We start from the raw sequence: 57,671 nt of genomic DNA on the forward strand, positions 1-57,671 counted from the left end.
GTACTGCTAATCCCACCTATGCAGTAGCTAATATTCTGAAGAAAATTACTTTTCCGACCGGAGGATACCGGCAGTTTCAGGTATCTTCCTTTATCTGGCATAGTAGCGATAACTATGATTGGGAGATTGATCCCGCAGGCAAACAGACTACCTATTTTGCTGATTTCCTCGGCAGGCTTTATCAGGTGTCCGATTTTAAAAATTATATCCGAAAGAATATAGCGTATAAAATCGCCGGTACTAATTAATCCATTCCCTCAAATCAGTAACTATGAAACATTATTTATTAATATTTATACTCTTGCTGGCAATAGCAGCAAAAAGCCAGGATGCTACTCCCTTTCTGCCAGCTGCATACACGGTTGGTTCAGCTAATTATGTTCGTACCTGGGTTCCGGCAAGGCCGATGACCTCCAGTGATACCTTCTCGATATCGCTAACTACTCCGGCAGTAAAGACCACTACTACCTATCATGACGGATTGGGAAGGCCCATACAAACAGTGGTAAAACAAGGCTCCCTCATTACAGGTGGCACTGCTACTGATATGGTTACATCTGCCATTTATGATGATTTTGGCAGAGAAATCCGTCATTATCTCCCTTTTGGTGCCAATACCACTGGTGGAAATACTTCTGTTTCGGATGGGCTGTTTAAAAAGAATCCTTTTCAACAACAACAAAATTTCTATAGTAATAGTAATGCTAATTCTCCCATCTACGGGCAGGGTGAAACCTTCTACTATTCCAAAACCGATTATGAACCCTCGCCACTTGATAGAGTGTCGAAGGTGTATCCGGAGGGTAATAGTTGGGTCAATGCCGGTAGAGGTACTAAAACACTTTACTGGGCCAATACCCTGGTCGATTCTGTAAGAATATTTACGGTCACAGATGTTGCTGGTAGTTATGGTACTTATGCGACCAGCGCTATTTATGCAGCGGGGCAGCTTAGTAAAACTGTTACACAAAATGAGCATAACAATCAGGTAATAGCGTTTAAAGACATGGAGGGAAAGCTGATCATGAGTAAAGTGCAACTAACCGCAACAGCCGATGCCGGCCCTGGTACCGGCTATACAGGTTGGCTTTGTACTTACTATATCTACGATTACAAAAACCTGCTACGTGCTGTTATTCAGCCTCGTGGAGTGGAACTACTCCGAAATGCTGCCTGGGCTTTTTCAACTACTATTCTGAACGAATTTTCATTTCGCTATGAGTATGATACGAAGAACAGACCAGTAATGAAAAGAGTCCCCGGAGGAGGAGATTTCTACACGGTGTATGATATCCTGGACAGAGTGGTGCTAACGCAGGATGCCAATCAGCGTACCTCCAACCAGTGGACCGCTATCAAGTATGATATTATAGATAGAGTTACCAATAAATGGCTCTGGACCAGTACCACCACCCGTGCAGCCCATGCAACATCAGCGGATGGGAGTGCTGATTATCCAACAACAGCACAACTGTCTGGAGCTACTATGCTCTCAGAGGTCTATTACGACGATTACACCTGGGTGCCTGCTGGTATAGGGCTAAGCAGTACTTATATTTCCAGTGAGGCCAGTAGCGGCTTTCTTGCAGCCTCGGATGCAACATTTCCTTATCCCAGAGCTATGACAGCTTCTACCACCTATATTAAGGGTTTAATCACTGGTAGTAAGACGCTGGTTTTAGGTACATCTACCTATTTGTATACCGTTACCCATTACGACGATTATGGCAGGTCCTTGCAGGTACAAAGTAAAAATATTACCGGAGGGGTTGATAAGATCACCACTCAATATAGCTTTAATGGGCAACCACTTGTTATAAAATATAATCATACGGCCACTAATACAAAACCAGGTACTATTACCGTAATTACCCGCAATGAGTATGACAACGAATGGCGATTACTGAATGTTTATAAGAAAATAGATGCCGGTGCAGAAAAGTGGGTGGTAAAAAATGAGTACGATGCTATTGGTAATCTCAAAAAGAAAAGCCTGGCTCCAGCGGCAATAGTTGATACACTTACTTATACCTATAATATCCGAGGATGGCTCACTGGCATAAACAAACTGTATGCGAATGGTACACATAGTGATAACGTTTTCGGAATGGAGCTGTCGTATGATAAAACGTTTGCCGCTCCCGGTGGAGGTACTAACTTCAATGGCAATATTTCTGCTGTAATGTGGCGCTCTAAAAACGATGGAGAACGTAGAGCCTATGCGTATACCTATGACGCAACAGACAAACTATTAAAAGCCTCTTTTACACAATATACCAGCGCCGCCTGGAATACCACCGCAGGTAAAGATTACACCACTTTGATGGGCGATGGCGCTACTACCACAACTGCTTACGATGCAAATGGCAATATTCAGAAAATGACCCACTTTGTAGCTCCGTCAACTAAAATAGATGAACTGATTTACAACTATAACGCAATAACGGAGGGGAATAAACTATGGCGGGTAACAGATAACTTCAACAACCCCGCTAGTACATTAGGCGATTTTAAGAAAGTGACATCTGGTCAAACACAGGACTATACTTACGATAACAACGGTAATCTGACACAAGACAATAATAAGAATATAGCCAGTATTACCTACAACAATTTGAACCTTCCACAAACTATAACTGTTACAGGAAAAGGAAGTATAACATACACGGATGATGCTTCCGGTACCAAAATCAAGAAAACAGTAACCGAAGGTACTACAACTACTACTACCATGTATATTGGGCCATTCCAGTATTTAAGGGATACACTTTTACAATTCGCCCACGAAGAGGGCAGAGTAAGGCGCAAGCCAGATGGTAGTTACGTATACGACTATTTCGAGAAAGATCATTTAGGTAATGTTCGCGCCTCCCTTACCGAAGAAACGACAGTAGTACCCTATATCGCTGCCGGTATGGAGCCTATGAATGCCGCCACAGAAAATACTTATTACACCAACATAGAAGAAACGAGAGCTAAGAAGCCTATGGACTATCCGGTTAAGGATAGTAGTAACCAGTTTGCAGCAAAACTGGATGGTGATCAGAAGAAAACCGGCCCATCTATTCTTATAAAGGTGATGGCTGGTGATACTATCAGCATGGCTGCTAGTAGCTGGTATAAATTTAAAGATGGCAATAAGTACACACGTAAAATACCACTGGAGGAAATGGCTTTATCTCTTGCCGGCGTAGCATCTGGTGCAGCCGATAAACTGGCTACTTCAGCATCTATGGCCGCTAATCCCCTGGCTGCTGCGATTTTCTCCTTGCTCAAATCCAGAGAAACTGAAACACCTGCTGCTAATACTAAACCTAAAGCCTATCTGAATTATATATTGCTCGATGAAGATTTGAAACCAATAGAAGATGATACTTCAGACATCCTCCACCGTAAAGATTACAAAGGGTACATGCGGGTAGGCGAACCAGGGGAACTAACTCAGCATATCAAAAACAAGTGGGTGATTGAAAAAAGTGGTTACGCTTATATTTTCACCAGCAATGAAACTCCCCAGGCTGATGTGTATTTTGATGATATAGGGATTATGGCACTTACGGGGTCCTTGCTCAATGTAACACATTATTACCCCTTTGGACTTATGATAGACGGAATTAGTTCTCGGGCAGCTGGTAAGCTGGAGAACAAGGTATTGTTTAACAGTAAAGAGTTGCAGCGGAAGGAATGGAATGATGGTAGCGGATTGGAGCTATATGATTTTGGCGCGAGATTTTATGATCAGCAAATTGGAAGGTGGCATAATTTGGACCCGATGGCTGATAAGTATTTCAATTTATCACCATTTAATTATGTAAGGAACAATCCGTTGAAATTTATTGATCCGAATGGAAAGGAAATAGTTCCAATTGGAACAGAAAAGGATAAGGATAGGATTAGGAATGCTTTAAAAATTGTTGAGTTAACAAATCCAGAGTTATATACGGCACTAGAGAAGGCAAAAGAGAAGTTTGAAATTAATATTACTGATCTGGCTAAAACAATTGAGATTTCAAGTAATTCTAATGAAAAAAAGCAATTATTGGGGAGTTTTGATGTTGATTTAAGACCTGAAAATGATTTAATGATCAATGAAAAAGGTGAGTTTTCCAGAGGTAGGACCAACATGGAAGAGCCAGAACGTGTTAATATTACAGAAGAGGAGGCAAATGATAAAGTACATTTTTTTGAAAATAAAGCTAAAATATTTTTGGATAAAAATTTGTCCGAAACACAATTTGCAAGAACTCTCGCCCATGAATTTGGGCATGCAACATATACACTACAAAATAAAGCAAAGGAATCGCTTAATATTGATAAATGGGATAAAAATCAATATGGTCATGATAAAGGGAATCCTAATGGGGAAGCAGCAAAAAAAGCAGAAGAATCTTTTGATAAAACATTAAAAGAGGTATTAAAAAAGCTTAGATAATTGAAAACAAAAATTAATGAGCATGAGATTCATGATAATTTATTTCTCTATCGTTAGCCTAATATTTGCTACTTCGACTGATATAAAGGGTCAAACAATTAATGAAAAAACAACTAAGTTTATTTATAACAAAGTTAGTAAGAATTTAATTGCATACCACTTACAACATGCTAGTCCAGATTACAATGGAGTTATTGCCCTCCAAGTTTTAACTGAAGGGGGACTAGAGTTTTTTGATGGCCTTCTGCCTGACGAAGGACAGAAATTGATTATGACAATTGATACCTCGGATTTAAAATATCCTTTAAGCAAATATAAGGTCTTTAAAATCTTCATTCCTGGATTTCGCTTTTTAGATACAGTTGAAAAAGTTATTAAAGTTAGAATGGGTATTGGGTTATTAACTAGGGATTTTCTGGTTGCTGTAGCTTTAAAGAATGAATATTTGGATATCAAATATTTAAGTGGTCAGTTTTACCCAACGAGAATATCTTATGATTTTAATATCGATTTAGATAATCCAAATTCTTGCGTGGATTATCTTAATTTTCGCATGTATTCATATAAAGTAAGAGATATTGTATTCTATAAAAAAAATAGGAAAGGACTATTATTTAAAGGGTATTCGGATATTGAAAAATCACCAGTTCTAATTTTATTACCCAAAGATGATATTGAGCGTCCATATATTGTTAGGTTGCATTAGCCTTAACTATTAATTGCTTTTGACCACCATGTATATCGGGCCATTCCAGTATTTGCGGGATACACTTTTACAATTCGCTCATGAAGAGGGCAGAGTAAGGCGCAAGCCAGATGGTAGTTACGTATACGACTATTTCGAGAAAGACCACTTAGGCAACGTTCGCGCCTCCCTTACCGAAGAAACGACAGTGGTACCCTATATCGCTGCCGGTATGGAACCGGTGAATGCCGCCACAGAAAATACTTATTACACCAACATAGAAGAAACCAGGGCTAAAAAGCCGATGGACTATCCGGTTAAGGATAGTAGTAACCTGTTTGCAGCAAAACTGGATGGAGATCAGAAGAAAACCGGCCCATCTATTCTTATAAAGGTAATGGCTGGTGATACTATCAACATGGCTGCTAGTAGCTGGTATAAATTTAAAGATAACTCTAAGAACACACGTAAAATACCCCTGGAAGAAATGGCTTTATCTCTTGCCGGAGTAGCATCTGGTGCAGCCGACAAGCTGGCTACATCTGCATCTATGGCTGCTAACCCATTAGCTGCTGCGATTTTCTCACTACTCAAATCCAGAGAAACAGAAACACCTGCTGCTAATACTAAACCTAAAGCCTATCTGAATTATATATTGCTCGATGAAGATTTGAAACCAATAGAAGATGATACTTCAGACATCCTCCACCGTAAAGATTACAAAGGGTACATGCGGGTAGGCGAACCAGGGGAACTAACTCAGCATATCAAAAACAAGTGGGTGATTGAAAAAAGTGGTTACGCTTATATTTTCACCAGCAATGAAACTCCCCAGGCTGATGTGTATTTTGATGATATAGGGATTATGGCACTTACGGGGTCCTTGCTCAATGTAACACATTATTACCCCTTTGGACTTATGATAGACGGAATTAGTTCTCGGGCAGCTGGTAAGCTGGAGAACAAGGTATTGTTTAACAGTAAAGAGTTGCAGCGGAAGGAATGGAATGATGGTAGCGGATTGGAGCTATATGATTTTGGCGCGAGATTTTATGATCAGCAGATAGGACGGTGGCATGTAATAGATCCTTTGGCGGAGCATATGAAACAATTTACACCATATAATAGTGCTTTTAATAATCCTATTAGATTTATTGACCCTGATGGTCGTGGACCATTAGATCTGATTTTAAAAGGATCTGAAAAATTAAAGGCATTCGAAGAGTTACAAAAATCAGTCCTGGGAAAATTAATGCTTAGCATAGATGATCAAACAGGCAAGGTGAGTTACAGTAAGGTGGATGGAGCCAAACAGAATAGAGGATCTAAACAATTAATGACATTAATTGACGATCACAGTATTAATGTAAATTTAGATGCTTCAAACAGTCGAAAGGAGTCAAGAGGTGGATTATTAATTGGTGGCTCTTTAATGGGTAATAAAGTAACAGACAATACTATTAAGCAGGGTGGTAAGTTGCTTCCAATAATTGAGGCATACCAAGAGGTCAATATTAACGACATAAGTGAAATAAGTACATTTTATGGTAAACCTGGTGCTGATATGCTACATGAAGTAACAGAATCCTATCAGGCCGGAAAAGAAGCTCAGACAAGTGGTAAAGCATATGGCTTTAGTCGGGATGAATATATAAAGGCCCACAATGCAGCTACGCCACAATCAGGAATACTCAATTATAGAATGATGAAAAATGGTAATCAGACACTTGATGAAAGAAACTATGATTATATCCAAGTATTTATAAAATCTGGTGATATTGAAAAAATTTTATTGAAATTAACCAACCCACAATGAGACCATATTTAAAAATGACAATTATTTTTTGTTTAACATTATCAAAATTTACAATAGCTCAACAAAACAGAGCATTATATAAAGTTGTTAAAATTGATTCAGTTGAGAATGTATATACAATATACATATCCAGAAATGATTCAATTTTTAAAATTTGTTCACAAAAGAATGGAAGTAATATTTGTAACAACTTAATAGTGGTAGGTAAGCATTATCCTTTTATTTTAAAGTCAATTGTAGCTAAATCTATAAATGGTGTCAGCTTAATGAATGTTAATAGATTTATTACAGCAATTGACTTTTACGGAACAACTATTGAGTTCGACACAATTACAACTGAGAAAGATATATATATTAGTGGCAACTTAAAGGGGTTATGTTTTCAAAAAGAACCACTCCCCAATTACAAGTTATATGGACCTCCTCCATCAAATTTAAGTACAAGAGATTTTATTTACAATAAAGTAAGTAAAAATGTCTTTGTTTATAACATAAGGAATGCGAGTAATTCATTCAATGGAGCAAAACCAGAAGATATTTTGGAAATGGGAACTGAATATTATACTTCCTTACTTCCAGACCCCGGTTATGGATTAATAATGTCTATTGATACTATGAATCTTGAATATCCAATAAAAAACTTTAAAGTTTACAAAATATTTATAAATGGATTTGAATATGAGAAGGGTCAAGTACATAGCAAAACCAATTATTTATTTCTTGAAAATAATTTCCTCGTTGCAATTGATACTAGCGATAATTATCCAGGTTATATAAAATATATCAGTGGGCAATTTTATCCTACAAGGATTTCTGAAGATTTCAAAATTGATTTAAATAATCCTTCATCCTGTTTGGATTACTTGAAGTTTAGAATGTATATACATCAAGTTGATAGTATTAAATTTGAAAGAAGAGTGAAGGAAGGATTAATATTTACAGGTTATTCACAAACAAAAAAATCAAAGGTTGAGATTCTACTAAAGAAAAAGGATTTGGAACGACCAATTATTTTGAGGTATCCATCCTAAATCCTTTTAGGAATTATAATTGGTTGAAAAGAAAACTAATAAGCATGAAATTCATGATTATTTATTTCTCTATTGTCAGCTTAATATTTACTATTTCGACTGATATAAAAGATCAAACAATTAATAAAAAAACAACTAAAGAATAGCTACCGAAGGCACTACAACCACTACCACCATGTATATTGGGCCATTCCAGTATTTAAGGGATACACTTTTACAATTCGCCCACGAAGAGGGCAGAGTAAGGCGCAAGCCAGATGGTAGTTACGTATACGACTATTTCGAGAAAGATCATTTAGGTAATGTTCGCGCCTCCCTTACCGAAGAAACGACAGTGGTACCCTATATCATTGCCGGTATGGAACCGGTGAATGCCGCCACAGAAAATACTTATTATACCAATATCGAAGAAACCAGAGCTAAGAAGCCTATGGACTATCCGGTTAAGGATAGTAGTAACCAGTTTGCAGCAAAACTGGATGGAGATCAGAAGAAAACAGGTCCTTCTATTCTTATTAAGGTAATGGCTGGTGATACTATCAGCATGGCTGCTAGTAGCTGGTATAAATTTAAAGATAACTCTAAGAACACAAGAAAAATACCCCTGGAGGAAATGGCTTTATCTCTTGCGGGAGTAGCATCTGGTGCAGCCGACAAGCTGGCTACATCTGCATCTATGGCTGCTAACCCATTAGCTGCTGCGATTTTCTCACTACTCAAATCCAGAGAAACAGAAACACCTGCTGCTAATACTAAACCTAAAGCCTATCTGAATTATATATTGCTCGATGAAGATTTGAAACCAATAGAAGATGATACTTCAGACATCCTCCACCGTAAAGATTACAAAGGGTTCATGCGGGTAGGCGAACCAGGGGAACTAACTCAGCATATCAAAAACAAGTGGGTGATTGAAAAAAGCGGTTACGCTTATATTTTCACCAGCAATGAAACTCCTGAAGCTGATGTGTATTTTGATGATATAGGGATTATGGCACTTACTGGATCTTTACTGAATGTTACTCATTATTACCCATTTGGACTGGTGATAGATGGAATTAGTTCTCGGGCAGCTGGTAAGCTGGAGAACAAGGTATTGTTTAACAGTAAAGAGTTGCAGCGGAAGGAATGGAATGATGGTAGCGGATTGGAGCTATATGATTTTGGCGCGAGGTTTTATGATCAGCAGTTAGGAAGGTTTTTTAGACTTGATCGCTTTAGTGGAAAATATGTTTCTTTATCCCCTTATCAATATGGCGCGAATAACCCAGTATTGAATATTGATGTTAATGGTGATTCCCTAATTATCCCATGTAAGCAACAAGAATTTTTGCATCAAGGAGGGAAACTTTATTTGAATGGCTCAGAATATATGGGAAAGACAAAAGGTTTCTTGAGGCAATCGGTTAATGCACTTGCTACAATCAATAAAAGTGAGGAAGGACGATCGATGCTATCGGAACTAGAAAGCTCCAAAAATAGATATTCAATAGTTGAGGGAAATGCAGGTAATTTTGCAGAGAATAATCCTAATAAGGCATATGCCAATCAATTACTAACAGACCCTTCAAGAGCAATTGACCTCAATTCAGTTAGAAGTGTGGGAATTGATATAACTGGAGGTAGTGGAGGAGCTATAACATGGAATCCATTTGGTACACCTCTACTTACAACAGATGGGGTAAGGGTAAATCCTGTTTCAGATTTGGCGCATGAACTGTTTCATGGATTAGATGCAAATCGAGGATTATTAAATAGTAATACAATACAAGATCTTAGGCTTACAGAATGGCAAGCAACATATAGGGAAAATATTTTAAGAGGTCAGTTGAATTTGCCAATAAGGATCTATTATTACACTCTTATTGATCCATCAGGTGAGGTCGAAGGTAAAGTCAGAATGGTCACTCCTAACAATCAACCTATTTTACCACAAAGCTATAAACCATAATTATGAAATACTTACTGTTATTAATATTGGGAGGTGCATTTTTCTCATGTAATATCAACAAAGGATTTACAACAATAACTTTTGTAAGTCATGTGGACAGAAAGCAATCAAAAATAGTCAAATACAGCATGAAAATTCCTGTTGGATACAAGCTTGTTATAGGGGTAGGTGGACATGGAGAAAAGGAAAATGAATATAATTATCAAGACTTATCCCATATTTATATTTCTGAGTTTCCTTCAGGACTTGCAAATTACGATAATATCAAGTCTTTAGGTGACAGTCTTGCTCGAAAACGTTTTGAGGGAATAGAAGATTATGAATTAAGTAAAGCTATTGCTCAATTACAGGGGAAAGAATATGTACGTGAAGATATGATGCTTGAAGGAATAAATAGCCAAAAGCTATATTGGAAGGATATGCGTATTGGATTTATTAGTGTTGGCTATAATAATGTTCCGGCAAGTCAAAAAGATAAATTTGATTCCTCTTTAAAGTCATTCAGTAAAAAATGATCCACAATAGTCATAATGGTAACAGTGGCCTGGAGCTACTATTAGCATGGCTGCTAGTAGCTGGTATAAATTTAAAGATGGCAATAAGTACACACGTAAAATACCACTGGAGGAAATGGCTTTATCTCTTGCCGGAGTAGCATCTGGTGCAGCCGACAAACTGGCTACATCTGCATCTATGGCCGCTAATCCCCTGGCTGCTGCGATTTTCTCACTACTCAAATCCAGAGAAACTGAAACACCTGCTGCTAATACTAAACCTAAAGCCTATCTGAATTATATATTACTCGATGAAGATCTGAAACCAATAGAAGATGATACTTCAGATATCTTCCACCGTAAAGATTATAAAGGCTTCATGCGGGTAGGCGAACCAGGCGAAATAACGCAGCATACCAAAAACAAATGGGTGGTAGAAAAAAGTGGGTACGCCTATATTTTCACTAGCAATGAAACCCCTGAAGCTGATGTGTATTTTGATGATATAGGGATTATGGCACTTACGGGTTCCTTGCTCAATGTTACTCATTATTACCCCTTTGGATTGGTAATAGACGGAATTAGTTCCCGGGCCGCTGGTAAGCTGGAGAACAAGGTATTGTTTAACAGTAAAGAGTTGCAGCGGAAGGAATGGAATGATGGATCAGGACTAGAACTATACGATTTTGGAGCTAGGTTTTATGATCAGCAGATAGGAAGGTGGCATAATTTGGACCCGATGGCTGATAAGTATTTCAAACTTTCACCATTCAGCTATACAGCCAATAATCCATTGAAGTTTGTTGACCCAAATGGAAAGGAAATAGTCCCTATTGGAACGGCTGAAGACATAAAAAGGATTAATGCGGCATTAGCAATAGTACAACTAACAAATCCTGAAATCTATAAGGCATTAAATGATGTGACAGATAGGTTTGAACTAAGCATAAAGGATCTAGTGAATACTGAAAAAATATCCAGTAGTGCAAATGAAAAACGCGTAATGTTAGGGCAATTTGTTGGTAAATTAAAATATGAAAATGATCTTCAAATGAATGATAAAGGGGAATTCTCCAGAGGAAGGTACAACATGGATGAACCTGAGCGAGTAGGAATTCCTCTTGAAGAAGCAAATGAGAAAGCATATTTTGAAAATAATACGGCAAAAATCATAATAGATAAAAGTCTAAATAATGAGCAATTTGCAAAATCGTTAGCCCATGAATTTGGACATGCTAATTACACCCTTCAAAATAAAGCTAAAGAAGCTTTAACGGTTGATAAGTGGGATGAAAATAAATATGGTCACGATAAAGGTAATCCTAGCGGAGAGGCTGCAAAAAAAGCAGAATCAGACTTTGATTCAAAAATCAAAGAAGTAATGGAAAAGTTAAAGAAATTACAAAAATAGAAATCGTAATAATATGAAACTAATGAGTTATCGTAATTTAATTCCCATTTTATTTCTAATCCCTCATTTAAATCTATTTGCTCAAGCTAAAAGTGAAAAATTAAATAAATTTATTTACAATAAGATTGCAAATAATTTATTTGCGTTTAACCTACGTCATGCAAATCTAGCATTAAATGGAGTAGTTCCAGAAGAAGTATTGGATGGTGGCTCATACGAGTTCTATGGATTTATATTACCAGATTTCGGGCAAAAATTAATTATGGAAATTGACACCAGTGAATTAATTTATCCTTTGAGCAAGTTTGAAGTTTTTAAAGTATATATTCCTGGATTCAAATTCCTGGATTCAGTTTCAAATACTATTACAACACCGATTGGTATCGGACTGACTACTAAAGATTTTCTAATAGCTGTGGATGTAAATAGTGAATATCCCCATATTAAATTCTTAAGCGGTCAGTTCTACCCAACAAGAGTATCTTATGATTTCAATATTAACTTAATGAATCCAAATTCCTGCCTGGACTATCTTAGGTTTAGGATGTACTCATATAAGGTAAAGGATATCATATTTGATAAAAGAAACAAGGAAGGCCTGCTATTTAAAGGTTATTCAGAAGTTGAAAAATCGCCAGTCCAAATATTATTGCCCAAAGATGATATTGAAAGACCATATATTGTAAAATTGCTAAAAATGGAAGATTAGTCTCCGATTTAATTTCTCGAAGCCCAGGTCAATTTCTTATATTTGTATTGACAGTGAAGAAGTACTTAAAAGTGTGTAAAAAGAACATTCTTTTAGGAATTTGAAAAAGTGCGACACTCAATTGACACTCAAGGTTTATAACACATTGATATTCATCCCCGGTTCGAATCCAGTTCTGGGCACTAAAGCCCCTGTAGGTCATTGATTTACAGGGGCTTTTTTTTGTTAGACCCCACTTTTTGCCGGTATTTTCCGCTTATTCCCACTCCTTTTGGCTCACAGATGGCACACAGTTTGGCACACACAAAATGAACATTTATGACCATCACTGTAACGCCGAGACCTACACGGAATGGGCAAAAAATTTATTACACATTAGAATGGGGAAAAGGTCCAGGGTAACGTAACGCTACTGGAATATTTACATTTAGTAAACCCAAAGACGAGTTACAAAAAAATCATAATAAAGAAGCGCTGGCAATTGTAGAAACAAAAAAGTCACAACTTATTCTCGAACGTCAAGCTCTTGGTACAGGGGATATCCCCACGCACAACTTTATACCCAACTTTCTTAACTATTATGAAGAATATGTCAATAATAAACAAACTGGCAACCGACATCTTCAAAACAGTTTTACTCAATTTAAAAATTTCATTGAGGAACCGTTCCTTGCTCCTATAAATATCACAGAAAACCTCTGTGAATGATTTAGAAAGTATTTGTTAGTTAAATATAACGGTGATACTCCTGCTAACTATTTTGCAAGGTTTAAACGCGTTATGTAAGCTGCCACAAAAGAAGGGTACTTTCGTTTGAACCCCGCTGAAGATGTTGCTGCCAAATCAAATCCAAGCATTAATCTAAAAGAAAATTTGGAAGCCGATGAGTATATCCGGCTCCTGAAAACCCCTTGCCTGAATGCTGAAGTTAGACTAGCATTCATATTTTGCTGCTACACGGGCATAAGGCATGTAGATGTAAAAAAGTTAACCTGGGAACAAATTAAAAATGAAGTTCTTGTGACCCGGATTATCCAGAAAAAGACAGGAAAGCCGGTTGAAATTACCTTACATCAGATTGCATTATCTATTCTCGATGAAAAAATTAAAAGACTTGGGAAATTGGAGCCGAATGATAAAGTCTTTACTTTGCCTACGCATGACGGCTGTAATAAGGTTATACAGCAATGAGTTAAAGATGCTGGAGTAGCAAAACATATTACCTGGCACTGCGCATGATTGAGCTTTTCTATTTTACTACAAGGGTTACTTATGGAACTGGCAACAACGAAGCATGTTCATGAGACTTATAAAAGGCATCGACCCAAAGATCAGCGCCAACACATCGAAAAATTACCAAACTATTATCTTAATGAATAGGCAGTCTTCAGTTAGGTAGCAGAATGATGAATATTGGAAGTTCTTACATCTTAATATATAGTAAATAGAAAGTTCCAAGTTATGGCACCTGTGAGCTTTTGAAATAGCTTAAATGAGATAATTATGATATCTTTTTATTATAATGCAAGTAAAGTTACATTATAATAATTAAAATATACCCTAACTTCTAACATTATGTGTATAAAGAAATCAAGAAATTATGATTGAAAAAGCAACCATATCGGCGTTGTTAATGCAACAAGCGCTGGATTCACTTTTGTTAGCAGTTGAGGCTAGACGTGAGAAAAACATAGATAAAGAGATACGTTTAGGGATAAATATTTTCCTTTTATTAGGAATTACAGTAGAAGGTGTTATAAATGAAATTGGTGAGGACTTAATAGATAGTTGGACTTGGTCAGAACTTGAAAAAGGAACAACCCCATTGAAATGGCGAATCTTATCAACATCAAAAAAAGAATTTAAACCTTCTGAAGAACCTTTGCAGACTATAATAGAACTTCAAAAAATTCGAAATCGAATTGCACATCCCAAATCAAAAAAATTAGATACTGATGTTATTATAATTTCAGATACAGGGATCGTAAAGAAAAATCCTGAAGATAATTACATATTACCGGAAGAAAATTTTTCAATTTATATTGGATACGAAAAATTCTTAAAAGATTTCGATGCAAAAAATACATTGTTTTATATGAAAAGGGTTTTGACAGCCATCAAGGAAATATCTAAACTTTTTAACAGGGAAGATAGGTTTCAGTGGAGTAATGCGATATCTGATGAAATTAAAAATATTATTATTGACAAAAACGAGATTAATACATAAGGCAACTTCAATTCACATTAATCTAAGAATGATTGCTAATTGTTCCGTTAGTAATGCGAAGGAAGCTACAGTTTTAACTTCTTAACAGCTTGTTTAATACGGGAGGGTTCCCCTGACATCATAAAGTCAAGGTCCTCCCGTTTATAATATCCACTGGCATTTACAGGAGCCGACTAGTTGAATATTAATACAGATTCTTTTCATGATAGTCTATTTTTTTTACTTTATTCTTGCATTTACAATACAAAAGGTTTACTATTACATTTATGAACTGATGTACTGGTATTTTAAAGGCCTGTATTTTGAATTCAAGTTATGAAAACTCAAAACCCAAAGACCCTGGTATAGGAATTAATTGATGTAGACCCGTTTTTATCCGTTCAAAGTTAAATAATCACGAAAAAGGTAAGATGCTGATAGCTATGAATACCAATTGAACTGACATGGCATGATCTGTGAAATATTCTGCTATGGCTATAAATCCTATTATTCTTAACAAATAGAACTGAAAACCATTTATGAATGTTAACTATCTAATTTTGGTTACTATATTATTTGGTATACTGACGATTAATAAGCAGACCAATGGACAGACTCCCGCCGATGCGAAAAAAATAATGATTGATCCGATGAATGCGATGGGAGGAACAGCTTCAAAGTATTTTGAGGACGTACAATATATACCATTACAAACCACCAAAGAAAGTCTTTTTGGGAAAATTGATCAGTTACTGGTAACACCATCTTATTTCATCATCTTAGACAAAACAACTGAAGCTGTATTATTCTTTAATAAAGATGGCAGCTATCATCATAAAATCAGCAAATTTCAATTCGACAAAATCTTTCAGGTACCAAACAGTACAGGTCCGAAACGTAGTATCATTTCATCCATCAGCATTAACGAAACAGGTGATAAATTCTACATCAGTTCAATCTTCGAGCCGGCAGTGCTGTATATATACACATTTGATGGAATCAGAACAGGAAAAATTAATTTACCTGCTAATACTCAGGATTATTACCAATTAAAAAACGGATATTTCATTTGCAAACAACAGCGTCCATATTCCGCCAATAAATTAAACAATTTTAAGCAATTTGATATCTCTATTTACAAAGACAGTATAACAATTCCACTTTCTCTATTTCCGGTTATTCCTAATCAAACTGCCTTACTGGATGATTTATACGGGCACATTAAATATTTAAATAAGGGAGCAACAGATACAACTTGTTTGTATTCTCCCGATTTTAGTTATCATTTGTATGAACTGGGAACAACTGGCATTTCAAGAGAGTTTGAAGTATTACTACCTAAGTATCTGTCTATCCCTCAAAACTTCGATACAGATAGTGCTTATGTTGGAAAAAGAAAAGAGTTCCTGAAAGACAAATCAGCTATTACTTCTTTCTGGGAAGCCTCCATTACCAATAATTGCTTATTACTCGACATCCGAATTCCGAATACTCAAAATAATATAAATCGTATATGCCTGTTGTATAGTCTTAAAACTTCAAGACTCATAGCACTGGATAAAATAGGGGCCGATGACAAAACCTCTTACTTACCGGTTTCAGGTAATACCAGGTCAGATTTACTATTGTCTGCAGCAGGAGACCTTTACTATAGTTTTCCTTCTCTTACCATGTTTTCATCTAAAGAAGCTATGAAGGATAAAAAACCAGCATATTCTCCTACACTTGAAAATTATTTCAAGACAGAAAACAGAAAAAGTAATCCGGTATTAGTTCGGTTAAAGCTCAAATCAACTATTTAATGCCTGCATTCCGATTCATAATTTTGTTCTATGTTATTATTTGTTCCTTCTTTTCTGCTGCAAATGCGCAGAAGAAAGATTCAACATGGACAGGGCAACTGGAGGGCATAGTAAGAGATTCTGTTCATGATTATGAGCTATCGGCAGCAACCGTAGCTATATATCTTGAAAAAGATTCTGGCGTTGTCGCTTTTAGACTGACAAATATGGATGGATCATTCAGGCTAGCTCAACTTCCGATAACACAACCGATATACTTAATCGTTAGCTACCTGGGATATAGGTCTGTTCGTCTGCCACTGGTAATTTCAAAGCAAGAACCTATAATACAGCTGGGTGAAATCAATCTACAGCAAAACAACAGAGAATTACCTACTATTGATATTACAGTACCTCCGGTAAGATTAAATGGCGATACGCTTGAATTTAATGCTGCTGCATTTAAAATGGACCAAGCTGCACAAACTGAAGACCTTCTGAAAATGCTGCCAGGAGTAATCGTATGGAATGATGGTAGTATCACCGTCAACGGAAAAACGGTATCAAGAGTACTCGTAAACGGCAAAACCTTTGTAGGTGGTGATACTAAAGTGGCTATACAAAATATTCCCAAAAAAGCAGTCGATAAAATTCAGGTATATAATACACTAAGAAACCCAAACAACCCTCTTGATTCTTTACTGGAAGTCAATATAAAGCTATTGAAAGGGAAAGAGGTTGGATATTTTGGTAAAATCTCAGCGGGAGCAGGAACAGATAATCATTACGAAGCAGATGGCAGCATCAATTTCTTTTCTAAAAAGAATCAGCTCTCTGTTGTTACAGCTGCTAATAATGTAAATAAAATAGCAAAAGATCTGAATACCATATTACGTAACAGCACATTTAAAGGTATAGGAACCAGTCTTGAATATCAACCTGAGCTTAATGTACAAGGTGTAAATTCATCTGTTAATGCAGGTATAGCATGGCAGCATGATTTTATACCTGATATCGGAAGCATCAAAATAAACAGAATAAGATTAAATTATTTCCTGGATGATAACCATAAATCACTGTCCAAACAATCGCAAACTCAAATAATTCTGCAGGATGGTATGGACAATACACTCCAAAGTAATAGCAAGTTTAATACAAATTCCACAGATCATAAATTTAATGCGATCTACGAACGAAATAACGCATTTAGCACATTTAATTCAGCTGTTTCATTTAGCGGAGGAAATCTGAACAGTGTAGGAAATGAAATAATGAATTCGCTTGATAGTAACAAAACAAATGTGAGTGAATGTCTGCGATATTCGGCTACAGATGCTAAATACCAGTTATTAAATCTAACAATAGGCGCAACAGGTAGAAAGCCAATAACCAAAATAAATTTGCGACCCGGAGATTATGAAATTAGTTATAGCCTGGTAGTTAGAAATAATGAAGATAACAGTATAAATGAACAGCAATTTACAGCATTCACTGATTCTTCCTTATCCCGGTACTACGACAGAAAATATGAGGAAAAAAAGAATGGAATTTTGCAGCAACTGGATGTCAAATGGGGTAATCTGCTCCCCTGGATGCTAGGCCCTTATAGCAAAATTTCGCTATTCAATTTAAAGATTGTAAATACACTGGAAATAAACTATCTGCAAAACATAGCCAACGTATCGGATAAACTTAAATCTCCGGTATATTATTATGTAAACCCTGACCTCACGGCAACTCAGCATAATATTGTTATTAATGAAGCACCCGGATTAAGCTTGGCAAGAAACATAATTAAAGAACTGGACAACAGGTATCAGAAAATACTGAGTGCTGAAGTAATGTTGAAGTATCAGTTTTATATGCAGCGGAATGAATCTACCAAAGAGATCCAGCAATTTAATTATAATACTGCAAAGTTTATTCCCAAATTTGTTGCTACTTATAATAACAATCAGTTTGGTTCATTTCAGGATATTTACAGATTTTCAGCAGAGAAGAGGCAACAATATCCTACAGCCTCTCAAATGGTACCATTAACCGACAGTATTAATCAGTATTTGATTTTAAAACTGAATCGTGGGCTGAAACCTGCAGATAATTATGAAGCTTTATTTAGCTTGAATCATAATAAGATATCAGCATCCACACCATTCAATTACTATATAAATGTCACAGCTGGAATCATCGCTGATGTTATTACAGAAGATATATATACAGACAGTGTGGGAAGAAGATCTTTTAAATATATTAACCTTGGCACCGAACAACATGCCGGAGCCAATGCTACAATAAATAAGGCTCTAAAATTTAATTCAAAACTACTGGAACTTCAGCTATCAGCCTCTTCTTACTTTAGAAAGCGACCAAATAGCATAAACGGGCTTGCAAATATGACCAATTCTCTTAGCAATACAGTTAAGCTGGGTATAGGGTATTCAGTGAATCAGCTTATCTCTCTGAATTTGTCGCAAAACCTTTATAACTATACAGCAGTACAAAAAAACATTAATTCTGAAAATCTTAGTAGTCGAACTTACTCAACTGTATTAAGCGCCAGTTATAACGCCACACAGAGAATTGCATTAAACACAAATATTTCGTTCAATAACAATTCTGGATATGATGTAAACAACTTTGTGCTTTGGAATGCATCAGCTAACTGCAGGCTTACCAAAGCAAAAGATATAGAAGTAAGATTTTCTGTATTGGATTTGCTAAGACAGAATAAGGGTGTGTTTTATGAAGGAGGAGACAATATGCTAACAACAAGTACAGTGAATGTACTAAGGCAATATTATCTTTTATCGCTGTCATATTACCCCAGGAAGTTCGGAAAGAAAGCTCATAAATAGTTTTAGATGACTAATTAACATCAATAAATTTCACTCATGAACATTCTGCCTATCGCCAACAGATCTAAGTTTTGGGGAGTCCAAAAACTTTCAGACTACGCCCTTCACTTAGGCTTGTCAATATTCCTTTTTTTAATGCTTACCATTGTATATATCCCAATAACCCATTTAGAATTTGCAGTACCAGACGACACCTGGATGTTATTGAAAAATATTGAAGTAAGGCCGGAAGCATATTCTTTGGAGTATTTCTACAAAGTATTTACTGCAATAAATGATAACCAGTATTCGCCATTGATCACCTTATACTATCACCTGGTTTATAAGATTAATGGGTATGACCCATATTATTACCATCTGTTCTCATTTATTCAGCATTGCCTGAATGTGGCTATTATCGGAATGTTAGGATACAAATTGATGACTATATTTAAAATCCCTAACAAAGTATTGAATGCATATATTATAGCATTGATTTGGGGTATACATCCTTTAAATGTGGAACCTACCACCTGGATAGCAGCAGTAAAAATCGGTTGGTTTTGTTTCTTCTCTTTATTATCATTTTTATATTTTATAAACGGATTTGAGAACAATAGGCATTTCAGTTTCATTATATCCACTTTCTTCTTTCTTTTATCCTGTTTCTGTAAAGAGCAATCAATTGTTACTCCGTTCATATTTCTTTCATTTGTTCTTTGCTATAAACTAAAGGAAGGGAAAGTCATGCTAAAATTTGAGAATTACCTGGTATATACAGGACTTATGTTCTTTATTACCTTCTGTTTTGCTATACTAACATATAGGGCAAATAATCTTTCATCTACAGATTTTACTCCAATTGCTCATTATCCAATTCTTAAAAGGATAGCACTTTCATTTTACTGTCTGAATTTTTATCTCACAAGTTTCATTATTCCGATTGGATTACATTATCATTATCCTTACCCTATTCAGCCTGATGAATCTATGCCTTTACTAATGATCATTTACCCTTTCGTACTTTTAGCATTTTTTCTTTTTGTTGGCTATATGGTAAAAAGATCAAAATACAAATACTATTATTTGTTCTGCTTCCTGTTTTTCGCATTTGAAATTTGTCTGGTATTGCAGATAATACCAATGACCAGGCCGGCGGTTATGGCAGATCGGTATATGTATTTACCCATATTCCCATTATTACTTATTGTTATTCCTTTCTTATCTGAATGGTTTTCAAAATATGCTAATAATTATAAGATAATCGGAATTACATTCTTTTTTTTATGTTATGTACTTATAATCATTATTTACAGTCAACAACTTGTAGCCAATTGGAAATATTATAACCTGATCATATAAGCCCTTATTTACAATAATTAGCAAGGATAAGTTAACCAGAGGCCTCTATAAACAATAGACAGGCATACCCTTTCATTTTTAAATTTTCAATCTCAAAAATTTATTTTCTATGAAAGTAAACATGAAATCTCTTACGACAATGTTCGCTCTCTGTTTGTTTCTCACAGGACTAATAACCTCCTTCTCCTCTTTCAAAGCAGATCGAATCTCTTTGCTCGCCGACACAGGAACAGGAACAGGTACAGATTCTGGTTCCGATATCCCAAGCTCAGTACTGGTTTCAGGAATAGACTGCTCCTGGAAAGAAGCAAACTATCACCCCGTTACTGGCGAGATTCTCGGATACTATATTATCACTGCTAGTTATTCTGATTGTCTTTTAGGTAATAAAACCTGCAAAGAATCAGATATAAAACCTTGCACTATTACCAAAACCGAATATAAACCCAATTAACAGTTGTCACTTCCTTTAATACAATTAAAAGGCTATTAATCATTCAAAATTCACATTTAAATGAAAAAAAGTATAAAAATAGTAACTGCTTTCTTTGCCACATTAGTACTTCTTGTAGGAATTAATATTTCATTATCATCTTATGGAATCTCTTTAAAAGAAATTACTGCCCTGTCTTTAACTGATACAGGTACAGGCACGAGTCCGGAAATCGTTCTTGACAACGCTGTTTTTGTTGGCGGAGAAGATTGTTCCTGGAAAGTACCGTCATATGATACTGAAACAGGTAAAATACTGGGATACACTACCTATACTGCCAACCAATCAGTCTGTAAAGTTGGTTCTTCAACCTGCAATACAAAAAATGAGCGCCCTTGTCTTGCAACTAAGGTAGAGTATAAGCCAGTTGAAAATAACTGATTCATTCATTCAATCCTAGCCCTATCCGGGCTAGGATTATCACACATTTTCCTATCAATTTTAAAACTTCATTAGGATGTTACAGAACCCATTCCTTCGCGGTTTGCTTGTAATGGCTATATTCACATATGGCCTAAGTAGTTGCTCCTCCGACAATAGCTTCAAAGATGGTCAAATAATTATTCGAAATATACAACAGTTGCCAATAGATACTGTTGCACAAAGCATTCCCTTCACCCAGGTGGCCGACAGTATCAGCTATGTAAAACTGGCACCCACTCAACTCCCGGTTGGGAAAATTGAAAAGATAAAATATGCAGACAACAAACTATTAGTATTAGATACAAGAGTATCAAGAGCGCTGTTTGTGTTTTCAGATTCCGGCAATTTCTTATATAAGATAGATGGAGAAAAAGGACAAAGCATTACTGATTTCTGTATCGACAGCAGCCATACTAATTTATATGTTTATTACGCAAATAAACACCAGATATCAGCATATTCTTTCAAATCAGGAGAATTGATCAATACCATAAGAATTCAGGGCTTCTTTCACAATGTGGATATACTTGGAGATGATGTATTCGTACTTAGCAGGGATGGTATCACTAAGTTTGAAAATGAACCTAAAAAGTATAATCAGAACCGTATCTGTATGTTCGACAAATCTGGCACTTACCTGAAAGGATATATGAATTCACCCATATTTCCTTATATAAATTATGGTAAGATGTATACAGTAGCTAATAATGCAGGAACCGCAATAAGCATTGTCCGATTGTATTCAGACACTATCTATGCTATCACTAAAAACAGCATGGAAGCCAAATTCAATTTATCCCTTTCCAGGAAAACAGATTTAAGAGAGTTCTATCATTCACAGAAGGCACAGGAAGCAAATCAGTTTTTGCAATCAGGAAATTTTTCAGGAATTTGGGGGCCCTTCTTTCAAACCTCTCAAAACATTGTCTTTTATTATACTTATCAAAGTAGGGTTTATCTATACTGGAAGTCATTAACACGAGGTAGTCAGTTTACCATATCTTACTTTACAAATAATATTGATGGAATACCCGACATGGGTAGTATTAAACAAATAAACCAGTACGAAGCGATTGCTGTATTGCTGCCGTTAGATATTTTAAATGCGAATCGGGCTACTATAATGGCAAAATCCCCGACCCCTAACCATAAGCTGGCATCATTAGCAGAAGGCTTGTCAGATTACTCTAATCCTGTTATTGCAATCTATCATCTTAAGTCTGCTCCAAAACAAATCCTTGCTAATAAATAATCAACTATGCAAAAAGAACGACTGGTTATTATCCTCCTTTCAGTGTGTTTGCTGATTGCTACAGTACTTGCTGTTTCAGGATTCTATTATAAACCTGCCTCCAACTCTCCTGTTTCAATGGTTTTTCAGGGAAACAATTACACCTATCAGCATAACAACAATTTAAATAATGTCAGGTACTGGAATAACTATCCTTATCAGGTAATGATGAGTGAAGGAAAACTAATTGACACAACAATTAGTATTGCATGGAAAATGACCCAGGATAGTATTCAACTTATCCGACTTAGAACATCAGATCAGACAGTTTTCCTGCGGATACCATCAGTAGATGTCAACATATCCAATCTTGATTCTATTTGCAAGATTATCAGATTATCAAATATAAAGGTGAATATATTGGTTGATCAGACATTAATAAGAATAGTAGACTCTTATCATGCCGACGATTTGCTAAATACTCAAACGACTTATATATTAACCAAGCCACTGAATATCGAAATAGAGCATCTAAACAAGCCATATTTTTTCACACTGGATAACAGTTATCGTGTATCCGATGTATTCGTTCCAAGAATGGAAATAATGGAAGTGCTGACAAAATATCTGGCATCTCACAGCAATATTTAAAAACAATAATTCATGAAATCGATATACATAGCTATTATATTATTGATAGGTGTAAATCTCTTACTCGTATTGGCCAATCTGAAAGAAAAGAAAAAAAATGAACAGCTAAAGTCGACAACCGACGAGCGTTATTCATCACTTCAGGAAGTATGGAATTTTTCTCTTCAGTATTCTGGCAATATTCATGCAAATTTTGATGCCCTTATATCAGATCAAAACAATTCATATAAACTGGGAGATTATCTGAATCATAAACAATCTATGCTGCTTTTAAGGCTACCTCAGGATTTCTGTGATAAATGCCTGGGTACCGAATTACCCAAACTTGCAAAAGTTGCCAAAATAATTGGGAAAAGTAATATTATACTCTTATCTAATCAGGCTAATTATAATGAAATACTACAATTAGCCAGAGTAAAGGACACCACTTTTCGGGTTATGTACCTAAAAAATACAGACAAGCTTTTTTTAGATTTAAACGAAGTAGGAAGCTTTTTATTTCCGTACTTCTTTACACTTGATAGTAGTGGAATTGTGAAATCAATATTTCCTACTAACTCATCTCATCCAGAGTTATCCAACCCCTATTATGAAAGCATTATTAAAAGATGGGGAAGAGAAAGAGATTTCAGTCAGATCAGTAGCAATCAAACGCAAATCGAATTTGATATGCAGGAGCATAACTTTGGCAGCATTCCCTCCGGCAAAGAAGCTATATGTATCTTCAAATTCAGAAATACAGGTGAGCAGCCGTTATCAATAGTATCAATAAATACAGGTTGTGGGTGTACTGCCGCAGACTATCCGTTAACTCAGATTCCGGCTGGTGACAGTGCTTCAATCAGTATAACTTATGATGCGAAAACAGCAGGCATATTTAACCGCCCCATTTCTGTAGTTACTAATGCCATCAAATCACCAACAATACTAATGATTAAAGGACTTGTAAAACCATAACCCCATTATGTATAGTTTATTATACAGAATTCAGCAACAGCTTTCTAAAGAAGTTGTTTTTTTAACGATCATCATGTCTATTACTGCAGGGTTGCTGTTGTATATAGCGATGGTTCATTTTAGGATATTTGATTTTTACCCCGACTCAGAAACCTTGCTTCAATGGGATGCCAGATGGTATGCTAATATAAAGGACAATGGTTACTATTTCGATGCTAACGACAAAAGTTCTGTTGCCTTTTTCCCTATGCTTCCAATCATATGGTATCTTACACAATTGGATCCCGTTGGCATGTCTATAATCAATACGGTATTATTTCTCGTAGGATTCTGTTTAATCGGCAAACATTTAAATCTTTCTTTCAGACAAGCAACATTATTTATCACTTTACCTGGTTTCTATTTTTATATAGTTCCTTACTCAGAAGCATTATTTTTTCTGGCATCAGCGCTATTATTAATTGGGTTAGATAAAAAGAATAATTATCTTATAACAACAGGTCTGGTAATCGCTAGCCTTACAAGATCCATAGGGATGCTTTTCGCCTTTGCACTGGCATTCACTTTTCTCATTCAATATCTCCGAAACAGACAAAAGAGAGCAATTATTTCATTAGGAATTTACATTCTTCTTTTGGTTGCTTTAACCATAGCTGTATTCTACATCCATTACATTTATACAGGTGAATGGGGCGTCTTTTTTAAAGCACAAAAAATGTGGAACAGAGAATTAAGATGGCCTGTATTTCCTCTAACAACGATTTCCGGAATCAGAATGTTATGGATGGATGGTCTGGCATTGCTGGTATGTATGCTAGCTTTTATTACAAGTAGTAAAACTTTATATAATCATGTTTTCAGCAAGGAGAAGGAGAATGTAGCGATGTCTGAAATTTTTTCTATGGCTTTCCTGGCTGTTACCGGAGTGGTGAGCATTCTATTTAGTGGGGTATGGCAAAAAAATGAGGGCACCTCATTGCTAAGCTTAAACAGGTTCATTTTCGCATCACCATTTCTCATTTTCTTCCTGCGCTACCTTTTATTTTCCCACCCCTTTAAGAGAAATTTCAAAGCCGTAATACCCATATCTATGCTAATTACCTGGCTTGCAATTGGAGCATATAAAACACTAAACGGACATACAGTTTATTCGCAAACATTGCTTTACTTTTTTAATATGACAATGTTTGTTTCCTTGTACATCTTTCTGAATAAAATTAAAATCCTGAATTACATCGTAGCTATTATCCAGCTAACGATAGGAATATTTCTGTTTTATCTGTTTCAAAATTCTTACTGGGTAGGTTAAATCATGCTAACTAACATATTGTACCAATTAAAATATAACAGTCATGCAAAACGATTATAAATTAGGTATAGTCATTCCATGTTATAATGAAGAGGGCAGATGTAAATTACAGTTGTTCAGATCACATATTCGTGATTCAAGTGAATATATATTTTGTTTTGTTAATGATGGCAGCAGCGATAAAACCCTTGAAATTTTAAAGTCGTTTCAGCAACAGTTTCCAGAAAAGGTAGTTGTGTGCAGCAATACTATCAACCAGGGAAAAGCTGAGGCAGTAAGAGTTGGGTTCAATGTACTTTTAACACATACTCTCTCCTATATAGGATTTTTAGACGCAGACCTTTCTGCTCCCTTGTCTGAAATGGAAAGACTGCTAAGTATAATTTCCGATGAGAAAGAATTAAGTATGGTATTCGGGTCAAGAATCATTTCATCCAATTCTTGTATTAAAAGAACACGATTCAGGCAATGGGGGGCCGGCATTTTTGCTGTCTTGGCGAGGCAGATACTAAGAATACATATTCATGATACTCAATGTGGACTAAAAATTTTCAAAACAGATTTAGCTGCTCTTGTATTTAAAGATGCCTTTTATACAAGGTGGTTATTTGACATTGAGATATTTGCAAGAGTCAAAAGTGTATATGGCCCTTATTTACTTTCAAAAAAAACCAGAGAAATCCCCCTGCACTTCTGGAATGAAATAGAAGATTCAAAAATAGTTCTATATGATTACATCAAAATGCCTTTTCAGTTTTTATATTTAGTGTTGCATATTAACTCAGGATTCTTTAAGCGTCGGTTTCAGGAAAATTATATTCAGAAACCAGCACACTTTAATAAAATTTAACTATATCTATTGGGTAGATAGTTCCATTAATTCAACCTATTCTAAATAATAAATTTAAAATAACTTCTCCTCTTTCATCTATCAAATTCTGAAAATCCTTGGCAGACACTTTGAGCATCTTTTTATAAAGAGGTGCCATAATTAAGGGATAAGATAAAAGAGAGAATAAATTCATCAGAAAATGAATAAGGTCCATCTGCTGAATATTCCCTTTCTCCATTTCTTTAGCAGCTTCTTTTAAATAGGCATTCAAGATAAAAAAAAGAAAATCCTGTACTATTATAACTACCTGCACAAGGTTTTAGTTCATGAGTAATAATTTTCAATAAAAAAGTTTTTCCGTCCCCTGCTATTTGAACACGATCTCTGGATCTAATCTGAAAGCTGAGATTATTCCATAATAGTTTGTTATTGTATCTAAAGTTGATATCAAGCATGTTTATCAATGCTTGTCCTTTATCTGTTTGAGGTGTTTGTATTTCAAATTTCAGCTTTCCATATTCTTCTGTAGGCGGAATTCTTATCATCCTGGGATTATTCACCTGGATAGCCGCCATTATTCTTGTCATTAATATGATTGTCATAACCTTCTTCATGGGTTCAGGAAAAATCTTTGCCGATGATGAACTACCTTTTCTGTTACTGGTGATGTTTGTATACCTCTGCTTTGCAGGTTCGGGTAAATATAGCCTGAATCACTGGCTGATAAATAAAGACTAACTACTTCAGCTTACATACTATGCTTTTATTTCCATTGGATCCACTAAAGGCATAGTATATTTTGAAAACCATTTTTCTTTCTGAAATATAAATATTTTTAATACTTTGAAACAAATATCAACAAAGTATCACAGAATTGCCTTCCTATGAGTAGCCCTGCAGATCAAACAAGAATACTTGATGAAGTTACCCGTACCAGTATTGAATTACTATTGAAGTAGCCTTTCTACTCTCATTTATTTTCGGCCATTCTCAGATAACAAATTTTCAAACTTATTAGTACCCTTTATAGCAACACTGTGTATTTAAGTAAATGGATGGCCACTTAGACTTTATATAAATTGAATTACTAAGATGTAGCTATTATATATAAGTTATTTACACAAGGAGTTATGCTTTAAGCATTGAATTTATCTTGATGATTAGAATTCATTTAGAATCCACTCCTTGCCCTAAGCCATCATTATAAAGTAAACTGTAGGAGTGCCATATACGCCAATTTATACTTGTAGCACAACATACATTTATGTAACATGTTTGATGACCAACCGGTACGTTTTCCTATAAAAATAGAAACTGGTGAATATACACTTGCTTTATGTCTCAAGAACAATTTCTCTTTGACTTCAATAAGGAAGTACAAAAAGATTCGAACTTTAAGGCTCTTTTTCCCGGAGATCAATCTTTGCGGGCTATGTTATGGATTTACGGTAAGACAATAACCGGGGCTATTCCCAATGATCGTTTTAGCGAAGAGGTTATATTTAATGCTTTTCAGGAAACCAATCACGAAGTCTATCAACGGGTTCCTGCTTCAAATTTCAACGCTCAGATATCTGATTTACAAAAATTCTATCTCAGATATGATGAGGATGAACAGATCTACACCTTTAGGGATCATGGAAAAAGTATTTTTAAAACTGTAGAAACTACACTAAGCGGTAATTTTAACCCTACAGAAATTGAGATCATATGTACAAAGCTTAAAGCCGATCTGACTGCCTGTCAAACCACTGAGGAGCTTGAAGTATGGACCCGATTGCATTTCCCTGCATTTGAACCCAATATGAATACACAGGTGGATAGCCTGGACAGATATATTCATACGACTGTTTCTTCTATTAGGGTAACAGCACAACTCCAAAGTGGGAATGCCATTGAAACGCTGAAAGATATCGATTCACAACTCGAAAAATTACGGCAATACAATACTGAATTGAAAGCAGCTTTTTCATCAATGAAGGAAATAAATCAGGAACTAAATAAGAGAATACATAGTATCAATGATTCCAGTTTGCTTGATAAAGTTGAGAGAGTACGTCAGTTTTTTCCTCATGTCAAATACAGATTAGGTTTAATTGATAAAAGACTGGATCGCTTACAACCTCGCTTAAGACAATTCTTCAGTGCCCTAAACAAGCCCCTATTCAATACCCAGGTAGAAAAATTTCTACATTTACTTTTAACCCACTCTCAAGTGGAAGGGGCACAAAAAAATGTCGTTTTCCCACTGGAAATTCAAGCTATTAGAATATTCCAGCCAACTCCTACTTTCACATATATTCAACGTAAAGATGATTTATTTCCTCCGATTCCACGTAAGCGCATTAGAACGGAACATTCACCTTCAATAATTCAGTCAATCCATAAAGGCCTGCAAGAAAAAATAGTATTACAAAGAGATATAGAGAAATATGTCAAAATCATTCTAAACGATTGTTTAATCAAACAAGAAGTACTGCTTTCAAATTATTTCTTCTTAATTATTGAAGAAACAAAAAATGTTCAACTGGCAGTGCGTGTAGCTCATAGTCTTATTATCAGGCTCCCTTATAAAAGGGAAGAATTCAACTTTATTGTTGATAAATCAAATACTGTAACAAAAAATGGTATTACAATATGGGAAATGAAAATTTCGAGCTGCCGGTAGAAGCAGAATGGCAATGCCATCCGGAAGCAAAAAAATTATTTGGAGAATTAGACTTTCAGCTAAAAGATGGTATGCACTTTCAGCTAATGGATGGTCAATATGGATTCTTTCGTTTCTTAGAAGAAAATGAAAGAAGTCTGCGCACTTACTATCATCATTACTTCGGTATGTCGCTCTGCTGTTCTGGTGAAGGAATGCTTCGCTATTACTTCTTAGATTTTAATGACGCGGGTAAAGCCAAAGTTGATTATGAACACCGCGATCTTATCAAAAATGAATATATAATTATAGGATTTCTGGTTTACAAAATAATATTTATTGATCAAAACATTGAACTTTCTTCCATTTCCCTTTTACAGGATACTATTCGCAAAGATTATGAGGAAATGAAGACTGATCTGTACAGGTTAATTGCAAAAGCAAAAAAGCAAAACGCGACAACCATGAACGACAGAATAATGGATGATACTATTCTAAAAGCCTTAAAAGAATTTAATAAAATTGGCTGGGTTAGTCTCGATGAGGATACATTCGACCCCAATCCATCTTTTCATCGCATTCATAGCATTTATGGAGAGTACATAAAAGATATTGATAACCTGATAAAAATATATCCTAATAATGATTAGTTATCCAATAATTGCAGGCCTGTCAACTTTAGGGATACGTCAACATCAGGAATTTGATTACGATTTTAATAGCTTTCGTACTGATTTCATTGGAGACAGTGGGTCTGGGAAAAGTCTGATAGCAGACTTGATACAACTTATATTAGTAGGATCCGAAGCATTTGAATCTGCAACGCGTGCATTAGGAGGAGACAGAACTCCAGATGGGCTGGTATTGAAAACAAAGGATGGAAGAGGTACTGATATAGGATATGCATTTTTGAATATCAAGCTATCGGAAGCAAGTTATATAGTTATAGGTACTTATATTCAGTCGTCACAAAAAAATACTATTCCATTTTCTATTCAACGTGGATATGATGATAAAGAATTAATACCTTTGAATAAGCCTTTATCATACAAAGAACTAATACGACATGACAAGATCATTCCAATTGACGAGTTAGGAGATCATTTAGAAAATCAAGGGTATGTTTTTAAATACTGGCAGAAAAGAAAGCACTATCATAAATTTCTATATCAACATGAGCTATTGTCTCTCGACCTGTCTGAAAATGAAAAAGCCTTAAATGATTATGCAACTATCATCCAATCATTTTCCCGAGGCGGTTCTCTCGAAACTCAGAAAGGAAATGCTTTAAAAGATTTTCTATTTGGGAATGACGCAGCAAAAAGGATTTATGCCAGCTACCAATCCTCTGTCAATGAGTTACAGGGAGGATTTGACCAATATGTCAGGAATAAAAATGATATTGAATTAATTACCCGCAAACAACGTAGCCTTTCTCATTTATTAACACTGGAAAGTGAAACTGAAACTGCAAAACATGATTCGCTATTACACGATCTTCTATATACCCATCAGGAAAATGGATATTGGAAAAAAGAAGTAGAATCATTAGCCATCAGTACAAGATCTAATTATAATTCTCTCCAAATAGTCAAATCTTCGCTGGAACAGCTGGAAGAAGAATTTAGAAAAACCGAAGCATTCGAAAGCCTCCGACACGATAAAGCAATGTCTGAACGCAATATACAGGAAAAGAAATGGAGTCGCATTCTACAAGTTGAAAACTGGATGGATAAATACAAAACCTCTATAGATAATCTATCAGAAGTCTTTCAAAAATATACAAAACTTCGTAAGCATGCAGATATCTGGCGAAATGTTAACCAAATTCTATTTAGTCAAGGGTTGTCTGGTCTACTTAATTCTCTAATGCCAGTTTCTACAGGAAACGAGCTTATTGAATTACTGGATACAGCTATACTAGATATGCAGACCGAAGTGCAGGAAAAAAAAGGGCTTCAACAATTTATGGATATTGACAATGAAGGTTCCCTGGGGCGATGGGCACTGGAACAAAAACACGGATTCAATATTGAGCAGGAAAGTATAATTATGCATTTTAAAGACTTGTCGACCCGCCAACCCAACGATATCCGTAGCAAAATCGTAAGATATATTCCAACACCCCAATCACTATTCGATAATTACAGTGTATCAGCATCAAGTAATGATGGTATCTGGCTTGATATGAAAGGAATTCGGGAATTTATTCCATGGGTAAAAAATCGTATTCTCTCCAACGAAAATCAGCATAATATTAAATTGTTTTTTCAAGAGGAAACAGCAAACCTAAATGAGCAAATTGCCAAACTACAAGATAAGATTAACACATATAAACAATTGAGACAAGTCGTTATTCGCGAAGATTTTGATGGTTATATACAGGCGCTCGAACTTTCTGAACAAATAAAAGAGATTGGAGAAGAGGATGATTTTCTAAAACAAAGTGAAACTTTGATTAAAGAATATATTACAATATATAGGGACAAAACAATTATCCAGGAAGAATATAATGATGCAGTGGAAGAATACAACATTACTTTAAATGATATCAAGTCTGCAAGTAAAATGCATTCATCCATTGATGGATTATTAACCAATGTAAGAAATTTATTAACCGACAATTCCTGGAAAAATAATTGGTCAGAAATATCGGACGCAATGCTTATTCCTGCTGATAATCCTACACTGCTACATCAGGAGCAGGTATATTTTCATACTTCCTTAAAGCAGCTATCAGATATGATTCCATTTTTGGAACAAAAAATAGATCAGCATCGCGAAGGATTAAGCTTACTTAAATTGATGGATGCCTGTAATAAATTTAATAATGCAAAGAGTGAATATGATATCGCGTCCGCAGAATTCATTAAAGCCTACAAACAGATTCCGGAAGCTGCTTTTGATGACAAAACACATAAGCAGAACCGATCCGACTTACGGATGATTTATCAAAACAAAAAATCAGATTTTGAAAGTACTTACAGAAACGTAGTTCAATCTTTTATCCAGAACGAACATTATCGCTTCGAAAATATTTATGACACAAAAGCATTGAGTATTACCCTATTACCGGCAGCTTTTCATGAAATGGAAGTAGCAACCACCAATATGATTGAGCTAATCAACTCCTACCTCGCCAGAATAAACGAAAACAACAGGGAATTGAACAGACGAAAATTCCAAAGGATTAATGAGCTGTTAGATCTGGTTTTGGAAGAAGCAGCACAACGTATGAATAATGCACGCCGTATCGACTTATTTCTCAATGAACAGGAAAAAGGTATTACCGGCGGGCATCGCGTTCGGCTGCAATCATCAATGTCAAAAGAATATCCACTACAATGGATAGATAAGTTTCAGGCGATGTTAAAAAATGACTCCGCAGATTTCTTAGATTCTAAGCTTGCTGAAGGCATGAGTCTGGAGGAGAAGATGATAGCGGCATTTAATGAATTCTCAGGAAACAGGAGTAAACCCAAACTCGAAAAACTCCTTGATCCAAATTCATATTTTGAATTAGAATTTTCTATGCTTTCAGAAAAAGGTACCGTCAATAAAGGAAGCAGTGGCCAAAGTTATGCTGGTATCGCACTACTTTGTATTGCCAGACTACACATTATTGGTACTGGATTAGCCTCTAAAAACCGTAATGGAATTAAATTTATGCCTATTGATGAAGCTGAAGGTCTCGGCAGCAATTATGATATGCTTTATAGTATCGCGAAACAATACAATTACCAAATTGCATCATTTGCCATAAATCCAATTGGAACCTTTACAGAAGGTGAACTATATATGTACATGCTATCAAAAGATCTAAGCACCGATGAAGACATTAACTATATACCGCTTTCTATTCGCTGTGAGAGGGATATGGACTTACTTAATTAATCCAGGAAGAAAATGCTCGAAAGAAAACTAAAATGGTCGCACTTACGCGCGTTGAATGAACTATATACAAAAGAACAGACATCAGCACAGATACAAGACAACGCATTTATACAACACCTGAAGAACAAAAAACGACTTATAGCCAATAAGCCTGGTTATCAGAATATATTGATTGCAAAGCCTGGTTACCTTCAGTATTACCAGGATAACTTTTTGAAAGCTTATGAAAGATATACGCTGTTTCTGCAATCCAACAATATTACAACAGATGGAAGACATCGTTTTGATGAATATGATCTGGAGACATTTGCGTTTATAATGGAAAGAAAAGAGGAAATTTTGGCTAGCGTTCCCAGTATCAGACAGTTCTCCAGCAGGATGTTCAAAGAGAAAGGATCCAAATATTTGGATACACATCCAGGAATAGCCTCTATTGTTCTAAATCTACTCAATCTTGAAGCATTTCCAGGGTCTGACACTACAGAAAATCAATGGCGATTTGTAATTGATCATCCAACACCAAACCTGATTGTTCTTTGCGAAAACATCGCTAACCTAAAAAGGCCTTGGGTCGCGAGAACACATAAGATAGAACTATGGTACGTAGGTGGAAATAATACTACAATACTTGAACAAATTTCTCCTGAAAAATTAGAAATACCTCTGTTATATAGTTGCGATTGGGATCAACATGGACTTGAGATTTATAAACGAATTCATGAAATATTTAATAGTAAAAATAAAAATATCCAGATACTTACACCCTACAATCAAGAATGTTTTCTTCCTGAAAGCTCGCCAAACCATGGCAGTAAATGGAAAGATCTTCACATAACCCATCAATGGAAATCTCACCCTTTTAATAAAGAGCAAACAAATTTATTAAGTAAGCTCATTAACAACAAACAATGGATAGAAGAAGAAAGCCAGGATTTAGTACAACTGTTACAGTACAATGGGTTTTCAGTATAAAATTACCCCTTCTGCTGTAATGCACTTCTATATGAAATACCCCATTTCGCTATTGCATCAATAATAGGTTCCAGCGTTTTAGCAAATTCAATGACCTCATATTCCACAGTAACCGGTTTAGTATTACAAACTGTCCTGTTATTTAGATTGTGATGTGGCCGATTTTTTAAAAGAATAAGGCATGTAGTTGGATTTCCAAAGGATTTTTCAAAAAATTATTACCTTTATGTTGATAGGGATAAAAGTAATTCCCGCGAAAATAAACTGACAGCTATTTGACAGCTAAATCATACAATTAATTGATTATAAATGTTATACAGTGCCTGTTCTGGGCACGTAAATGAGGCCATCTCATTATTTATGAGACAGCCTCTATTTTCTCTTCTACTAGAGTAAAATTTTCCCGCTTCTTCCCATTATTTGCGACACCCAACTGACACCATCAAATTTTTAAACACACACTTAAATAAATTTCCACTTACTATTTTAAATGTCTGGCCATCAGCTGCTTATCAGGTATTTAATTTTATAGGAAGATTTCCCCTGATATTCATCCCACTTAATAAATTGATAACATACCTGCGCTATTCCTGTTACCGAAACTATTATACATTTGTTTTACTATCAACTTATGAAATCGCCAGCAACACACGATTTATTTAAGGATATTTATCTGAAGTACTGGGATACGCTTTTCGGGATCGCCAATAAAAAGATAGGTTACACGCAGGATGCAATGGACATCGTCCAGGATACCTTCACCTATGTATGGCAGCAATTTCCGTCGTTACAACTCGAAACGGAAAAAGCAAAACCTTTCCTGATAACCTGCCTCTATTACCGGATATTCAATCATTTGCGTGCGAGAGGCGTGAATGAGAAACACCTGTTGCATTTTCAGGCCTATCTTGAAAGTGAGCAAAGCATTGAATCATATTACAGTACAGCTGAAATAGAAGAAGAGTTGGAAGCCGTCAACATTGCCATCATGGCTGAGTTGGACCGTATGCCCGAACGAATGAAACATATATTTATCCTCAGTCGCTATGAAAATAAATCCATAGAAGAAATAGCGATGCTCTATGATATTGCCCCCAAAACCGTCAGGAACCAACTCAGCGATGCTATGCGCCGCCTGAAGGAGTTTGCTGATTCTTATCCCGCAACAGCCCTGCTGCCACTTATCCTACTCTTCCTGGAAGACTAATTGAAATTTGGTAACAATTCGTTAACCTGCCCCACCCGGGATTTTTTTCGCTCCCCGATCTAACTATATGTATGGAGCCAAATCAGCATCAGTTAAACTTATTACTTGAACGCATTTACAGCGGTACAGCAAACGAACAGGAAAAGGAAATTATCCGTAACTGGATCATCTCCATGGATATACATGATACCAGCGTTACTGCCGAAACACTACAGGTAGCAAAACTGGAAATGTTAGACCGTATACTCACTACAAATACTGTTGTAACGACGCCGACTCTACGTAGTAATGGTTTCCGGAAAGTACTCCGTACGTGGAAAGCCGCTGCAGCGGTGCTGGTGCTGGCAATCGCATCCTGGTTCCTGCTCAATAAAAATAAACCTTCCAAAGATCCGGTGTATACCACCATCGCTGCCACCCAAAGAAATATCAAGCACATCGAGCTGCCTGATGGATCACAGGTATGGCTAAACGCCGGGTCCAGGCTGGAATATATACAGGACCAGTTTAATAAAGATAAGCGCTGCGTAAAACTGACGGGGGAAGGGTTTTTCTCCATTACCCCAGATGAGGCCAGACCTTTTATCGTATCATCAGACCATATAGAAACACAGGTATTAGGCACCACCTTTAACATAGAAACCTATCCCGGTGAAACGGAAATCCGTATTGCACTGGTACAGGGCTCGGTGGCAGTGAAAGATACGCATACCAACAGCTATACCGTTCTGCATCCTAATGAAATGCTTCGCTATTCAAGAGTGAGCGGACAAACAGGTGTAGTAGGCTTTTCAAACAAAGTGGGTGACTGGGTAAACGGACATATGATTTTCGAGGAACTGCCACTGGGAGATGTACTGGATCGTATTGCCTATCGGTTCGGTATTTCTATACAATATGACAAAGCACTGGTCATGAATAAAAGAGTAACTGGAAATATTAATCCGGATAAATGGCAGACAGTACTGGATGATATTCTATTTATACATAAACTCAGGTACACTACCCAAAACGGCATTGTATATATAAGCAAGCGGTAATTACATCCCTTATTTAACAAACTAAAAAAATGAACCATAAGATTAACAGGAAACTGGTGCAACACCGGTTCCTAAAGGCTATGCTATTGAGCTTACTTTTCCTGCAGCTGGGAATGGCAGCGCGGGCACAGCTTGGCAGCCTTCATCAGAAGGTGGACGTCAGGCTGGATAACTCCAGTGCGCTGGCGATTATCACCATTCTCAGCAAACAATCAGGATGCTCCTTTTTCTATACCGCTTCTGAGCTGAATGTTATAAAAGTACCCGCCTTTCGGACAAACGGCACGCTTGGCGCCGCATTACAACAACTGAAAGCACAGGCGCCGCTCGACTTTAAGGTCAATGGAAATAATATATCCGTTCAGGTTACTACCGTGGCTCAACCTACGAAAACAGATTCGCTAAAAAGACATCTTTTCAAAGGAAAAATTACGGATGCAAAAAGCGGTAAGCCGGTAGCGCTGGCAGAGGTATATGCACAGGAAAACCACGTTAGCACAACCACCAATTTTAATGGCGAATTCGAATTGCAGCTATCCACGACACATGACCTGTTCATCTTTACCAAAGCAGGCTATACCAGCCAGGTAATTAACGGCAACGTACAAACGTTTAATGCAGTTTCCATGGTGCCTGACAACAGAACACTATTGGGTGTGACTGTTGCTTCCAGAAAACACATGAATAACGAAGCTGCCGTACTGGATGAAAGAAAGAATGCGGCCATTATATCTGATGGTATTTCTGCAGAGAACATCGAGAAAACCGCCAGTATCACCACCGCACAGGCTTTACAGCGGGTATCGGGCGTAACGATAACGGATGATAAGTATGTGGCGGTGCGCGGCCTCGGAGACCGTAGCGTGATCGGGGAGTTGAACGGCATACGCCTGGCCTCTTCAGACCCTGACAGAAGCACCATCCCCCTGGACCTCGTTCCGGCAAACCTGCTCGATAATATCGTAGTATTCAAAACAATGACACCTGATAAACCTGCTGATGCTTCCGGCGGTATCGTGGAATTGAAAACTCTGTCTATCCCCACCAGGAAAACACTGGCCATCACTGCTGAAGCTGGTACCAACTCCAATATCGGTCCGGGTGGAAAAGTAAATAGCTTTTATAACAGTGAAATGGGTTTTTTAGGAGGGAAGATCAGATCGCATGACCTACAGCAAAATTATCTGAACCTGGATAAGCAATACCCTGGTGGACTATCACAGATACAGCAACTGGCGTCGGCAGCAAAAAATGATCCCTCGCTTTTGTCTGAAATAGACAGGATCAACGGCATCATGCATCATTTTGATCCCGTGCTGACCACCCGATATAAAAAAGCTCCTCTGAACGGCATTTACAATGTTACTTTCGGTAACGCCTACCAGCTGTTTAAACATCATCAGCTTGGATTGATCCTCAGTGGGAGCTACTACAGCCGCTCTACTGATGTTAATGACGGACAGCTGAATCAATACAGCATTTACCAGGGTGTAATGACAGGTAACCCTGCTATTGATGAGTCCAGGAATATACCTGCCTACATCACACCGAATACACCTAATCTGGGAAAGTATGTCGGATATAAAGAAAATACAGGCACGCAAACATTGAACTATGGTCTGCTGGGTGGACTCGCATACCGCTTCAACCCCAACAATGAAATCAGCTTTCAATATATGGGCAACTGGGGAGGTGAAACGCAGGCTACCAGTCTTACCGGTCAGTATGCTTATGTAACAGGCCTCACAGGGCCGGTTTATAGCAATATATATTCACTGAAACAAACCTATCGCACCTTTCGCACCTATAACCTGCAAGGTGAACATAAACTCAGTGATGGGAAATACACACCACGCCTGAGCTATAATGCTGCCTCATCAAAGGCTACACAGGATGATCCAGACTACCGGTTTGTTAACCTGGCAGATTACCGCCCCGCCGGCGGAGGTTACGTATCGGTGCCTACTCCAGACGGGTCTGGCTACCACTATCAGGGTGTCACAGATTACTATGCACTGGTATCTGGTTATGTAAATGGCTTCGGTCCATACGGTAAGATACAGGCCGATCCTAACGGACGCCGATTCCGCAATATGACAGAAACCAACTATAACTATAAAGCTGATGTAACCTTTCCTTTCAGGATTCATGGACTAGACCAGGCCTTCAAAACAGGTGTGAATTATCTCTACCGCGAAAGGGATTTTACAGAGAATGTATTATCGCTGCCCGGCTCCAACTTCAGTACACTTAAGCAATATCCGTTGTATCAGGTATACGGGAACCTCGACAGGCTGGTAGGATATGATCAGATAGGTGTACATCTGCCAACAGCTACTTCTCCGGAAGGCATACCGCTAACAAACGGGTTTCTATATAACATCAGAAAATCTCCCAATAACTATATCGGTTTCTATGAAACTAGCGCCTTCTATGGGATGCTGGACCTGCATCTGCAAAAGAATCTTCGTTTAGCTGGTGGCGTACGACTGGAAAAAACAAATATCCAGAGCAAAATCGATACGGCAGGGATATATATAGACCCATCGCTTTCCGATGGCGGTATCAATTTGTTAAATACTAACCCGGTATCTAAATACGTCACAGATTATAAGCCTTACTATTCGGCCAACCTCACCTGGACGCTCCAGGAATCCATGAACCTGCGACTGGCTTATGGTACATCACTGGCTCGCCCTGAAATCAGAGAAATGACCAACGTATTCGAGTTTGATCCGTTTCAGCAGGCTTTGGTAGTGGGGAATCCTAAGTTAGTGAATCAGCAGGCCAGCAGTTACGATTTCAGGTGGGAATGGTTCCCGCATAAAGGTGAAGTACTGGCAGCATCTTTCTTTACCAAAGAAATATATAATCAGTTAGAAAAAGTATTTATACAGAATTCGGACGGTGTGAACGCCAAATTTCCGGAATTCCCTACAGTGGCCTATCAGAACAACCCCAATGCCGGGCATGTATGGGGAGTAGAACTGGAAGTGGTAAAAGACCTGGGGCTACTCTGGAAACCACTGCAAAACTTCTTTATTGGCTCCAACCTGATGGTAGCTTCAAGCAGTGTGCGTAAAAATAAAGAGCGCCTAAATGCCGCCAGGATCATCGATCGCCAGTCGCCGGAAAGCAGTCCGCTATTTGAGCAAGCTCCTTATTCTATTAACGGTTTTCTGAATTATAACAATAAAAAATCAGGTACTGATATCACGTCCACTTTCAATATGGTAGGAGAGCGGCTTATACAGGTAAATATGGACGGATCACCGGATCTCTACAGCAGACCTATGCCGGTGCTGGACTTCGTTTTTAGCCAGCAGCTGGCTAAAAGACTGGTGTTTAAAGGCTATGCTAAAAATATCCTCAATAGTCCATATGAAGAAGTATACAGCAATCCGCAAACGAACGGAAAATACTATGGTACCAGGTATTTAAGAAGGAGCTATAAGCGTGGAACTGAATTTATGCTTGGACTAACTTATAACCTGTACTAAAAAAGTGAAAATGAGTATGACAACTACAAAATATATTTTTCATGCTGTAATGGCTGGTATGCTGTTGCTGGGAGTGTCCTGCGATAAGAATAAGATGGATGTTAGGCCGGGCAATGAACCCAACTATAGTAACATGGCTAAATCCACGGTCAGGCTGATTACGTTCAATAAAACAGACCTTATCGTAAACAACACACGTGTTACTAACTGGTACGTACCAACGGCAACAAATCCGGTAGATCTGCCTTACCCTACGCCTTATTTTCCGGTAAGTGGGAAGTTTAATGGAAGCTGGTACCTGCCCCAACAATTCCTGGACAGCAAAGGGCAGGCAACGATACAATCCGTTACTATGCCCAATTTTATCACCGATTCCTTCCAGGTACAGGAAGATTATTACAAGCCTACAGACTATTACCTGGCTACGAGTGCGGTGGCGCACATGGGTGGGATTTACACTGTTTCTGCCGTGCCTCGCTCTACCGCCATACCAGCAGACCCCAGGCATATACGTATTCGCCTGGTAAATATAGGAATGGCTGCTGGCAATGGCGGCGGTACTTTGTCGCTGGCGTATGCAAACGGAACGCCGGTAAATGCTGCCACTTCCGGAATAGCCAATCATCGTTGGTCCGACTATATTGAAATTCCTTATGGTACCTACCAGTTTAAAGTGCTGATAGATGGTTCAGGACTGCAAATTCCCGGCAGGCCCGCACTGCTGACCGATGCTGCAACGCAGGAAAATTTCTCACTGGGAGGCACACAGGTCTATTATTCGGCGGTACAAACTTTTCAGCCCGGTGGTGTATATACGATCGTAGTAGCACAGATGCCGGGTGTTTATCAATATAGGGAGTACCCGTTGTACCCTAACTGTTTCGACGTTATCACTGACGTAGATCCTGCTGCCAATATTACCTATGGCCGATTGCAGCTGGTGAATGCTTTTGATGAATCAGAAAAGGGCCTCTCAATACTGCTAGATGATACTCAGGTGCCATCTGTTACATATGGTAACGCCGGCGACTATACGATATTGGTAGCAGGCACGCATCATATCAAAGCTACTGATGCCGCTGGAAAAACTATTATAGAAAAGGATGTTACCATCAGAGGAGGAGATAACCTCACCCTATGGGCATTTCCGAATAAAGATAATAGTATAGGCATGACTGTTATACCAAATAATATGGGTGGAATACGTAACACAGGTACTAATGCCGATGGTGGTGATGGTGCCAATAATAGTTATGATCCATTGAAATACAAGGTACTGGTACAAACACGCTTCCTCAATTTTTGTCCTGACCTGCCTTATGTCACCTTCACCAACCCCAATGGCAGGCTGTTTACAGAAGGATTGTTTTCTGCCGCTCCGGCAGCACAGCAACTCCAACCAGGGTTAGCGCCTTCTCCTGTTGCGGTGCCTTACCCTTATATCGATCTGGGCGTGGTGACCGGAGGTGCTGTGGAGGCGTATCAATCGCAGCCGGGTGTATTGCCGGGCAACAGGTTGATAAATGTACCTGCGCTTACAAAAATGGATTTTGTGAAGATGCCTGCCATGTATTTCCTAAATGGTAATGCCGGCGCGGAATCCGGTGTGTATACTGTGGCTCTTATAGGCAGAAACAGTAGCAGCCAGCATCCGAGGATGATAGTAGTAAAACATAACCAGTAAAAAGAAAGCGACCATGATGCATTTTAAAAATACTATGTCGTATAGCCGTAAGCATTGGTACAGCCTGTTGGCATACTTTTGCTTGCTGCTGACAGTGGCGGGTTGCCGTAAAACAGAGTATAACATTATTCCTGATACGGCTTACCTACGTGTATTCAATAGTTTAAACTATGATGTAAACGTTACTACAAAAGACCAGCCGCCGCCTTTTGTAACGATGATTATCGACCCCGAGTTCAGCACTTCAGGAGTGATAACAGGAGGAAAGATCGTAGGCGACCGTCTCGATCAGCGTAGTACCTATGCAGGGCCATATCCCGCTAACGCCGGTAATACTTCTTTCCGTAATACCGAATATCCGGGTTCAGAAAAAGTATTGGTAGGCCCTATCATCAATGGCATCAATCTTTCCAGCTGGGCGCAGGTGCCATCAGGGAAGCACAGGGTACTGTTTTATAGTCGCCCTATCAGTGCCATGAACTTTTTTGACCTGCAGGAAAGAGAGCGTCAAAGTCTGCTTGTAGATAGCACAGTAGATTTTATACCTGGTGAGATATATACCATGCAAATATTGCAGAAGACCGTTTCGCAGCAATATCCGCTGCCGGTAACCTTATACCTTCGTCAGGAGCAGTTTACAAAAATGCCTTTTGCTGATACTCTTTTGTATGCTAATTTTTACAACCTCAGTGCAGAGGGATATGCAGCCGCCAATCCCGGTTCCAGAACTCTTATCTCCTATTACAATGCCAATAATAAATGCACTGCCTTTGGAGATACGATGAATCTCTATTATTCTCTTTATAAAGATGATTGTCCATATCCTTATGTGGAGGGATCAACTATAGGTGCTAATGTTATCCCGGGTTTCAATAATATTTGGTTAGGAACAGTGATACGGTCTCATAATGCCGGTGTGATGCCGTACTATGCGGTGCCTATGTTTGCTGCGCCGGATACTACACATGGTATTCTCAGCAGGCAATGGGAATCCTTCATATTGATGAAGCCGGGGTTATTTCCTATTCCGGGAGTGCTGCCCGTTGGTGCAACAACAGGTATGGCCACTGCATCACCTAAATACGGTGCCATCGGCTGCAGCAACGGCAGCGATGACGGAAAAGGTACTACTTCCGTCGCAGCAAGGAAAAGCATTCCGAAGGTTTCCAACAGGGATTACCTGGTGAGCTGCTGGTTGCCTAACCTTATCCGCTATACGGCCTCAGGTACCTATGCCCAGCGTTCCTTTGCTACGATCAGTACCATAGAGATCATCAATAACCAGGTGTATATGATGAGTGTTCAACGCACATACGCTCCACCTGCTAAATAATATCGTCCGGTGCATTGTTAATGGTTGCATATTTCAATTAAATACTAATGAAGAAACTTAAATATTGTAGTTGGTTATTGACGGCCGTGCTAATGGTTGTTTCTTGCAAAAAGCCTGACTTTGAGGCCGAACAACAGGCAATGGCAGCAGGTACAATTACCGACTACCTGAAAAATAATTTCGACTTTTCCCTGTTTGTAGCAGCTGTAAATAAAGCAGGCCTCAGTGATAGTCTGGATAAGGCCAGCAGCGCTTTTACCGTGATGGCGCCCACCAATAGCGCCCTCAATAAAGATGGCATATTAAACGCCGCAGATTTTGACAAGTGGCCGGCAGACAGCCTTCAGTATTTTGTGAGAACGCATATACTGCCGGCAAGGGTATTTTATACTGATATTCCTTTGTCGTCAGATAACAGGTATACTAACCTGAATGGAGTACGGCTATATGTTTCCCGTTCAAATGCCTTCAATGCAAATTTAGCTGTCAACGGGGTGAGTGTACAGTCTCAACCCTCACTGAGTACCTCTGTGGCGGCCACTTTCGGCGCCTCTTTGCTGAATGGTGTTGTTTATCCTTTACCGACCACCTTGAAGGTTTTACCGGTTACAGTACAGCAATTTCTTACCGCAAGACCCACCTTGTCGCACCTGGTAGCCGGATTAAAAAAATTTGGTTACTGGGATCAGTTGGGAGCTGATGGCCCCTATACCGTTTATGCCCCGATGGACTCCAGCTTTGAGCGCCGTGGGATCACATTGGACAGTATCAACCGTATGGACCTGAACATTTATGATCCGGTTGTATTTGGTGGGTATTTCCTGAAGCCCAACCACCTTTTTGTATTAGATATACTACAGTTGCCACCGCCTTCAGGAATTAACTTCCTGGCATTTCAGCTGCCGGCAATAAATTATAAACTGGTGATGGGGCAGCAGCCTTTTGGCCTGGGTGTAGGGGTGGCAACCGCCGCTTCAACACAGACATCAACCCTCGTGCCTGTAGGTCCATACTGGAACCAGCCCTATGGCAACCAGGGAACACCATTCCTTGGGGAAGTACAGACCGGTCTGTCGCTGGTAAACCTGAAAGGCGCCTATATTAATTATACCTGCTCAAATGGTGTGGTACATCTCCTGTCAGATATACTTGTAATGCCCGATAAAGTAGTTAAGTAAGACGATTATGTTATTACACAAGCATCTCTTTATGAAAACAAATAACAACTTTTTTATACTAAGTTTTTGCCTGCTACTGGTTTTTATCAGTGCCTGCACGAAAACAGAAGAACCTCCTAAACCAATAGGAGATAAGTTACCTTATAACAGCAATGTTACCAGAAGTTTATCGCAGCTGATAGATAGCATTCCTGAAACTTCCGTTTTCAGTATTGCCCTCAAACGCACCACTATATTACGTTATATGGATAGTCTGGCCGGAAAGAATCCTGCTGCACCCTATACGATGTTTGTGCCTACCAACAAAGCCTTACAAGATGCAGGATTTACATCGGATAATATCGGAACGGTACCAGTAGCAATATTGGATACGCTGATCCGCTACCTGACAATATCTGGCGGTATTCCTGCAAATACCAGTAATCTCACTGGCGAAACAAACTACTATCCGTTAATGTACCCCGATAGAACGATCACTCGTAGTCAGGTACCATCACCTTTCCTTTTATGGACGAATATGTACTACTACTATCGACTGGTGCTGGGGATGACAGACGGAGTGCTCCGGCTGAACGGAAAGACTGTTTGCAAAACGCCAGGTATTCCTGCCACTAACGGTACCGTATATATGCTGGACAGTCTGGTGAAAAAGCCTTTTTATGAAAGCTATCAGGTACTGAGTCATGATACCAGCTTTACCTTTTACATGGCCGCATTGGAGAAAAACAATGCAATGTATAATGCAAAGGGGATCATCGGTCAAATGAATGATACTTCGGCATTAGTGCTGGCAGTGGGAACGAATACCCCTGGTAAAGAGCCTTTTACCATAGTGTTTGCACCGGATAATAGTGCTTTCAGAAAAGCAGGTTTTAATTCTATTGAAGATATTAATAGTTATATAGATAAGTCTGCACTGGCATCAGCACCCAACTATACACAGATGCGTACAAACATGGATTCTATCCTTGTCAACCATCAGCTGATTAGCAATTATAATGCACTGAATCCTGCACTCACTTATCTCTATAGTATTGATTTACGATTGAATATGTTTGGTGTGAATTTAACGAATGCCCCTTCCCCGGGAGCTGTGACAGTGCAAAATATTAATGGGCAGGTGGTATTGCATCGTCAGGATTATCCGCAGGGCCGCGGTGCGGCCATCATATCGCCGTCTGATATTACTACACTAACTGGCGTGATACATCGTGTTGATAATCTTTTATTGCCTACTCCATAAACGAATTATGATGGAACTTAAGAAAATTATTACGCGGCTGATTATGGGTGTGATGCCGTTTACGGCCTGTACCAAAGATAAAGTACAGCCTGAAAACATATATGCTAAAACAGGTATTGCGGCGGTGGTGAACAGTAATTTTAGTTTGTCGCTTTGCAAATATGCACTGCTAACCACACACTACAATGATACTTTGAGTAAGCCAGGGCCCTATACTTTATTGGGTCCGTCCAATGATGCATTCACGGCTGCTGGCTGGCCGTCCGGTGCTGCAATCATTCGTGCTTCAGATTCTTTACAGGCAATGATGCCTTACCATTTTATACGTGCAGCTATTAAGATGGATTCTTTGCCACTAGCCTTCAATCAGCCGCTGATGGCGGGGAACGGTCAGCCATTGTATGTAACACATTGGGTGAATAGTCGCGATACGGCGGTTGTTGTAAATGGTGTCAGAGTTAGTACACTGGATAAGCCTGCGGCCAATGGCCTTGTAAATATTACGGATGGCATACTGAACCCCATCGTTTATAACGATGTGCAGCAGGCAGTTTCTGGAGATCCTTCGTTGTCTATGTTCAACGCTGCCATCATTAAAAGCGGCCTTGCTCCAGACTATAATAACGGTGGCCCCTATACGGTATTTGCTCCGGTGAACACCGCCTTCAATGCTATTGGCATTATGACGGTAGATAGTATCTACAAAATGGATGCAGCAACACTGCAAAAAATCGTGAAAGCACATATTGCCACAGGAAGGAATTTTATTTATGATTATATTCTGAAAGCAGATGTAACCACTAATACTTACCAGGAGCATATGCTTAGTGGTGCTATTTCTACTATTACGCTCGTGGCAGATCCTGTGCGCCAGGGCCGCTTTTCCGGTATCATCCTGCAAACCGCTTCAAGCGCAAATGTAAGCATCTCCAGAAAAAATATACTGGCAGGTAATGGTGTAGTACACAGCATTTCCGGGCTTTTAAATCAATAAACGATTATTATGTTTTCACTGATACATAAAAGATTAAACGCGCTATTAATTACGCTGGTCGTTTTACTAGGTAGCCAGACTATCGCCACTGCACAGCAAACGGATGGGAGTCTTATTGGTAAGGTGACTGACAGCACAGGCCTTGCGCTGGTTGCTGCTACCGTGATCGCAAAACACCAGCCTTCAGGTACGGTGTACAGCACGCTTACGGATAAGCTGGGAAGTTTTTATTTACCCGGACTTCGTATAGGCGGCCCGTATATCATTACCGTTACTATGGTAGGCAGAAAAACCATTCATCAGGAACAGATAACTGTTCACCTGGGAGAACCACAGCAGCTGAACTTCTTCTTAACAGAAGAACAGAAACAACTGAACGAGGTAGTGATAGCCTCTGCCAATACGAAAAACAAAGCGAATACCTTTGGCGCCGGACAAAACATCACGCGTTCGCAGATTAGTAGTCTGCCCAGTGTCAGCCGAAGTTTGCAGGACATGACCCGGCTGGTGCCACAGAGCTCAAAGGATAACGCATTCGCAGGTACGAATTTCAGGTACAACAACATCACTATCGATGGTGCGGTAAATAATGATGCGATAGGTTTCAGTCCTTCCGCAGGTGGCATTACCGGTACTTCCGGTGCTCCGGGGTCCAGTACCCGCACCAATACCATTTCAATGGACGCCATAGAAGATATGCAGGTATATCTGGCGCCTTTCGATGTGAAGATCGGTAACTTCACAGGTGGAAGTATTAATGCGGTAACACGTAGTGGTACTAATGCTGTGACCGGCTCTGCTTATGTTTTTGGCCGCAATGCAGCCATTACCGGGAATGATAAAATAGGTTCCTTAGGGAAGATGAACAGCGATTTTTATGATTATCAGGCAGGCGTACGACTTGGATTCCCAATCATAAAAAATAAATTGTTCTTCTTTACCAATGAAGAAATCACCCGCAGACAAGACCCTGTGCAGCTCATGGCAGGACAAACGGAAACATCACAGATACTCAGTGCGAAGGATGCCAGCGATATCCGTGACTATACGCTGAACCATTACGGCAATATCTTTGATCCCGGTACAGCTGGAGCCTATAGCAGCTATTCAAGGTCGGAGAAATATTTTAATCGCCTCGACTGGAATATCAATGCGAATAATCAGCTGGCTATACGAAATAATACTGTCCTTTCCCGTGCCGTGAATATGGACCGCGACCAGATGGACTTCCGATTTAGCTCCATGGCCTACAAGCAAACCAATAATACCAGTGCTACCGTTGCTGAACTCAAATCTTCCTTAAAAGGAAATTTCTCCAACAGCCTGATCGTCGGGTATACGGCTATTCACGACTATCGTGATCCTTTGTCGGACCCGGCTTTACCGCAGATTCAGATCATGGGACGCACACCGGGAACCACCATTTACCTGGGCACCGATAGGGAAGCGGCTATCTTCAATATGAAACAGCGTACCTGGGAAATCACAGATAATCTTACCTGGCACCGAGGTAAGCATACCATGCTGTTGGGTACACATAATGAACTGTATCATGTGAGCTATGGTTTTGTAAATTCATGGAATGGCAGGGTAGATTATTTAACCATTGATGATTATCTGAATAATAATCCTTACCGGGTAAGGGGGAGCTATAACTACAACAATAACTCCAGGGATTATATTCTGGCACATCCCGAAGCGGTATTTGATGTAAATATGCTCAGTGCATACTTTCAGGATGAGATCAGGGTCACGGACAGGTTTCGTATTACACCGGGTTTACGTGCAGACTATTCCTTCCTGCCACATACGCAGCCGCTAAGTGATGCCGTGAAAACAGCTTATACCGATTCGTACTTTGGGAATAGCTACAACTATACGCCATTGAACCAGATCAGCAATCAGTATCTGGACAAGGTGCAGTTATCGCCAAGGATAGGTTTCAGATATGAGATGACGAAAGATGGACAACTGGTGCTGCGCGGCGGTGCTGGCTTATTCACGGGCCGTATCCCGCTGGCCTGGCTGGGCTATGCTTTCTACAATACGGGCATCAACTATGGCGCATATGATCAGAAAGCCGATCAGCAGCCATTTGCACCAGGAACAGATCCTGTGAAGCCCGGAAAAAATGGTATCGCTGATTTTATTGCTGCCAATGGAACAGATGTTAGCAGCGCCAAAGCCGGCAAAACGCAGGTGGATGTAATAGATAATCATTTCATGATGCCGAAAGTAATGAGGGTAAATCTGGCTCTGGATTATACGTCGGCGAGTGGTTATAAATTCGGGATTGAAGGGTTGTATACCAAAACGATCCATGACGTTTATTTTCAGCAGGTAAATATAAAGGACAACCCACGTTACTACGGCTTTGATTCTTCGCATCAGTTCCCGGTATATAACGGCAGTGTGGATCCTCGCTTCTCCAATGCATATGAATTAAGCAATACAAATCTTGGATACCGCTACTCACTGACAGGTACGGTGAGTCGCCGCTTTAACGGTGGCTTCAACACCTCCGTTGCCTATACCTATGGAGGCTCCAAAGATGCATTCAATGGTATCCGTAACTCCATGGAAAGCAACTGGCAGCTGAATCAGGCACTGAGCCCCAATAACGCAGGATTGGCATGGTCTAATTTTGATATTCGTCATCGTATCCTCGTAAACGTTGGCTATCAGCGTGCCTGGAACGAGCGCTGGACAAGCCGTATCAATCTCCTGGTAAGTGCGCAGTCTGGCAGTCCATTTACTTATGGTATCGTCAACAACAGTATGCAGGGATTACCGCAGCAGGTGAGTGTGGCCTATATTCCAAGAGAAAGTGAGGCAATACGTTTCTTTCAGGATTACACAACTGCCACCGGCGCTGTAGTTACTGCCGCTCAACAAGCCGCAGACTTCAATGCCTATATCGACGGGAACAAATACCTGAGCGGTCGCCGTGGTGCTTTTACAGAGCGCAATTCAGGCCGTACGCCTTGGAATACTACCGCAGATCTGCATTTCGCACAGGAGTTTTATTTCTCAAAGAGCAAGTTCATCACGCTTACCATTGATATCATGAACCTGACCAACCTCGTCAACAGCAGCTGGGGCAGGGTGTATTTCTCACCAAATACCTTTAACTCTACTGCCAGCGTAGGCCTGGTACCTACCTTATTCCCTGTAAAACAGAATGAAGGTAATTACCCTGTATATACTTTTATTAATCCGGGTAATCCTTATGCTATCGACTACCTGAACTCCAGAGTACAGGGGCAGTTAGGAGTACGTTATTCGTTCTAGAAAATAGATATCCGGGATTTCCCCCAACAAAACGGGGCGCTGGTAGCCTTCCATTTTGTTGGGGAAAATCCCATCGGGTTATATGATGGAGTAGATCTCAAAAGAGGAGGGAAATCTTTTTTATTTATCCTTCTTAAAGAAATAAAACTTTCCATAGTTGTTAAAAAGAACGAAGGCCAGGCCCATCTAATAAAGATTTTAACTTAAAAAACTACGCGCCAAAGATTTTCTTCCCCCGGTTGCAGTACGGGATTTTGCTGTAAGAAAAAAGGAATTTCCCTATGTAATACGGCGCCAATGGGAGGTTTTAACTATTGGAGAGGCAGTAAAAAGATCAAAAAAAGAACGCGAATTTCACTGGAATTCCGATATCCCATAAATTAATCCTGTAATACCCAATTTATTAACCTACCTTTATAAAGGTTACATTTGGCTACTTCTGATTTAGTTTGGGTTTATTTTTCTTTCTAAATCCTTTCTTTTCAGTAAGATGCATATTTAATAAAAATTATATTTGTGAATATTTTTGTAGGTAATATAGGTGACAGAACAACCGAAGATGAAATATGGTCTTTATTTGACCCATTTGGAGTTGTATATAGTATTAATGTGGCTTATGATAAGTACAGTGGCCGTTCTAAAGGCTTTGCATTCGTTGAAATGCCAGACGATTCCAATGCAGTACAGGCAATTAAGGAATTGAATAATTCAGTAGTTGCTGGTCAGACAATTGTAGTGTATGAGGCTCGTCCAAAGCCCGAAAGACCAGAAAATAATCGTTTCTCCAGATCCGGCCCAAGGCCTGGATTTAGACCCAGATACTAATAGTTTGATGTTTTAAAACGTCGATTACCTTTATTTGGTAAGAGAGCAGAAGAGCAAAGCAACAGAATACGTTAAGTAGTTTGTTGCTTTGCTTTTGCTATTCCAGGTACCGTAGCTACAACAAGTTGAATTTCCCACTTTATTTTCTAATTATACCATTAATAGTATGGTAACAAGAACTGTCAACAGGGATAGCAGCTCAATTATTTCTTCGAATGGCTACAAACCCCCAAAGCGGAAAATAAATTGAAATATGAGTTTACTTAGTAGTAAGTAGCGAGGACGGTTTTTTAGACAAAATTTACAGTGATGTTATACTGACAGTTCCTGTAGGATCATTCTCCATCCAGCAATCCATATAATCACTATTAGCCACTGCACTTTTCGAAATATTTACTATAGTTGTTCCTACATTAACTACATATGTGGTACTACTGAAATTGTATATTGCCCAAATAGTAGTTCCTGGAGTAGACTCAACACACAAGTTATTCGCGTCATACCCAATTAGGACATGAACTGCGGTAGGATCTTTTGGAAAACAAAATTCCGTATTACAATTAGTAGCAGCTGTTCCATCAAAGATATGAGAACTGCCATCTATATGATACATTTGAATGGATGACATTTTATTTAGTGCATGAATTACAGAATTGGCTGATAAATCTGTAATTCTAATTACATTCTTATTATTAATTTTTTTAAATTCTACGACCAGGTCATTGTTGTAAAATGTGGAATCTTTTGAGAAATCAAAAGATGTCTTTTTATTTGTCTTGTTATCAATTATGTAGAGAGGAGCCTCTTTACTCTTATTTAGATTGCTTTTCTTTGTGCAGCCAAATAGTACTGCAGTAATAACGATTGTAAGTCTTAATGATGTTCTCATGTGATTAACAGTTTTTGATTATAAGTAAAATGGATATCCTAAAGTAGTACAACCGTCCACTCACCAAGCTGGATTTTAATACAAGACCCCAAAGCTTAAAACTTTATCAAACGCTATTTCGGACATAGGGCTGAAGAAAAAATGAAGCGGTTATTTAGAAAAGGAGGTAAGCTCCTCCTGATTTAGTGCTATTCAGTTTAGAGGTTAAACTATTTTTGGTTGTTTATTCATTTCTTTCTACGTAAAGCCTACTGGCAGTACTTTCCCAATCGTTTATAGGATTTTGTTATTTTAATTAATGCATGAACCACTCCAGAACTACAGACAGGCAGTGGAAAATGTTGGCATTTAGTAACACCATTAATGCAGTAATGCGATGTTAATCAATTGCAAGTGATTTGCTGATAGAATCAACTATTATATTGAATATACGGAATTTTGTAACATCATATAACACATCGCTCATATAGACAATCCTCCTTAATTGATATATTTTTTCGGAGTCGATAACCACATTGCCAAAAACAATCCTGTATAATAATTATTCAAACTAGTCCCTACATTTTGCTACATCTCAATAATTTAAAATGATATGAATTAGTTAAAAATGCTATATTTATCGCATTAATATAAATAAACTTATCCTGTCCATGAAATGCCGAATACTCCTATGCTGCTTATTTTTTTCTTTTGCAGTGAGTACCCAACCTAAAACCATATACGAAAAGTTTGGATGGACAAAAAAAGGGGGTAGGACAACAGCTGCAAATAATCTGATAATGATGTCTTCAGGAGTGGTAGCAGCGCCAGGTCCATCTACTCCTAATAATATTAGTATTAAAACAGTGATGGAAGAAAGCGATAAGCTATTTCAGACCTCTTCCCGCTTTGAGGCCGATTATAATTTTTCGGTGAAACCAGTATTGAAGTTGGGAAATGGCAATAGAAAAGGTCGGTTTTATTATAAAATAAATACTTCGCTCTATGCTTGTTAATATGTATGCTTTAAGAAATTGGTATGTATATATAATAAATTTTGTATTTCTTATACCTATGAATTCATGAAAATTATTTTCGTATGGGTAGCTGCGTTAACCCTCATCATACTCAGCAGCCATCAGCTTTCGGCACAGGTGTTCTATTTAAAGAAAAAGGCAGATCAGGCGGATGTAAAAGAGATTCTTAGCTCCCAATTGGAATTAGTGAACCTGATTCTGCCAGAGGGTAAACAACGCGCTACTGCTTCCTACCAAACTATCAACGATAGTACATCAGAAGGAATATTAACAATACCTGGATTATTTCCTCTGAATACAGGAAAGTTAATTGATGCTGTCATGCATTTAGTAGCAGTGAATAACAAACTGAAATACACTTATACGGTGTATAACAGCACCAATATAGCAGAAATCACAAACAGTGAAGAATTCAGCTCCTGGAAGCTGCACCCGGTAGGCGAAATCTATTGCGATAGCTATTATAATTACTATTCTCGCCTATATAAAAATTCGGCAGGTAAGGTAGTTATGGAATATCATCCTATGGAAGTGGCAAAGCTCCCCATTTCTTTACAACAGCGTGTTAAAGATTCTGTAACCGTATTACTTAAACAATTGGCTGAAGAAGAAGAGATGCAACTAAAAGCAGGTCTCCAGAATTCTGTGCATGTAGCAAAAGACTTCCATGATGGGCTTGCTGCTATTGGTATAGCCGGGGCCGGAACCGATAAAGATGGTAAATCTGTCACTTTATATGCATATATCGATACTGCAGGTATTCTGGTTGAGGAAGAACCATATTATTTGATGGCTTCCGATTTTCAGGAGCATTATGCCCTGGTGATTGATCCGGATACTAAGCTGTGGGAATTTATTCCTGATGAAAATAGAGGATCTATTGAAGGTACCTTCCAACATGCTTACCTATTTAACCAGGGCCGTGCCCTTGTTTATCGAAATACCGGATTTGGATTTATTGACACCCTTGGTACAGAAATTACAAAGTTGAAATATTTTGATGCCCGTTCCTTTTCTGAAGGCATGGCTGCCGTGAAAAATGAAAATAAATGGGGATTTATTGATTTAAACGGAAAAGAGGCTTTGATACTGCAATTTGACAAGGTGCATGATTTCAAAGGGGGATATGCTTTAGTGGGAAAAGAAGGAGATAATCGATTTAAAAGCTATTATATCCGCAAAGATGGTCAGGTGGCTTATGAGTTTAGTTCAAATGAAAGAGCAATTCCTGCAACTTTAGATGAGTTAAGAAATAACTCGCTTTTGCCTGGCGATTTTTATAATGATATGGCCATTATAGAACGGGATGGCAAACAGATTTATATAAATATTACCGGTAAAGAAGTAATTCGTGTCAAATCCCGTGGTTGTAAATTGAAACTTCGCCATTTTGTAAATGGATATGCCAGGATAGAAGCATGTGGCAAATGGGGGATGATAGATCGGAATGGAAATTGGGTTATAGCTGCTGAATATGATGCGATTGGCGATATGTTTAATGACCGTGTTGCTGTTATGCGTAATGGCAATTGGGGATTTGCAGATAAAACAGGCCAAATAATAATTAACCCAGGTATCACAGACCGCCCTGGCGCCATACAGAAGCAAGCTTCGTACGATTACGTATCTAATTTCTCAGAAGGACTTGCTGTTGTAAGAGTGAACGAAAATTATGGATATATAGATACCAATGGACAATGGTTTATTAAACCTACACTGAAAAATGCCCGCCCATTTAAAAATGGTTTTGCCTGCGTTATTTTTCCTGAAGGAGAAAAAGAATGGCAGTATATACGTCGTGATGGCACACAAATTCCAATTTATCTTCCTGATCCAAGTATCGAATTCTAATGAAGACAATCAATATAAAATCTCTACTCTGTATTCTTTCAATCTCGTTGGCAACGATAAGTTCCAAGGCTCAAATTTTCAATACCTATCCCAATTTGGGTGATGACATACAGACAGTAAAAAATATTGTGGAAGAGAATGCATATCTCCAGAATTTAAACATTCAAATCAACGGATTAAAGCAATCAAAGTATACTGTAAATTATACCACAAAGGCCAATGGAATTATTGATATTACCATGCGGTACCAGGATTTTTGGTATGGGTTTGATACACGTTTCTATGATGTTTGTACACATTATATTGTTAAAAACGGAAAATACGAATACATAGAAGAACAATTCCCGGGAATTCCTCAGGAACAGTTAGAAAAAAGTGTAAGAAGAATGGGTTTCCAGCAACTTATTGGAAGCTTGTATTTTTCAGAAACCTATGAACATTATTATAAAATTTATACTGAGAAAGACACTGCTACCTGGGAATATCATACTACCGATTTAAATAAATTGCCGGAAAATATTCGGTCAACAGTCGAGAAAGGTTTAATTGCTGGTGGTACCAAAGCAGTTATTGGAAGCAGGGATATATTACGCGCAACGAATACAGATGATTTTATACTTAAACCTGCTCACTACCTGTTTATAGAAGCAGAGGAATTTAGTGAAGGACTAGCAGTGGTTGGAGCAGATGAATATGGAGAAGCGGAACTTAAAAACTTTGGTGAACGAATCATGTTTGGGTACATTAATAAAACCGGAGAGTTTCAAATTTTACCTGTTTATGCAAGTGCTCAACCCTTTAAAGATGGTTTTGCGATAGTGCAGTCGAGCTATGGTTCCAGCCCTTATTTCATTAATAGAAAAGGTGAAAATCAATTCAAACAATACTTTAGGGAAGCACGCAATTTCTCAGAAGGAGTTGCGGTTGTAGGGGGCAACGACGGACTTTATGGTTGTATTGATAAAACAGGTAAACTTATTACAGAGTATCGTTATGAGATAATTGGTGACTTTAAAAACGGCCATGCACGTGTGAAAAGAGGAGGGAAGTGGGGGTTCATAAATGCTAGAGGAACAGAAGTAATTTTACCTCAGTTCGCCGAAGTAAGAGATTTTCATGAAGGTTTTGTATTTGTAGAGAAACATGCTGATGGTAAGGAGTTTTATCAATACATCAATAGTTCATACAATATTGCATTTGAATTACCCCGGGAAGCTATTTCACAACGTGACGTTTATTATTTGAAAAGTAACGAATATTATGATTTCCATAATGGTGTCATCAAGATTGTATATTATGATCCTCGCAAATATTTTGGTACCCGTGAAATCCACTATATAGATACAACAGGACGAACACTAAATACCGGCAAGGGTAGTATGGCATATTTTGGAGAAGATGCTTTATTTGTTGAGAAAGCCTATCAGGGTCCTTATTCCGGGGTGAAAGATATTAAAGGTCGTTGGCAGATAAAACCGCAATTCGAGATTATTGGCAACTTTAGCGAAGGTCTGGCCAAGGTGCAGTTAAATAATAATTGGGGGTATATCAATAAGAACGGCGATGTAGTGATTAATAAAGATATCTTAAAGCCCAAAGGTACTGTACTTAGTACATATCCTTTAAAATCTGCTGAAGATTTCTCCGAAGGTTTAGCATTGGTTAAATATCAGGACTACTTTGGATATATGAATCACGATGGAACCTGGGTAATTGAGCCTACCTTCTACAAAGCTACTTCATTTAAAGATGGGGTAGCCCGTGTAAAAATCCCTGGTAGAATCGAATGGTGTTATATCGATAAAACTGGCAGGATTATTAGACCTGACAGAAGATAAAACTGGCAGAACTATAATTTGTATCCCTTCAAATCCTTCTTATAAGGTTTCTTAAAATCGTTAAGCATATCGATTATATAGCTTACATTTTTATTCTCAAATAAATGTATAATCCAAACGCCAATTTTCAGGAATCCCCTGTTTTTAATTAGACTACCACCCAACTCCGCGATTTCACTATCACGTTTGGTAATGAAATCTTCGTAAGCGTCAGCTGTTTTCAATGCCAGTTCTTCTGCAAAGCACCAGGAACCATCCCTTGCGTTGCCAAGGCTGAACTGTACCAGCATTGAATTGGATTTGGTACCTCTGAAACCAAGTATAGAAAGAAATGGAGATAGTAGATTTAGCTGATTAATGACTCCGTATGTCAAGGATGCAAGTATTAGGTTGATATTATTATAATCGGTTCTTAAACTATTTAGATCACCATTTGAAACTTCGCAGGTTGCAATGCCCAGGTCGAGATTGATATGTGCATTCATTCCCAGCAATAAGTGCTGTAAAATTAAACAGGAGCGCTTCTTAGAAGCATTAAATGCAACCTGCCAGGACTCGGTGACAGGCTTACCCTGCTTCCATTGATCATACGCATAGAAATAGCGGTTTGCAAACTGAACGTCAAGCCTGGCAATATTTTTTCCATCACCAAACTGACCAGCGGCTATACCTTCCTTTACCTTTAGCGTTACTTTGTAATACAGGGCGGCGAAATAACCACTACGGTCTTTATTTTTGATGGCCATGCTGATGATACCTTCCAGTTTTGACAAAACATCATCTAAAGTTTGTGCTACTATTGGGGTGGCAGACATTGTATTTGTTTTTTGGGTTGATGTAGGTATTATGAATTTTGTGGCTTCCTGTATATCAGACCACTAATTTAAATTCCTTCAAAGGAAAAGGAAATTCAAATTACAAGATAACAGAAAAAAATTATAATAGACACCAAAACGCAGAAGCCTGTTACAGAATTATTCTGCAACAGGCTTCTGCGTTTAGTACAAATATTATTAGAATCTATGTAAATAGCCAAATAGTCCATGTGCTTCATCAAATGGACCGGCAGTGAAGTATATTTTATTAGGAGCATTTGGGATGTTGCTTTCAATAGCCCAAATGCCTCTAATTGTTATTGGAGTATTACCATTCTTTAATTGTCCGAGGTAGTCACCGTTCCTATTGTAAGCGTTGATTCTGCCATCGCCAAAATTGCTGATGAGAATTACACTACGGTTATTATCGAAACCAGAACAACCAGGTGTGATGCCCCATGGAGAATTAAGTGTTCCCTGGGTAGCAAATCTTCTTATGAAGGAGCCATCAGGGCGGTAAACATCTACAAATCCATTACCATGGCCTGCCAGATCATCATGTTTATCGGGTTTTTGTTTAGCATAGGTAACATATAATTGACCTTCTATGTTTCTGATGTTAAAGGGAGCAAAGCCTGCAGGAATATTAGGATCGGTAAATGCTCTGCCGGTTACATAATGGAAAGCAGAGTCAAATACATCAATTGCGCCACTGCGGAAATTGGTAGCATAAATATAATCGTTCCCGTTATCTCTCGCAATGGCAAGTCCTTTGTATACTGCGCTGGTAGATGATCTGTCTGCCTGGATAACTCCCATTGTACCGGATGTCCAGGAAACAATTGT

The 57,671-nt window shown here is 38.3% G+C and carries 44 protein-coding genes and 1 pseudogene (1 of these 45 running past the window's edge); 40 read left to right on the top strand and 5 right to left on the bottom strand.

The window, feature by feature from the left end:
• The 21 genes from DVR12_RS27655 to DVR12_RS22575 form a co-directional block, all read left to right on the top strand.
• Window positions 1-248: hypothetical protein (locus DVR12_RS27655; protein ID WP_158563342.1), on the top strand; the 248-nt coding region annotated here is incomplete at its 5' end.
• 23 nt (window positions 249-271) lie between these two features.
• The gene (locus DVR12_RS22480) at window positions 272-4,432 is read left to right on the top strand and encodes a DUF6443 domain-containing protein (protein WP_116978059.1); all 4,161 of its coding nucleotides are present in this window, start codon (window positions 272-274) and stop codon (window positions 4,430-4,432) included.
• 22 nt (window positions 4,433-4,454) lie between these two features.
• Window positions 4,455-5,138 carry a hypothetical protein gene (locus tag DVR12_RS22485; protein WP_116978060.1) on the top strand — a complete coding sequence of 228 codons (684 nt, stop codon included), beginning with the start codon at window positions 4,455-4,457 and terminating at the stop codon, window positions 5,136-5,138.
• Between the two features lie 28 nt (window positions 5,139-5,166).
• Complete coding sequence (locus tag DVR12_RS22490) at window positions 5,167-6,933, top strand: RHS repeat domain-containing protein (protein ID WP_116978061.1); 1,767 nt, start codon at window positions 5,167-5,169, stop codon at window positions 6,931-6,933.
• Window positions 6,930-7,964 (top strand): hypothetical protein, encoded by a 1,035-nt coding sequence (locus DVR12_RS22495; RefSeq protein WP_116978062.1) that lies wholly within the window; start codon window positions 6,930-6,932, stop codon window positions 7,962-7,964. Before DVR12_RS22490 ends, DVR12_RS22495 begins: the two co-directional genes overlap by 4 nt.
• Before the next feature lie 175 nt (window positions 7,965-8,139).
• Window positions 8,140-9,915 (top strand): M91 family zinc metallopeptidase, encoded by a 1,776-nt coding sequence (locus tag DVR12_RS22500; protein ID WP_116978063.1) that lies wholly within the window; start codon window positions 8,140-8,142, stop codon window positions 9,913-9,915.
• Between the two features lie 2 nt (window positions 9,916-9,917).
• A complete protein-coding gene (locus DVR12_RS22505) occupies window positions 9,918-10,430 on the top strand; it encodes a hypothetical protein (RefSeq protein ID WP_116978064.1) in 513 nt (170 codons plus the stop codon).
• A 46-nt stretch (window positions 10,431-10,476) separates the two neighbouring features.
• The gene (locus tag DVR12_RS22510) at window positions 10,477-11,820 is read left to right on the top strand and encodes an RHS repeat domain-containing protein (protein ID WP_116978065.1); all 1,344 of its coding nucleotides are present in this window, start codon (window positions 10,477-10,479) and stop codon (window positions 11,818-11,820) included.
• A 13-nt stretch (window positions 11,821-11,833) separates the two neighbouring features.
• Complete coding sequence (locus DVR12_RS22515) at window positions 11,834-12,529, top strand: hypothetical protein (RefSeq protein ID WP_116978066.1); 696 nt, start codon at window positions 11,834-11,836, stop codon at window positions 12,527-12,529.
• Between the two features lie 813 nt (window positions 12,530-13,342).
• Window positions 13,343-13,720 (top strand): tyrosine-type recombinase/integrase, encoded by a 378-nt coding sequence (locus DVR12_RS22520; RefSeq protein WP_116978067.1) that lies wholly within the window; start codon window positions 13,343-13,345, stop codon window positions 13,718-13,720.
• A 409-nt stretch (window positions 13,721-14,129) separates the two neighbouring features.
• Window positions 14,130-14,756, top strand: coding sequence for a hypothetical protein (locus tag DVR12_RS22525; protein ID WP_116978068.1), 627 nt, complete (start codon window positions 14,130-14,132; stop codon window positions 14,754-14,756).
• A gap of 539 nt (window positions 14,757-15,295) precedes the next feature.
• Window positions 15,296-16,537: a 6-bladed beta-propeller gene (locus DVR12_RS22530; RefSeq protein ID WP_158563343.1), complete on the top strand. Its 1,242-nt coding sequence runs from the start codon at window positions 15,296-15,298 to the stop codon at window positions 16,535-16,537.
• Window positions 16,537-19,371: a peptidase associated domain and porin domain-containing protein gene (locus DVR12_RS22535; protein WP_116978070.1), complete on the top strand. Its 2,835-nt coding sequence runs from the start codon at window positions 16,537-16,539 to the stop codon at window positions 19,369-19,371. Before DVR12_RS22530 ends, DVR12_RS22535 begins: the two co-directional genes overlap by 1 nt.
• Before the next feature lie 36 nt (window positions 19,372-19,407).
• Window positions 19,408-20,712, top strand: coding sequence for a hypothetical protein (locus tag DVR12_RS22540; protein ID WP_147323521.1), 1,305 nt, complete (start codon window positions 19,408-19,410; stop codon window positions 20,710-20,712).
• A 109-nt stretch (window positions 20,713-20,821) separates the two neighbouring features.
• The gene (locus tag DVR12_RS22545; protein WP_116978072.1) at window positions 20,822-21,166 is read left to right on the top strand and encodes a hypothetical protein; all 345 of its coding nucleotides are present in this window, start codon (window positions 20,822-20,824) and stop codon (window positions 21,164-21,166) included.
• 60 nt (window positions 21,167-21,226) lie between these two features.
• Window positions 21,227-21,586, top strand: a complete 360-nt coding sequence (locus DVR12_RS22550; RefSeq protein WP_116978073.1) for a hypothetical protein — start codon at window positions 21,227-21,229, stop codon at window positions 21,584-21,586.
• 76 nt (window positions 21,587-21,662) lie between these two features.
• Entirely contained in the window at window positions 21,663-22,880 is a 1,218-nt protein-coding gene (locus tag DVR12_RS22555) for a 6-bladed beta-propeller (RefSeq protein ID WP_116978074.1), read from the top strand.
• Window positions 22,881-22,886: 6 nt separating this feature from the next.
• Entirely contained in the window at window positions 22,887-23,510 is a 624-nt protein-coding gene (locus tag DVR12_RS22560; RefSeq protein WP_116978075.1) for a hypothetical protein, read from the top strand.
• A gap of 12 nt (window positions 23,511-23,522) precedes the next feature.
• Complete coding sequence (locus tag DVR12_RS22565) at window positions 23,523-24,467, top strand: DUF1573 domain-containing protein (RefSeq protein WP_116978076.1); 945 nt, start codon at window positions 23,523-23,525, stop codon at window positions 24,465-24,467.
• Window positions 24,468-24,474: 7 nt separating this feature from the next.
• Window positions 24,475-25,776 carry a hypothetical protein gene (locus DVR12_RS22570; protein ID WP_116978077.1) on the top strand — a complete coding sequence of 434 codons (1,302 nt, stop codon included), beginning with the start codon at window positions 24,475-24,477 and terminating at the stop codon, window positions 25,774-25,776.
• 43 nt (window positions 25,777-25,819) lie between these two features.
• Window positions 25,820-26,626: a glycosyltransferase gene (locus tag DVR12_RS22575; RefSeq protein WP_116978078.1), complete on the top strand. Its 807-nt coding sequence runs from the start codon at window positions 25,820-25,822 to the stop codon at window positions 26,624-26,626.
• Between the two features lie 31 nt (window positions 26,627-26,657).
• Here DVR12_RS22575 and DVR12_RS22580 read toward each other — a convergent pair whose 3' ends face one another.
• Complete coding sequence (locus tag DVR12_RS22580) at window positions 26,658-26,921, bottom strand: hypothetical protein (protein WP_147323522.1); 264 nt, start codon at window positions 26,919-26,921, stop codon at window positions 26,658-26,660.
• A gap of 221 nt (window positions 26,922-27,142) precedes the next feature.
• Between DVR12_RS22580 and DVR12_RS28170 the strand changes: the two are divergent.
• The 6 genes and pseudogenes from DVR12_RS28170 to DVR12_RS22610 all read left to right on the top strand — a co-directional run.
• Window positions 27,143-27,211, top strand: a pseudogene (locus tag DVR12_RS28170) (hypothetical protein); the annotation flags it as partial.
• Between the two features lie 9 nt (window positions 27,212-27,220).
• Entirely contained in the window at window positions 27,221-27,346 is a 126-nt protein-coding gene (locus DVR12_RS28040; protein WP_262511929.1) for a hypothetical protein, read from the top strand.
• A gap of 598 nt (window positions 27,347-27,944) precedes the next feature.
• Window positions 27,945-29,276, top strand: coding sequence for a hypothetical protein (locus DVR12_RS22595; protein ID WP_116978082.1), 1,332 nt, complete (start codon window positions 27,945-27,947; stop codon window positions 29,274-29,276).
• A complete protein-coding gene (locus DVR12_RS22600; protein ID WP_116978083.1) occupies window positions 29,246-29,905 on the top strand; it encodes a condensin complex protein MksE in 660 nt (219 codons plus the stop codon). The genes DVR12_RS22595 and DVR12_RS22600 overlap by 31 nt, the downstream gene beginning before the upstream one ends.
• Window positions 29,898-33,149, top strand: a complete 3,252-nt coding sequence (locus DVR12_RS22605; RefSeq protein ID WP_116978084.1) for a sbcc family protein — start codon at window positions 29,898-29,900, stop codon at window positions 33,147-33,149. Before DVR12_RS22600 ends, DVR12_RS22605 begins: the two co-directional genes overlap by 8 nt.
• A 12-nt stretch (window positions 33,150-33,161) precedes the next feature.
• Window positions 33,162-34,121 (top strand): hypothetical protein, encoded by a 960-nt coding sequence (locus tag DVR12_RS22610; RefSeq protein WP_116978085.1) that lies wholly within the window; start codon window positions 33,162-33,164, stop codon window positions 34,119-34,121.
• A gap of 2 nt (window positions 34,122-34,123) precedes the next feature.
• Here DVR12_RS22610 and DVR12_RS22615 read toward each other — a convergent pair whose 3' ends face one another.
• On the bottom strand, window positions 34,124-34,297 hold the full coding sequence (locus tag DVR12_RS22615; protein WP_116978086.1) for a winged helix-turn-helix transcriptional regulator: 174 nt from the start codon (window positions 34,295-34,297) through the stop codon (window positions 34,124-34,126).
• A gap of 455 nt (window positions 34,298-34,752) precedes the next feature.
• Between DVR12_RS22615 and DVR12_RS22620 the strand changes: the two genes are divergently transcribed.
• The 10 genes from DVR12_RS22620 (at window position 34,753) to DVR12_RS22665 (ending at window position 50,416) form a co-directional block, all read left to right on the top strand.
• Entirely contained in the window at window positions 34,753-35,328 is a 576-nt protein-coding gene (locus DVR12_RS22620; protein ID WP_116978087.1) for a sigma-70 family RNA polymerase sigma factor, read from the top strand.
• Between the two features lie 71 nt (window positions 35,329-35,399).
• Complete coding sequence (locus DVR12_RS22625; RefSeq protein ID WP_116978088.1) at window positions 35,400-36,368, top strand: FecR family protein; 969 nt, start codon at window positions 35,400-35,402, stop codon at window positions 36,366-36,368.
• Window positions 36,369-36,397: 29 nt separating this feature from the next.
• Window positions 36,398-39,868 carry a TonB-dependent receptor domain-containing protein gene (locus tag DVR12_RS22630; RefSeq protein ID WP_116978089.1) on the top strand — a complete coding sequence of 1,157 codons (3,471 nt, stop codon included), beginning with the start codon at window positions 36,398-36,400 and terminating at the stop codon, window positions 39,866-39,868.
• Window positions 39,869-39,884: 16 nt separating this feature from the next.
• Window positions 39,885-41,552: a DUF4397 domain-containing protein gene (locus DVR12_RS22635; RefSeq protein ID WP_147323523.1), complete on the top strand. Its 1,668-nt coding sequence runs from the start codon at window positions 39,885-39,887 to the stop codon at window positions 41,550-41,552.
• A 13-nt stretch (window positions 41,553-41,565) separates the two neighbouring features.
• A complete protein-coding gene (locus DVR12_RS22640) occupies window positions 41,566-42,885 on the top strand; it encodes a hypothetical protein (RefSeq protein ID WP_116978091.1) in 1,320 nt (439 codons plus the stop codon).
• Window positions 42,886-42,932: 47 nt separating this feature from the next.
• Window positions 42,933-44,063, top strand: a complete 1,131-nt coding sequence (locus tag DVR12_RS22645; protein WP_116978092.1) for a fasciclin domain-containing protein — start codon at window positions 42,933-42,935, stop codon at window positions 44,061-44,063.
• Window positions 44,064-44,094: 31 nt separating this feature from the next.
• Window positions 44,095-45,306, top strand: coding sequence for a hypothetical protein (locus DVR12_RS22650; protein ID WP_116978093.1), 1,212 nt, complete (start codon window positions 44,095-44,097; stop codon window positions 45,304-45,306).
• A gap of 10 nt (window positions 45,307-45,316) precedes the next feature.
• The gene (locus tag DVR12_RS22655; protein ID WP_158563344.1) at window positions 45,317-46,300 is read left to right on the top strand and encodes a fasciclin domain-containing protein; all 984 of its coding nucleotides are present in this window, start codon (window positions 45,317-45,319) and stop codon (window positions 46,298-46,300) included.
• A 9-nt stretch (window positions 46,301-46,309) separates the two neighbouring features.
• Window positions 46,310-49,591 carry a TonB-dependent receptor gene (locus DVR12_RS22660; RefSeq protein ID WP_116978095.1) on the top strand — a complete coding sequence of 1,094 codons (3,282 nt, stop codon included), beginning with the start codon at window positions 46,310-46,312 and terminating at the stop codon, window positions 49,589-49,591.
• A 516-nt stretch (window positions 49,592-50,107) separates the two neighbouring features.
• Complete coding sequence (locus DVR12_RS22665; RefSeq protein ID WP_089837228.1) at window positions 50,108-50,416, top strand: RNA recognition motif domain-containing protein; 309 nt, start codon at window positions 50,108-50,110, stop codon at window positions 50,414-50,416.
• Window positions 50,417-50,717: 301 nt separating this feature from the next.
• Here the strand turns inward: DVR12_RS22665 and DVR12_RS22670 are convergent, their stop codons facing one another.
• On the bottom strand, window positions 50,718-51,305 hold the full coding sequence (locus DVR12_RS22670; protein ID WP_116978096.1) for a hypothetical protein: 588 nt from the start codon (window positions 51,303-51,305) through the stop codon (window positions 50,718-50,720).
• Window positions 51,306-51,955: 650 nt separating this feature from the next.
• Here DVR12_RS22670 and DVR12_RS27510 point away from each other — a divergent pair.
• The 3 genes from DVR12_RS27510 (at window position 51,956) to DVR12_RS22685 (ending at window position 56,010) form a co-directional block, all read left to right on the top strand.
• Window positions 51,956-52,300 (top strand): hypothetical protein, encoded by a 345-nt coding sequence (locus DVR12_RS27510; RefSeq protein WP_147323524.1) that lies wholly within the window; start codon window positions 51,956-51,958, stop codon window positions 52,298-52,300.
• Window positions 52,301-52,366: 66 nt separating this feature from the next.
• A complete protein-coding gene (locus tag DVR12_RS22680) occupies window positions 52,367-54,172 on the top strand; it encodes a WG repeat-containing protein (RefSeq protein WP_116978098.1) in 1,806 nt (601 codons plus the stop codon).
• Window positions 54,173-54,267: 95 nt separating this feature from the next.
• Window positions 54,268-56,010, top strand: a complete 1,743-nt coding sequence (locus tag DVR12_RS22685) for a WG repeat-containing protein (RefSeq protein ID WP_158563345.1) — start codon at window positions 54,268-54,270, stop codon at window positions 56,008-56,010.
• An 11-nt stretch (window positions 56,011-56,021) separates the two neighbouring features.
• Here the strand turns inward: DVR12_RS22685 and DVR12_RS22690 are convergent, their stop codons facing one another.
• Both DVR12_RS22690 and DVR12_RS22695 read right to left on the bottom strand, forming a co-directional pair.
• Complete coding sequence (locus tag DVR12_RS22690; RefSeq protein WP_116978100.1) at window positions 56,022-56,825, bottom strand: DUF5995 family protein; 804 nt, start codon at window positions 56,823-56,825, stop codon at window positions 56,022-56,024.
• A gap of 198 nt (window positions 56,826-57,023) precedes the next feature.
• Window positions 57,024-57,671, bottom strand: partial view of a TIGR03118 family protein gene (locus DVR12_RS22695; RefSeq protein WP_158563346.1) — the 3' portion only. Its footprint extends 447 nt past the window's final position; 648 of the gene's 1,095 nt are visible here — the last part of the coding sequence; its start codon lies beyond the right edge, outside the window; its stop codon occupies window positions 57,024-57,026.

It is taken from the genome of Chitinophaga silvatica (assembly GCF_003419895.1).
Lineage (GTDB): Bacteria > Bacteroidota > Bacteroidia > Chitinophagales > Chitinophagaceae > Chitinophaga > Chitinophaga silvatica.

Bases quoted from the DNA above. Each gene is read 5' to 3' on its own strand.
- DVR12_RS22625 (WP_116978088.1), top strand. From the start codon at position 35,400: ATGGAGCCAAATCAGCATCAGTTAAACTTATTACTTGAACGCATTTAC.
- DVR12_RS22515 (WP_116978066.1), top strand. From the start codon at position 11,834: ATGAAACTAATGAGTTATCGTAATTTAATTCCCATTTTATTTCTAATC.
- DVR12_RS22480 (WP_116978059.1), top strand. From the start codon at position 272: ATGAAACATTATTTATTAATATTTATACTCTTGCTGGCAATAGCAGCA.
- DVR12_RS22635 (WP_147323523.1), top strand. From the start codon at position 39,885: ATGACAACTACAAAATATATTTTTCATGCTGTAATGGCTGGTATGCTG.
- DVR12_RS28040 (WP_262511929.1), top strand. From the start codon at position 27,221: ATGGGTTCAGGAAAAATCTTTGCCGATGATGAACTACCTTTTCTGTTA.
- DVR12_RS22545 (WP_116978072.1), top strand. From the start codon at position 20,822: ATGAAAGTAAACATGAAATCTCTTACGACAATGTTCGCTCTCTGTTTG.
- DVR12_RS22550 (WP_116978073.1), top strand. From the start codon at position 21,227: ATGAAAAAAAGTATAAAAATAGTAACTGCTTTCTTTGCCACATTAGTA.
- DVR12_RS22595 (WP_116978082.1), top strand. From the start codon at position 27,945: ATGTCTCAAGAACAATTTCTCTTTGACTTCAATAAGGAAGTACAAAAA.
- DVR12_RS22660 (WP_116978095.1), top strand. From the start codon at position 46,310: ATGTTTTCACTGATACATAAAAGATTAAACGCGCTATTAATTACGCTG.
- DVR12_RS27510 (WP_147323524.1), top strand. From the start codon at position 51,956: ATGAAATGCCGAATACTCCTATGCTGCTTATTTTTTTCTTTTGCAGTG.
- DVR12_RS22540 (WP_147323521.1), top strand. From the start codon at position 19,408: ATGAACATTCTGCCTATCGCCAACAGATCTAAGTTTTGGGGAGTCCAA.
- DVR12_RS22650 (WP_116978093.1), top strand. From the start codon at position 44,095: ATGAAAACAAATAACAACTTTTTTATACTAAGTTTTTGCCTGCTACTG.
- DVR12_RS22640 (WP_116978091.1), top strand. From the start codon at position 41,566: ATGATGCATTTTAAAAATACTATGTCGTATAGCCGTAAGCATTGGTAC.
- DVR12_RS22630 (WP_116978089.1), top strand. From the start codon at position 36,398: ATGAACCATAAGATTAACAGGAAACTGGTGCAACACCGGTTCCTAAAG.
- DVR12_RS22620 (WP_116978087.1), top strand. From the start codon at position 34,753: ATGAAATCGCCAGCAACACACGATTTATTTAAGGATATTTATCTGAAG.
- DVR12_RS22680 (WP_116978098.1), top strand. From the start codon at position 52,367: ATGAAAATTATTTTCGTATGGGTAGCTGCGTTAACCCTCATCATACTC.
- DVR12_RS22600 (WP_116978083.1), top strand. From the start codon at position 29,246: ATGGGAAATGAAAATTTCGAGCTGCCGGTAGAAGCAGAATGGCAATGC.
- DVR12_RS22655 (WP_158563344.1), top strand. From the start codon at position 45,317: ATGGAACTTAAGAAAATTATTACGCGGCTGATTATGGGTGTGATGCCG.
- DVR12_RS22555 (WP_116978074.1), top strand. From the start codon at position 21,663: ATGTTACAGAACCCATTCCTTCGCGGTTTGCTTGTAATGGCTATATTC.
- DVR12_RS22495 (WP_116978062.1), top strand. From the start codon at position 6,930: ATGAGACCATATTTAAAAATGACAATTATTTTTTGTTTAACATTATCA.
- DVR12_RS22560 (WP_116978075.1), top strand. From the start codon at position 22,887: ATGCAAAAAGAACGACTGGTTATTATCCTCCTTTCAGTGTGTTTGCTG.
- DVR12_RS22670 (WP_116978096.1), bottom strand. From the start codon at position 51,305: ATGAGAACATCATTAAGACTTACAATCGTTATTACTGCAGTACTATTT.
- DVR12_RS22525 (WP_116978068.1), top strand. From the start codon at position 14,130: ATGATTGAAAAAGCAACCATATCGGCGTTGTTAATGCAACAAGCGCTG.
- DVR12_RS22485 (WP_116978060.1), top strand. From the start codon at position 4,455: ATGAGATTCATGATAATTTATTTCTCTATCGTTAGCCTAATATTTGCT.
- DVR12_RS22610 (WP_116978085.1), top strand. From the start codon at position 33,162: ATGCTCGAAAGAAAACTAAAATGGTCGCACTTACGCGCGTTGAATGAA.
- DVR12_RS22565 (WP_116978076.1), top strand. From the start codon at position 23,523: ATGAAATCGATATACATAGCTATTATATTATTGATAGGTGTAAATCTC.
- DVR12_RS22645 (WP_116978092.1), top strand. From the start codon at position 42,933: ATGAAGAAACTTAAATATTGTAGTTGGTTATTGACGGCCGTGCTAATG.
- DVR12_RS22605 (WP_116978084.1), top strand. From the start codon at position 29,898: ATGATTAGTTATCCAATAATTGCAGGCCTGTCAACTTTAGGGATACGT.
- DVR12_RS22570 (WP_116978077.1), top strand. From the start codon at position 24,475: ATGTATAGTTTATTATACAGAATTCAGCAACAGCTTTCTAAAGAAGTT.
- DVR12_RS22500 (WP_116978063.1), top strand. From the start codon at position 8,140: ATGTATATTGGGCCATTCCAGTATTTAAGGGATACACTTTTACAATTC.
- DVR12_RS22505 (WP_116978064.1), top strand. From the start codon at position 9,918: ATGAAATACTTACTGTTATTAATATTGGGAGGTGCATTTTTCTCATGT.
- DVR12_RS22510 (WP_116978065.1), top strand. From the start codon at position 10,477: ATGGCTGCTAGTAGCTGGTATAAATTTAAAGATGGCAATAAGTACACA.
- DVR12_RS22690 (WP_116978100.1), bottom strand. From the start codon at position 56,825: ATGTCTGCCACCCCAATAGTAGCACAAACTTTAGATGATGTTTTGTCA.
- DVR12_RS22535 (WP_116978070.1), top strand. From the start codon at position 16,537: ATGCCTGCATTCCGATTCATAATTTTGTTCTATGTTATTATTTGTTCC.
- DVR12_RS22490 (WP_116978061.1), top strand. From the start codon at position 5,167: ATGTATATCGGGCCATTCCAGTATTTGCGGGATACACTTTTACAATTC.
- DVR12_RS22575 (WP_116978078.1), top strand. From the start codon at position 25,820: ATGCAAAACGATTATAAATTAGGTATAGTCATTCCATGTTATAATGAA.